Origin of the sequence: Staphylococcus massiliensis CCUG 55927 (assembly GCF_000298075.1) — a bacterium.
GTDB classification, from domain to species: Bacteria; Bacillota; Bacilli; order Staphylococcales; family Staphylococcaceae; genus Staphylococcus; species Staphylococcus massiliensis.
Genome location: NZ_JH815593.1, coordinates 1,691,605 through 1,749,275 on the forward strand (window position 1 = coordinate 1,691,605; position 57,671 = coordinate 1,749,275).

Annotated in this window: 62 protein-coding genes, 1 riboswitch and 1 other annotated feature (1 of these 64 running past the window's edge); of the genes, 26 read left to right on the top strand and 36 right to left on the bottom strand. The window is 36.5% G+C overall.

Going from position 1 to position 57,671, the window contains the following annotated elements:
- Positions 1-48 precede the first annotated feature (48 nt).
- Positions 49-1,152, bottom strand: coding sequence for a PLP-dependent transferase (locus A33S_RS0108290; RefSeq protein WP_009383294.1), 1,104 nt, complete (start codon positions 1,150-1,152; stop codon positions 49-51).
- 62 nt (positions 1,153-1,214) lie between these two features.
- Positions 1,215-1,509, bottom strand: a binding site (T-box leader).
- Between the two features lie 250 nt (positions 1,510-1,759).
- Here A33S_RS0108290 and A33S_RS0108295 point away from each other — a divergent pair.
- The 11 genes from A33S_RS0108295 to A33S_RS0108345 all read left to right on the top strand — a co-directional run bounded on the left by A33S_RS0108295 (position 1,760) and on the right by A33S_RS0108345 (position 9,166).
- A complete protein-coding gene (locus A33S_RS0108295) occupies positions 1,760-2,539 on the top strand; it encodes a ParB/RepB/Spo0J family partition protein (protein WP_235044502.1) in 780 nt (259 codons plus the stop codon).
- Positions 2,540-2,545: 6 nt separating this feature from the next.
- A complete protein-coding gene (locus A33S_RS0108300) occupies positions 2,546-3,436 on the top strand; it encodes a mechanosensitive ion channel family protein (protein ID WP_026048987.1) in 891 nt (296 codons plus the stop codon).
- Positions 3,437-3,453: 17 nt separating this feature from the next.
- Positions 3,454-3,666 (top strand): DUF951 domain-containing protein, encoded by a 213-nt coding sequence (locus A33S_RS0108305; protein WP_009383300.1) that lies wholly within the window; start codon positions 3,454-3,456, stop codon positions 3,664-3,666.
- Positions 3,666-4,763: a redox-regulated ATPase YchF gene (ychF, locus tag A33S_RS0108310; protein WP_009383302.1), complete on the top strand. Its 1,098-nt coding sequence runs from the start codon at positions 3,666-3,668 to the stop codon at positions 4,761-4,763. The genes A33S_RS0108305 and ychF overlap by 1 nt, the downstream gene beginning before the upstream one ends.
- Before the next feature lie 66 nt (positions 4,764-4,829).
- Positions 4,830-5,156, top strand: coding sequence for a hypothetical protein (locus A33S_RS0108315; RefSeq protein WP_009383304.1), 327 nt, complete (start codon positions 4,830-4,832; stop codon positions 5,154-5,156).
- Positions 5,157-5,279: 123 nt separating this feature from the next.
- Complete coding sequence (locus tag A33S_RS0108320; protein WP_009383305.1) at positions 5,280-5,606, top strand: hypothetical protein; 327 nt, start codon at positions 5,280-5,282, stop codon at positions 5,604-5,606.
- 177 nt (positions 5,607-5,783) lie between these two features.
- A complete protein-coding gene (rpsF, locus tag A33S_RS0108325; protein WP_009383306.1) occupies positions 5,784-6,083 on the top strand; it encodes a 30S ribosomal protein S6 in 300 nt (99 codons plus the stop codon).
- A 20-nt stretch (positions 6,084-6,103) separates the two neighbouring features.
- Entirely contained in the window at positions 6,104-6,613 is a 510-nt protein-coding gene (ssb, locus tag A33S_RS0108330) for a single-stranded DNA-binding protein (RefSeq protein WP_009383307.1), read from the top strand.
- A 45-nt stretch (positions 6,614-6,658) separates the two neighbouring features.
- Positions 6,659-6,901: a 30S ribosomal protein S18 gene (rpsR, locus tag A33S_RS0108335; protein WP_009383308.1), complete on the top strand. Its 243-nt coding sequence runs from the start codon at positions 6,659-6,661 to the stop codon at positions 6,899-6,901.
- A 130-nt stretch (positions 6,902-7,031) separates the two neighbouring features.
- Positions 7,032-8,150, top strand: coding sequence for a Fic family protein (locus tag A33S_RS0108340; protein WP_009383309.1), 1,119 nt, complete (start codon positions 7,032-7,034; stop codon positions 8,148-8,150).
- 416 nt (positions 8,151-8,566) lie between these two features.
- Positions 8,567-9,166, top strand: a complete 600-nt coding sequence (locus A33S_RS0108345; RefSeq protein WP_009383310.1) for a DUF5080 family protein — start codon at positions 8,567-8,569, stop codon at positions 9,164-9,166.
- A gap of 57 nt (positions 9,167-9,223) precedes the next feature.
- On the opposite strand, the gene A33S_RS0108350 is transcribed toward A33S_RS0108345, so the two are convergent.
- From A33S_RS0108350 to A33S_RS0108360, 3 genes are all read right to left on the bottom strand, one after another.
- Positions 9,224-9,610: a hypothetical protein gene (locus A33S_RS0108350; RefSeq protein WP_009383311.1), complete on the bottom strand. Its 387-nt coding sequence runs from the start codon at positions 9,608-9,610 to the stop codon at positions 9,224-9,226.
- A 240-nt stretch (positions 9,611-9,850) separates the two neighbouring features.
- Positions 9,851-10,303 (bottom strand): DUF1801 domain-containing protein, encoded by a 453-nt coding sequence (locus A33S_RS0108355; RefSeq protein ID WP_009383312.1) that lies wholly within the window; start codon positions 10,301-10,303, stop codon positions 9,851-9,853.
- 52 nt (positions 10,304-10,355) lie between these two features.
- Positions 10,356-11,558, bottom strand: a complete 1,203-nt coding sequence (locus tag A33S_RS0108360) for a GTP-binding protein (RefSeq protein WP_009383313.1) — start codon at positions 11,556-11,558, stop codon at positions 10,356-10,358.
- A gap of 169 nt (positions 11,559-11,727) precedes the next feature.
- Between A33S_RS0108360 and bioB the strand changes: the two genes are divergently transcribed.
- Positions 11,728-12,723 carry a biotin synthase BioB gene (gene bioB, locus A33S_RS0108365; RefSeq protein ID WP_017176738.1) on the top strand — a complete coding sequence of 332 codons (996 nt, stop codon included), beginning with the start codon at positions 11,728-11,730 and terminating at the stop codon, positions 12,721-12,723.
- Between the two features lie 90 nt (positions 12,724-12,813).
- Here bioB and A33S_RS0108370 read toward each other — a convergent pair whose 3' ends face one another.
- Together A33S_RS0108370 and A33S_RS0108375 are read right to left on the bottom strand one after the other, a co-directional pair.
- Positions 12,814-13,809 carry a ketoacyl-ACP synthase III gene (locus A33S_RS0108370; protein WP_009383316.1) on the bottom strand — a complete coding sequence of 332 codons (996 nt, stop codon included), beginning with the start codon at positions 13,807-13,809 and terminating at the stop codon, positions 12,814-12,816.
- 25 nt (positions 13,810-13,834) lie between these two features.
- Positions 13,835-14,200: an iron chaperone gene (locus A33S_RS0108375; RefSeq protein WP_009383318.1), complete on the bottom strand. Its 366-nt coding sequence runs from the start codon at positions 14,198-14,200 to the stop codon at positions 13,835-13,837.
- 135 nt (positions 14,201-14,335) lie between these two features.
- Between A33S_RS0108375 and A33S_RS0108380 the strand changes: the two genes are divergently transcribed.
- Entirely contained in the window at positions 14,336-14,749 is a 414-nt protein-coding gene (locus tag A33S_RS0108380) for an SRPBCC domain-containing protein (RefSeq protein ID WP_009383320.1), read from the top strand.
- Between the two features lie 276 nt (positions 14,750-15,025).
- Complete coding sequence (locus tag A33S_RS12415; RefSeq protein WP_009383322.1) at positions 15,026-15,199, top strand: hypothetical protein; 174 nt, start codon at positions 15,026-15,028, stop codon at positions 15,197-15,199.
- 125 nt (positions 15,200-15,324) lie between these two features.
- On the opposite strand, the gene A33S_RS0108390 is transcribed toward A33S_RS12415, so the two are convergent.
- The 7 genes from A33S_RS0108390 to A33S_RS12290 form a co-directional block, all read right to left on the bottom strand.
- The gene (locus tag A33S_RS0108390; protein WP_009383324.1) at positions 15,325-15,741 is read right to left on the bottom strand and encodes an organic hydroperoxide resistance protein; all 417 of its coding nucleotides are present in this window, start codon (positions 15,739-15,741) and stop codon (positions 15,325-15,327) included.
- Positions 15,742-16,019: 278 nt separating this feature from the next.
- Complete coding sequence (locus A33S_RS12285) at positions 16,020-16,193, bottom strand: hypothetical protein (protein WP_156093037.1); 174 nt, start codon at positions 16,191-16,193, stop codon at positions 16,020-16,022.
- A gap of 115 nt (positions 16,194-16,308) precedes the next feature.
- Positions 16,309-16,758 carry a GNAT family N-acetyltransferase gene (locus A33S_RS0108395; RefSeq protein ID WP_009383325.1) on the bottom strand — a complete coding sequence of 150 codons (450 nt, stop codon included), beginning with the start codon at positions 16,756-16,758 and terminating at the stop codon, positions 16,309-16,311.
- A gap of 95 nt (positions 16,759-16,853) precedes the next feature.
- Positions 16,854-18,377, bottom strand: a complete 1,524-nt coding sequence (gene ahpF / locus A33S_RS0108405; RefSeq protein ID WP_017176740.1) for an alkyl hydroperoxide reductase subunit F — start codon at positions 18,375-18,377, stop codon at positions 16,854-16,856.
- A gap of 17 nt (positions 18,378-18,394) precedes the next feature.
- Complete coding sequence (ahpC, locus tag A33S_RS0108410; RefSeq protein WP_009383327.1) at positions 18,395-18,964, bottom strand: alkyl hydroperoxide reductase subunit C; 570 nt, start codon at positions 18,962-18,964, stop codon at positions 18,395-18,397.
- Positions 18,965-19,381: 417 nt separating this feature from the next.
- A complete protein-coding gene (locus tag A33S_RS0108415; RefSeq protein ID WP_009383328.1) occupies positions 19,382-19,735 on the bottom strand; it encodes a DoxX family protein in 354 nt (117 codons plus the stop codon).
- A 139-nt stretch (positions 19,736-19,874) separates the two neighbouring features.
- Entirely contained in the window at positions 19,875-20,027 is a 153-nt protein-coding gene (locus tag A33S_RS12290) for a hypothetical protein (RefSeq protein ID WP_017176741.1), read from the bottom strand.
- 180 nt (positions 20,028-20,207) lie between these two features.
- Here A33S_RS12290 and A33S_RS0108425 point away from each other — a divergent pair, with 180 nt between their 5' ends.
- A complete protein-coding gene (locus A33S_RS0108425) occupies positions 20,208-20,963 on the top strand; it encodes an NADPH-dependent oxidoreductase (protein WP_009383329.1) in 756 nt (251 codons plus the stop codon).
- 60 nt (positions 20,964-21,023) lie between these two features.
- Here the strand turns inward: A33S_RS0108425 and A33S_RS0108430 are convergent, their stop codons facing one another.
- Entirely contained in the window at positions 21,024-21,392 is a 369-nt protein-coding gene (locus tag A33S_RS0108430) for a hypothetical protein (protein WP_009383330.1), read from the bottom strand.
- Between the two features lie 129 nt (positions 21,393-21,521).
- Here A33S_RS0108430 and A33S_RS0108435 point away from each other — a divergent pair, with 129 nt between their 5' ends.
- A complete protein-coding gene (locus A33S_RS0108435; protein ID WP_009383331.1) occupies positions 21,522-21,908 on the top strand; it encodes a VOC family protein in 387 nt (128 codons plus the stop codon).
- 115 nt (positions 21,909-22,023) lie between these two features.
- Here the strand turns inward: A33S_RS0108435 and A33S_RS0108440 are convergent, their stop codons facing one another.
- The 6 genes from A33S_RS0108440 to A33S_RS0108465 all read right to left on the bottom strand — a co-directional run bounded on the left by A33S_RS0108440 (position 22,024) and on the right by A33S_RS0108465 (position 28,348).
- Positions 22,024-22,890, bottom strand: coding sequence for a DMT family transporter (locus tag A33S_RS0108440; RefSeq protein ID WP_009383332.1), 867 nt, complete (start codon positions 22,888-22,890; stop codon positions 22,024-22,026).
- The gene (hemA, locus tag A33S_RS0108445) at positions 22,887-24,095 is read right to left on the bottom strand and encodes a 5-aminolevulinate synthase (protein ID WP_017176742.1); all 1,209 of its coding nucleotides are present in this window, start codon (positions 24,093-24,095) and stop codon (positions 22,887-22,889) included. Before hemA ends, A33S_RS0108440 begins: the two co-directional genes overlap by 4 nt.
- 375 nt (positions 24,096-24,470) lie before the next feature.
- On the bottom strand, positions 24,471-25,862 hold the full coding sequence (locus A33S_RS0108450) for an L-cystine transporter (protein WP_009383336.1): 1,392 nt from the start codon (positions 25,860-25,862) through the stop codon (positions 24,471-24,473).
- A gap of 179 nt (positions 25,863-26,041) precedes the next feature.
- Positions 26,042-27,046, bottom strand: a complete 1,005-nt coding sequence (locus A33S_RS0108455) for a hypothetical protein (RefSeq protein ID WP_009383337.1) — start codon at positions 27,044-27,046, stop codon at positions 26,042-26,044.
- A gap of 129 nt (positions 27,047-27,175) precedes the next feature.
- Positions 27,176-27,841 carry a hypothetical protein gene (locus tag A33S_RS0108460; protein WP_009383338.1) on the bottom strand — a complete coding sequence of 222 codons (666 nt, stop codon included), beginning with the start codon at positions 27,839-27,841 and terminating at the stop codon, positions 27,176-27,178.
- Positions 27,842-27,934: 93 nt separating this feature from the next.
- Entirely contained in the window at positions 27,935-28,348 is a 414-nt protein-coding gene (locus A33S_RS0108465) for a general stress protein (protein ID WP_009383339.1), read from the bottom strand.
- A 172-nt stretch (positions 28,349-28,520) separates the two neighbouring features.
- Positions 28,521-28,623, top strand: a riboswitch (purine riboswitch).
- A 324-nt stretch (positions 28,624-28,947) separates the two neighbouring features.
- Between A33S_RS0108465 and guaB the strand changes: the two genes are divergently transcribed.
- Together guaB and guaA are read left to right on the top strand one after the other, a co-directional pair.
- The gene (gene guaB / locus A33S_RS0108470; protein WP_009383340.1) at positions 28,948-30,414 is read left to right on the top strand and encodes an IMP dehydrogenase; all 1,467 of its coding nucleotides are present in this window, start codon (positions 28,948-28,950) and stop codon (positions 30,412-30,414) included.
- A gap of 22 nt (positions 30,415-30,436) precedes the next feature.
- Positions 30,437-31,978, top strand: a complete 1,542-nt coding sequence (guaA, locus tag A33S_RS0108475) for a glutamine-hydrolyzing GMP synthase (protein ID WP_017176743.1) — start codon at positions 30,437-30,439, stop codon at positions 31,976-31,978.
- Positions 31,979-32,188: 210 nt separating this feature from the next.
- Here the strand turns inward: guaA and A33S_RS12640 are convergent, their stop codons facing one another.
- Positions 32,189-32,728: an SA1002 family membrane protein gene (locus tag A33S_RS12640; RefSeq protein ID WP_009383342.1), complete on the bottom strand. Its 540-nt coding sequence runs from the start codon at positions 32,726-32,728 to the stop codon at positions 32,189-32,191.
- A 329-nt stretch (positions 32,729-33,057) separates the two neighbouring features.
- Between A33S_RS12640 and A33S_RS0108485 the strand changes: the two genes are divergently transcribed.
- Together A33S_RS0108485 and A33S_RS0108490 are read left to right on the top strand one after the other, a co-directional pair.
- Entirely contained in the window at positions 33,058-34,518 is a 1,461-nt protein-coding gene (locus A33S_RS0108485) for a potassium/proton antiporter (RefSeq protein WP_017176744.1), read from the top strand.
- A 296-nt stretch (positions 34,519-34,814) separates the two neighbouring features.
- The gene (locus A33S_RS0108490; protein WP_476663013.1) at positions 34,815-35,453 is read left to right on the top strand and encodes an Ltp family lipoprotein; all 639 of its coding nucleotides are present in this window, start codon (positions 34,815-34,817) and stop codon (positions 35,451-35,453) included.
- A gap of 82 nt (positions 35,454-35,535) precedes the next feature.
- Here A33S_RS0108490 and A33S_RS0108495 read toward each other — a convergent pair whose 3' ends face one another.
- The 3 genes from A33S_RS0108495 to A33S_RS0108505 all read right to left on the bottom strand — a co-directional run bounded on the left by A33S_RS0108495 (position 35,536) and on the right by A33S_RS0108505 (position 36,719).
- Positions 35,536-36,204, bottom strand: coding sequence for a DUF3169 family protein (locus tag A33S_RS0108495; protein ID WP_009383346.1), 669 nt, complete (start codon positions 36,202-36,204; stop codon positions 35,536-35,538).
- Between the two features lies 1 nt (position 36,205).
- Complete coding sequence (locus tag A33S_RS0108500) at positions 36,206-36,403, bottom strand: helix-turn-helix transcriptional regulator (protein ID WP_009383348.1); 198 nt, start codon at positions 36,401-36,403, stop codon at positions 36,206-36,208.
- A 91-nt stretch (positions 36,404-36,494) separates the two neighbouring features.
- Entirely contained in the window at positions 36,495-36,719 is a 225-nt protein-coding gene (locus tag A33S_RS0108505) for a hypothetical protein (RefSeq protein ID WP_009383350.1), read from the bottom strand.
- A 171-nt stretch (positions 36,720-36,890) separates the two neighbouring features.
- Here A33S_RS0108505 and A33S_RS0108510 point away from each other — a divergent pair, with 171 nt between their 5' ends.
- From A33S_RS0108510 to A33S_RS0108520, 3 genes are all read left to right on the top strand, one after another.
- On the top strand, positions 36,891-38,225 hold the full coding sequence (locus tag A33S_RS0108510) for a PepSY-associated TM helix domain-containing protein (RefSeq protein ID WP_009383352.1): 1,335 nt from the start codon (positions 36,891-36,893) through the stop codon (positions 38,223-38,225).
- A 329-nt stretch (positions 38,226-38,554) separates the two neighbouring features.
- On the top strand, positions 38,555-39,883 hold the full coding sequence (locus A33S_RS0108515) for a sodium-dependent transporter (RefSeq protein ID WP_009383354.1): 1,329 nt from the start codon (positions 38,555-38,557) through the stop codon (positions 39,881-39,883).
- Positions 39,884-40,327: 444 nt separating this feature from the next.
- Complete coding sequence (locus A33S_RS0108520) at positions 40,328-41,329, top strand: LysM peptidoglycan-binding domain-containing protein (protein ID WP_009383356.1); 1,002 nt, start codon at positions 40,328-40,330, stop codon at positions 41,327-41,329.
- Between the two features lie 347 nt (positions 41,330-41,676).
- Here the strand turns inward: A33S_RS0108520 and A33S_RS0108525 are convergent, their stop codons facing one another.
- Positions 41,677-41,952 (bottom strand): hypothetical protein, encoded by a 276-nt coding sequence (locus tag A33S_RS0108525; protein WP_009383358.1) that lies wholly within the window; start codon positions 41,950-41,952, stop codon positions 41,677-41,679.
- A gap of 111 nt (positions 41,953-42,063) precedes the next feature.
- Here A33S_RS0108525 and A33S_RS0108530 point away from each other — a divergent pair, with 111 nt between their 5' ends.
- A complete protein-coding gene (locus A33S_RS0108530; protein WP_009383359.1) occupies positions 42,064-42,444 on the top strand; it encodes an NUDIX hydrolase in 381 nt (126 codons plus the stop codon).
- Positions 42,445-42,548: 104 nt separating this feature from the next.
- Here the strand turns inward: A33S_RS0108530 and A33S_RS0108535 are convergent, their stop codons facing one another.
- The 8 genes from A33S_RS0108535 to A33S_RS0108570 all read right to left on the bottom strand — a co-directional run bounded on the left by A33S_RS0108535 (position 42,549) and on the right by A33S_RS0108570 (position 51,329).
- Entirely contained in the window at positions 42,549-44,807 is a 2,259-nt protein-coding gene (locus A33S_RS0108535; RefSeq protein WP_009383360.1) for an ATP-binding cassette domain-containing protein, read from the bottom strand.
- 517 nt (positions 44,808-45,324) lie between these two features.
- A complete protein-coding gene (locus A33S_RS0108540) occupies positions 45,325-45,807 on the bottom strand; it encodes a threonine/serine exporter family protein (RefSeq protein ID WP_009383361.1) in 483 nt (160 codons plus the stop codon).
- Positions 45,808-45,819: 12 nt separating this feature from the next.
- The gene (locus A33S_RS0108545) at positions 45,820-46,575 is read right to left on the bottom strand and encodes a threonine/serine exporter family protein (RefSeq protein ID WP_009383362.1); all 756 of its coding nucleotides are present in this window, start codon (positions 46,573-46,575) and stop codon (positions 45,820-45,822) included.
- A gap of 353 nt (positions 46,576-46,928) precedes the next feature.
- Positions 46,929-47,633 carry a 6-carboxyhexanoate--CoA ligase gene (locus tag A33S_RS0108550; protein WP_009383364.1) on the bottom strand — a complete coding sequence of 235 codons (705 nt, stop codon included), beginning with the start codon at positions 47,631-47,633 and terminating at the stop codon, positions 46,929-46,931.
- Between the two features lie 9 nt (positions 47,634-47,642).
- Positions 47,643-48,764 (bottom strand): aminotransferase class I/II-fold pyridoxal phosphate-dependent enzyme, encoded by a 1,122-nt coding sequence (locus A33S_RS0108555; RefSeq protein WP_009383365.1) that lies wholly within the window; start codon positions 48,762-48,764, stop codon positions 47,643-47,645.
- A complete protein-coding gene (gene bioA / locus A33S_RS0108560) occupies positions 48,765-50,120 on the bottom strand; it encodes an adenosylmethionine--8-amino-7-oxononanoate transaminase (protein ID WP_009383366.1) in 1,356 nt (451 codons plus the stop codon).
- Positions 50,113-50,784 (bottom strand): dethiobiotin synthase, encoded by a 672-nt coding sequence (bioD, locus tag A33S_RS0108565; RefSeq protein WP_009383367.1) that lies wholly within the window; start codon positions 50,782-50,784, stop codon positions 50,113-50,115. Before bioD ends, bioA begins: the two co-directional genes overlap by 8 nt.
- Positions 50,781-51,329: a biotin transporter BioY gene (locus A33S_RS0108570; protein ID WP_009383369.1), complete on the bottom strand. Its 549-nt coding sequence runs from the start codon at positions 51,327-51,329 to the stop codon at positions 50,781-50,783. The genes bioD and A33S_RS0108570 overlap by 4 nt, the downstream gene beginning before the upstream one ends.
- A gap of 141 nt (positions 51,330-51,470) precedes the next feature.
- On the opposite strand from A33S_RS0108570, the gene A33S_RS0108575 reads away from it, so the two are divergent.
- Positions 51,471-52,085 (top strand): LysE/ArgO family amino acid transporter, encoded by a 615-nt coding sequence (locus tag A33S_RS0108575; protein WP_009383372.1) that lies wholly within the window; start codon positions 51,471-51,473, stop codon positions 52,083-52,085.
- Positions 52,086-52,388: 303 nt separating this feature from the next.
- Here A33S_RS0108575 and A33S_RS0108580 read toward each other — a convergent pair whose 3' ends face one another.
- From A33S_RS0108580 to gltC, 3 genes are all read right to left on the bottom strand, one after another.
- Positions 52,389-53,144, bottom strand: a complete 756-nt coding sequence (locus A33S_RS0108580) for a YibE/F family protein (RefSeq protein WP_009383374.1) — start codon at positions 53,142-53,144, stop codon at positions 52,389-52,391.
- The gene (locus A33S_RS0108585; protein ID WP_193765459.1) at positions 53,141-54,208 is read right to left on the bottom strand and encodes a YibE/F family protein; all 1,068 of its coding nucleotides are present in this window, start codon (positions 54,206-54,208) and stop codon (positions 53,141-53,143) included. Before A33S_RS0108585 ends, A33S_RS0108580 begins: the two co-directional genes overlap by 4 nt.
- Positions 54,209-54,310: 102 nt before the next feature.
- The gene (gene gltC, locus A33S_RS0108590; RefSeq protein ID WP_009383376.1) at positions 54,311-55,198 is read right to left on the bottom strand and encodes a glutamate biosynthesis transcriptional regulator GltC; all 888 of its coding nucleotides are present in this window, start codon (positions 55,196-55,198) and stop codon (positions 54,311-54,313) included.
- A 134-nt stretch (positions 55,199-55,332) separates the two neighbouring features.
- Between gltC and gltB the strand changes: the two genes are divergently transcribed.
- Positions 55,333-57,671, top strand: partial view of a glutamate synthase large subunit gene (gene gltB, locus A33S_RS0108595; protein ID WP_017176747.1) — the 5' portion only. Its footprint extends 2,149 nt past the window's final position; the window shows 2,339 of its 4,488 coding nt (coding positions 1-2,339); the start codon lies at positions 55,333-55,335; its stop codon lies off the right edge, out of view.

Consider the following 57,671-nt stretch of genomic DNA (forward strand, 5'->3'; position numbering starts at 1 on the left):
AATGATTACCCACATTAGGGTCATAAATTAAATCGTGTAATTTGTGTTTCATGGCGTCACCTCCAATTTAGATTTTTCAAGAGCCTGAATTAGGTCGTCTTTAATATCATCGAAGTCTTCAATACCAATGGACAGGCGGATGAGTTGTTGATCGATACCGCGTTTATCCTTTTCATCATCTGGCATATCGACATGTGTTTGTGTGTAAGGGAATGTGATAAATGATTCCGTGCCACCTAGACTTTCAGCAAAGATACAAACCTTAATATGTTCAAGTAGGCGACCTACGTCATACTGCTTATTTAATCGAAGACTCAGCATACCCGTGTGCCCGCTATATAATACCTCTTGAATAGCTGGTGATGATTGTAGTACGTCGATTAACTGCTTGGCATTTCTTTCTGAACGTTCCATGCGTAAGTGCAATGTTTTAAGCCCGCGTAATAATAGATAACTGTCAATAGGTGATAGTGTTGCGCCTATCATATTGTGAAAGGCACTTAACGATTCTACTAATTCTGCATCTTTGACGGTTACGACTCCGGCTAACACGTCGTTATGACCACCAATATATTTCGTAGCGGAATGTAACACGATATCTGCACCGTCCTTTAAAGGTGTGCTTAAGTAAGGCGTTAGAAATGTATTATCAATAATCGTTAAGATATTGTGTGCTTGAGCCAGTCGATAGTACGCATCTAAATCAATATGAATCATCAATGGATTCGATATTGGTTCGATGAAGAAAGCTCTCGTTTGTGGTGTAACAGCTGCTTCCACATCTTCAAAGTTTTCAAAGTGAACATACTTGAATGTGATATTGTATTGCCTTTCGTAAAAGTCAAATAAGCGGAATGTGCCACCGTATAAATCGAACGATACAAGTACTTCATCACCTGGTTTAAATAGATTACAGATGAGTTGAATGCTTGCCATACCACTTGATGTCGCATAAGACTGGATGCCGCCTTCAAGTTTTGCGAAAGCCTCTTCAAACGTGCTTCTTGTTGGATTTTTTGTGCGTGTATAATCAAAACCTGTTGATTGACCAAGCTTAGGGTGACTGTATGCTGTTGATAGATAAATCGGATTACTAATCGCACCAGTTGAGTCGTCGGTGCGTGTGATTTGTGCAAGTTGTGTGCTTTTCATAAATGAACCTCCTAACAATAAAAAAAGCTCCCGTCCTTCGTATCCGAATACTAGACTCAGATAAAAAGGACGAAAGCTCTATTTCGTGGTACCACCTTAATTTGTTGTTTTATCGCTAAAACAACCTCTACCAGTACGGCATATCAATTGTGGTACGTGGTCATTATAAAAATTTCCAGTACGACATATTATATATGCTTATACTGTATCGCGATAACGGGCGAACCCGGTGATTCCTCATATCGAAACCACCACTCAAAGGCCATTTTCAAACATGCTTTCTATCTCTTCTTTCAGCAAAATGAAGAGTCTCTGTGATAGCAGGGTATGTTCTACTTTCCTTGTTAATGTGTGTAATTTGTAATGTTGTTGTTTGGTTAATCCAAACTTTACACGGTTCGTTTAGGTTTGTCAACAAATAATCTGAAAATTTTGATTAAAAAGAATTTTCGTGATGAAAATTAAGCGCTCATTTTCCTAAATAACACTTGTTAAATGGCTTTGTTTACTTATAAAATATTACTCAGAGTTTATTAACTTAAAGAAGGTGTTGACCATTTCTCATTTTGAAAATGACCGTACACATCAAGATGATGAAAATGTACGCATGATAGCACTCTCCGACATTCATCCTAATCCATATCAACCGCGTGTGACTTTTGATGAGAAGCAACTCGATGATTTAAAAGACTCCATTAAAACGCATGGTGTCTTACAACCTATCATTCTACGTCAAACTATTAGAGGTTATCATATCGTGGTTGGAGAAAGACGTTATCGTGCCTCATTGAAGTTAGGTCTTGATACGATCCCAGCTATCGTTAAGTCGCTTTCTGAGCAAGAGATGATGGAGCTTGCGATTATTGAAAATTTACAGCGTGAAGATTTGAATGCGATTGAAGAAGCGATGAGTTATCAAAAATTGATGACGGAACTTGATATGAATCAGGAAGAGGTAGCGAAGCGATTAGGTAAATCTAGACCCTATATCGCGAACATGTTGAGGTTGCTAAAATTACCTGTTAAGATTAGAGACTTAGTGCAAAAAGGTCAATTATCAGGTGCGCACGGACGTACGTTATTAGCACTAAAGAATCAAGACGATATGATTCATTTAGCACATAAAACAATTCAAGAATCGTATAGCGTCCGTTATTTAGAAGAGGTCGTGCAGTCTTACCAACCGTCTAAAAAGCCTTCATCTAAAGCTTCTACGTCATTACCAAGACTCATTCAAAAACATGAACGTAAGCTTAAGGAAGCGTATGGTACGGACGTAAACATATCGATTAAAAAACAAAAAGGTGAAATTGCGTTTACCTTTAAATCAGAATCAGAATATCATCACTTGATTCAACTACTACAAGATAGAAACGAGCGTGACTAGTACATGGTGAAACAAATAGAAAATATTTTTAAAGGGTTAATTGAACCTTTAACGAAACCAGAAACGTATGAACAACTCATAACAAAATTAATTATTATTGCGATTTATATTATCGTCGCGTTTATCTTAACGCGTATCGTAAATAAAGTTATCGCACAGTTCTTTAAGATGAATAAACGTAACAAGAATTATGCACGTGCGAAGCGTTCTGAAACGTTGATTACACTTGTTCAGAACGTCGTAGGTTATATTATTTGGTTTATTACAATTACTACAATCTTAGGTAAATTTGGTGTAAGTGTTGAAGGTATCTTAGCCGGTGCTGGGGTTGTAGGTTTAGCCATTGGTTTTGGTGCTCAAACGTTAGTTAAAGATATCATCACTGGTTTCTTTATCATCTTTGAGAATCAATTTGACGTTGGTGATTATGTTAAAATTAATACATCAGGCGCTACAGTGGCAGAAGGCTTTATTAAATCAATTGGACTTCGTTCTACAAGACTGACAACGTTTTCAGGTGAACTTGTGATCTTACCAAATGGTACGATTAACGAAGTGGTAAACTACTCTGTTAGCAATAACACGTCAGTTGTCGAAATGCCTTTTTCTGCGGAGGAAGACATTACAAAGGTAGAGACGTTATTAAGCGAATTCTTGCCGAAAATGCGCAAGGAACATGATGTCTTTACGAAAGATCCAATTGTACTTGGTGTAGAGCGTGTGACAAGTTTAGAAATCGTGATTAAAATCACTGCTGAAACAATACCTGGCGAAGGATTTGCAGGTGCTCGTATCTTACGACGTGAGATTAAAGAATTCTTCCAACGAGAAGGTATCAAACCATCTACGCCAGCTTATGTTAGTTATGATCCTAATCGTCCAACTCATAACGCGTAAATCAAGGAGGAAATAAGTTGACATCTAACTATCAGTTAAATGATATAGTAGAAATGAAGAAACAGCATGCATGTGGTACGAATCGATTTAAGATTATACGTATGGGCGCAGATATTCGTATTAAATGCGAACACTGTGATCGCAGTATCATGATGCCACGACAAACCTTCAATAAAAAACTTAAAAAAATATTAGTATCACAGGATACAAATGATAAGGAGAATGAATAATGGCTTTAACAGCAGGTATCGTAGGGTTACCAAACGTAGGTAAATCAACATTATTTAACGCAATTACAAAAGCAGGTGCACTTGCTGCAAATTATCCTTTCGCAACAATCGACCCTAACGTAGGGATTGTAGAAGTGCCTGACCATCGTTTACAAAAGTTAACTGAAATTGTTGTACCTAAGAAGACAGTTCCAACGACTTTCGAATTCACTGATATTGCAGGTATCGTAAAAGGTGCTTCTAAAGGTGAAGGTTTAGGTAACAAATTCTTATCTCATATTCGCGAAGTAGATGCAATTTGTCAGGTTGTTCGTGCGTTTGATGACGACAATGTAACGCACGTTTCAGGTAAAGTTGATCCGATTGACGACATCGAAGTTATTAACATGGAGCTTGTACTTGCTGACTTAGAATCTGTTGAAAAACGTTTACCTCGTCTTGAAAAGATGGCGCGTCAAAAAGATAAAGACGCTGTGAATGAAGTGCGTATCTTAACTGAAATTAAAGAAGTGCTTGAAAATGGTAAACCAGTTCGTAGTATGGAATTCACGCCTGAAGACCAAAAGTATGTTAAGCAAGCACAATTACTTACATCTAAAGAAATGTTATACATCGCTAACGTAGGCGAAGATGAAATTAATGATGACGATAATGAAAAGGTTAAAGCAATTAAAGAATATGCTGAGAACGAAGGTTCTGACGTTATCGTGATTAGTGCTAAGATTGAAGAAGAAATTGCGACACTTGATGATGAAGATAAAGAAATGTTCTTAGAAGACCTTGGTATTGAAGAGCCAGGCTTAGATCGTTTAATCCGTAAGACTTATGATTTATTAGGTTTAGCGACTTACTTCACTGCAGGTGTACAAGAAGTACGTGCTTGGACATTTAGACATGGTATGTCAGCACCACAATGTGCGGGTATTATTCATACAGACTTTGAACGTGGTTTCATTCGTGCCGAAGTAACAAGCTATGATGATTTAGTTGAGTACGGTGGCGAACAAGGTGCTAAAGAAGCGGGTAAAGTACGTTTAGAAGGTAAAGATTATATTATGAAAGATGGCGACGTTGTTCACTTTAGATTCAACGTTTAATGCTAATAGTCGAAACAGTGAGTGACATGCTCACTGTTTTTTTATAAGTTAGGAGCGGTTGAGGTCATGCAAGACATCTTTAAGCATTTTAAATGGGCGCTTGTGATAATGGCGCTTCACGCTTTAACATGGCTTGTGATGTTATTCCTGTTACCATCGGACATCGTCATGCAAAAGCAGTCTGACGGACGTTTAACATATACATTGCCAAAGCTATTTGCCTTTGTTGCTTGTATGGGTGTGACGGTATTTGTATTTCTGCTTACGTTAATACCACCTATGAAAAACGGAGTCGTCATCAAGCCATATCGAGATCAATTGATTGTAATAAGTATGCAGGTACTTATGCTTATCGTAAGTTTATTTATCATTATAAATGCTTTGATTCATTAAGTCTTTTTAAAAAAGAAACTTTTCTGCAGTATTAACAATCGTCTGTTATAATTAAATTAAATTCATAATTATCTTTTAATTGCATTTAACTTTTATCCAAGCAAATGAGATGGAGGAATTACGATGGAATGTAAACCGATTAGAGCAACATTATTTGAAGACCTTGATTTTGAGAATGACCACGTATTCTATAATAGAAGGCTTGAACATTTTCAAGTGATATTTGAAATGAAAGGTTCGAAAACTGTTGACTCACTTACAACGGCTTATGACGACTCCGAAAAGAACGGTGTTGCTATGGGTCAGTATTATATTCCTGAGTATTCGAAACATTATTTACTCATTTTCGCTTCAAAAGACAAAAATAAATTATTGCAGCTAGAGCGTAACGATCGTGTATTGGATCGTAACGATGTTTACGAGTTAATTGAAGTTGCAAAGAAGGCGTAACTAAAGGGCTTTTCAAAGAGGGAAAGTATTGAAATGATTTGAACATTGAACTAAGGATTTATTATTGTATAATGTAACTCGGTATGCTATAATACTTGATTGTGAGTAATGAAAATTATTCCTTGCTTATTATTAAGTTAGTAAGCCGTATAGACCACAAGGAGGTGCAAATATAATATGAGAACTTATGAGGTTATGTACATCGTTCGTCCAAATATCGACGATGAAGCTAGAAAAGCATTAGTTGAACGTTTCAACGGCATTCTAGAATCTAAAAGTGAAGAAGTATTAGAAACTAAAGAGTGGGGCAAACGTCGCCTTGCTTACGAAATCAATGATTTTAAAGAAGGTTTCTATTACATCGTACGTATCAATGCTGAAGGTAACGAAGCTACAGATGAATTCCAACGTTTAGCTAAGATTAATGACGATATCATTCGTTATATCGTAGTTCGCGAAGACGAAGACAAGAAGTAATTTAATTTGGGGGCGTTAACATGATTAACCGAGTTGTATTAGTAGGTCGTTTAACTAAGGATCCAGAATACAGAACGACTCCCTCAGGCGTAAGTGTAGCGACATTCACTTTAGCAGTAAATCGTACGTTTACGAATGCGCAAGGGGAACGTGAAGCGGACTTCATTAACTGTGTTGTTTTTAGAAAACAAGCAGAGAATGTAAATAATTATTTATCTAAAGGAAGTCTTGCTGGCGTTGATGGTCGCATACAGTCACGCAGTTACGAAAACCAAGAAGGCCGTCGTATTTTTGTTACAGAAGTTGTCTGTGATAGCGTTCAATTCCTTGAACCTAAATCAGCTCAAAGTGGTCGTCAGTCTAATAATCAAGGTAATAACTACCAAAATTATGGACAACAAAACTTTGGCGGACAACAACAAGGTCAAAATACTTCGTCTTACCAAGATTCATCAAAACCTAAGTCAGATAATCCATTCGCAAACGCTAATGGACCGATTGATATTAGTGATGATGATTTACCATTCTAAAATAATAAACGTTATATAAAAATTATCTAAAAGGAGGCAGTTATCATGGCAGGAGGACCAAGAAGAGGCGGACGTCGTCGTAAAAAGGTATGCTATTTCACAGCAAATGGTATTACACACATCGACTATAAAGACACTGATCTTTTAAAACGTTTTATCTCAGAACGCGGTAAGATTTTACCACGTCGTGTTACTGGTACGTCAGCGAAGTATCAACGTATGTTAACTTCAGCTATCAAACGTGCACGTCACATGGCATTATTACCATATGTTAAAGAAGAGCAATAATTATTGCTAAATCCCTAAGGCTTAAGGCTTTAGGGATTTTTTGTTATGTTAAAACTTTTATATAAGACACAACCCAGGTATAATAATTAAAAATTACTTAGTTTTTAAGTTAAGTGAGTGGGTGTTCTTTATGAATGAATTTCTTGTTCCAAAGCCTTTTGAGCCTCAACGATTACCTATAGACTCGAGTATCTATATTAATGACTATGAAACCTTAGTGCGTTTAACTAAAGCTAATCGATATTTAGGTGAATATAAAGGTTTTTTATCAACTTTAATTAATCCGATATTATTGATTTCTCCCTTAATTAATCAAGAAGCGGTATTATCTTCTAAATTAGAAGGTACACATGCTACTTTAGAAGATGTCTTAAACTACGATGCAGGTATCGTGGTGGATATTGAACGTGATGAAATGAGGGAAGTAGTCAACTATAGAAAAGCTCTTTTTTATGCTATGGATGTACTAGGAACGTTTTATGAAGACGATCCTCAAAAATTACCATTGACTGGTCGAATTATAAAGGATATGCATCGCATACTTTTAGAAGGCGCAAGAGGTAACTCTAAGCGTAAAGGTATCTACAAAGTCTACCAAAATTACATAGGGGGTAAATCAAGCGTTTCATTTACACCAGTATCACCTCAGTTAACTGATGACTATATGCAGAATTTGGAAGCTTATATACATAAAGAAGATTTTGATGTACTCATCCAGTCTGCGATTATACATGCTCAATTTGAAATGATACACCCATTCGAAGATGGCAATGGTAGAATAGGCAGATTGTTAATTCCACTATTTCTGTATTATAGAGAAATTTTACCTTTTCCAACGCTATATATGAGTATGTATTTTGAAAATGATAGAGCTTTGTATCTTGATAAGTTAAGCCGTGTATCTCAGAAGAACGATTGGATTGGTTGGATTAAATACTACCTTGAAGGGATTATCGCTCAAACCGAATATAGTATACAAGTTGCTAAAGAAATTTATGCTTTGTATGAATTTATGAAAAATAAAGTAATTAATCAACTTAATTCGGCAAATAGTATTAAACTTTTAAACTTTATTTTTGAGTCTCCGGTATTTAATGCAAAGCAAGCTAGTAAGGCTTCTCAACTAAGTATTAGAAGTATATATACGCTATTAAATAAAATGGAAAAGTTGGGTTACATTAAATCTACCGATAAGAAACGAAATAAAATTTATTACTGCCCTCAGTTACTTGAAATTATACAAATTTAGTAAAACGATTGGTTGTTTCTATGAAGATGAATACTGATAGTGAAGTAAAACGGGAAATACTTCATTAAGGAACGTCGATAGTGAAGTAAAACGGGAAATACTTCATTAAGGAACGTCGATAGTGAAGTAAAACGGGAAATACTTCATTAAGGAACGTCGATAGTGAAGTAAAACGCGAAATACTTCACTAAGGAATGTCGATAGTGAAGTAAAACGGGAAATACTTCATTAAGGAACGTTGATAGTGAAGTAAAACGTCAAATACTTCACTAAGAAATATAATAGCCTAGGTTACTTCTTCACATTTATTTGGTAAAATGTTGTACAAAAGACGTAGCGAGATAGAAATAAGCCTACATCGTTTTTAATACAACACTAATCATATCTGATGTGTGAGGATAACTGGAGGCAGTCTAATGTTTGTGCTCATTTTAGTATCATTAGTCATACTATTAATTGGCTGTAAATTTATAGGCATGTTTAGATCTGAAGAATTTCCCTATTGTTATCGCTTTACTGCGTTAGGCATCATTCTTTTGATTGTTTTTTACTTCATAGTTGGCTTTTACCAAAAGGAGAATGATTTAGGAAACTATACCATATTGATGTATTATGGCTCTCTTTATTGTATGTATTATGCGATTAGAAATCTTTGGAACAAGGATTTGAAAGTAGAACGTGCAAAATTGCTTGAGGAAGGCGATAAAGAAGGCGCAGAGTCAAAGACGTTATCAATTCAAATATGTAGAACGACAGGACTTTACAGCATGATGGCAGCCATCTTATTATTTATCATTGATTGGTATCATACGAATGAAAAGTACCAACTTGATACACTTGATTTTAATTATTTCCTCATTGCTTTATGTATATTTGTATTTGTATTTGTAGTAAGACTACTTATTGATGTATATAAGAAATTTAAGCATGGTGTGTTTTACTTCATTGCTGTTCGATCGTTGGTCGTGACGATTTGGTTGATTTTCACGCATATTATTTTAGACATGAAATATTAAAGATTAAACGCTCCCTTACATGTACAATTAGACGTTGTTAAAGGGAGCGTTTATATTTTAGTTGGTATGATTACGTTTTGAATGTCGGTAAATAGGATGGTTTAATGTGATGCTGATGCTTGTTATTGCGATGCATACGCAAATGAATGCGATAAATACAACGAATAAATGGCCATCCGTTACGAAGAAAGGAATTGTTAGCGATAATAAGAAAAGAATTAAGCCCTGATAAATAGCTGAAGCGACACGTACAGAAAGATTGTCATAAATCGACATCAATATCGGTGGTAATACAAACAACATCAAGATGATGAGGTTAATAAATAAGTTAGTAGGCTTATTAAAACTAACAATCGTGTCAGTTTCAGGAATAGTAGCGATTATTAACATGTGGATAATACATGCTAAAGCCAAAGATGTGGACATCGTAAGACGTTTTGACATTTTAAAAACCCTCCTTTTATGATGTTTTTATAAGGATATTCTAACATTTAATTATTAATTTGATGTTAAATTAATTACGGTTCATTATATATTTATTTAAGTGAGTCATAAATTTAAATAAAACAATAAAAATCAAATCAAGCCCAATGTATTATAAATGAATAAACAGAATAATTATTCATTTAATATGCACTAATTATGCATTTAATATACAAAAAGACCCTCCATCAAGAAGGGTCACTATTTATAACGTTGCTCATAGATTTGAATATATTGTTCTGGCGTTATTTTGCCTACTAAAATTCGAATGAGTTCAAAAGGTACTTTTTTACTATTGGTAAACCTTATACACGATTTACCCATATTCAACTTAGTTGTCATATGTTTAGGATATTCATTTTCAAACCATTTAAGTAACTCAGGATCTCCATAAATACCCATATGATACACTGCAATGTGCTTTTTCTGAGCTGCAACAGACAAGAACGGTAACGGCATATTGTCCTCACAATGATAACCAATCGGATAAATTTCAAACGGAATATACCAAGTTGGCATATTATAATAGATTCCCAGTTCAAAACCTTCTGGTAAATTTGAATGAATGACTTCAATAAGCTCACGTGTGGCTTGTTGTTTCGTTTTATCTTCTATCTCATCTATATAATGGTTAACGTTAGACGGTAGGGTCATTAAAGTAGCCTCCTTTAGTTACATTATATAGACATGACACAACATTTCAAAGTCATTCTTGAGCTGTGATTTGCCAGTGATAAGGGTCTTCTAACTGAGACCAATCTTGATCGATTTCATCGCTATTGAGTAGGCACGTGTCTAATTCTTTCATAATCGCTTCTTTATCTAAGCCGCTTCCTATAATGACAAACTGTGTCTCACGATCACCGTATTCAGGGTCCCACTTAGCTTGAACATCCTCGCGTTCGTGCAAGATTTCTCGTTGTGCTTGAGGATTCATAGATGCAACCCAGTACGAAACAGGTGAGATGCTCACAAACGTGCCGGCTTGTGACATTAAACATGCGACATGGTTGTATTGCGCTAACCATACGATACCTTTAGCTCGTATGACATTATTAGGCATATTTTCTAACCAGTTGTTAAAGCGCTCTGCGTGAAAAGGCAAACGACGATTGTACACGAAAGAACTTATACCATACTCTTCAGTTTCAGGCGTATGCGCCTCATGACCGCCAGCAGTGAGTTCTCTTATCCACCCGGCAGACTGACTTGCAACGTCATAACTGAATCTGCCAGTATTTAATACTTCCTTAAGTTCGACTTGTCCTTCCACAGAACGAATAAATTTTGCAGTTGGTTGTAGTTTGCGAAGCACACTTTCTAATTGATTTAATTCTTCTTCAGAAACAAGGTCAGTCTTATTTAAAATTAAAACATCACAGAACTCAATTTGATCAATAAGTAAGTCAGCTATTGAACGCTCATCGTCATCACTCGCACCTTGGTCGCGATCAATAAGTAGCTCTTCTGAATTTAGGTCGCGAATAAAACGGTGTGCATCAACAACCGTAACCATTGTATCAAGCTTACAAATTTGAGATAAATCGATATCCATCTCTTCATCCATATATGAAAATGTTTGCGCTACTGGAACAGGTTCTGAAATGCCTGTAGATTCAATAACGATTTGATCAATATTACCTCTTTCAACAATGCGGCTGACTTCTTGAATTAAATCCTCTCGTAAAGTACAACAAATACAGCCATTAGATAGTTCAACTAATTTCTCATCAGTACGTGACATACCACCACCATCATGAATTAAATCTTTATCAATATTAACTTCACTCATATCATTAACGATGACTGCTATACGTAAGCCATCTCGATTATTTAAAATATGATTCAATAATGTTGTCTTTCCTGCGCCTAAGTAACCACTTAATACAGTTACAGGGACTTTTGACATATAAATCGCTCCTAACTTATTTAAATCGTAATTATTCCTATTTAACCATAATACATTTCTTTAGCAAAAGCAAAGACGAATTTCTGACTGGAATGTAAACTAAAATTTTCAAATAGTTAACATTAGTGGTATACTAAAACGCATAATAGATATAGGAGTGTTACTGAGTATGAATATTGCCAAGGAAATATTAGAAGGAAATGCATTAACGTACGAGAAGGCAACACAGCTTTACCAAGATGAAAATATTGATACGATGGACCTTTTAAATGAGGCATATCAAGTACGTAAGCATTATTATGGTAAAAAAGTTAAACTGAATATGATTCTTAATGCGAAAAGTGGTATATGCCCAGAGGATTGTGGCTATTGTGGGCAGTCACGAGATATGAAGCGTAAAGATCGTTATGCGTTAGTCGAAGGCGACAAAATTATGGACGGCGCTAAAGTTGCGGCAGATAATCAAATTGGTACATATTGTATTGTAATGAGTGGTCGTGGACCTAGTAATAAAGAAGTGGATCATATTACAAATACGGTTGAGCAAATTAAAGAAAATCATCCACAACTTAAAATTTGTGCGTGCTTAGGTCTTACTGATGAAGAACAAGCGAAGAAACTTAAAGAAGCGGGCGTTGATCGTTATAATCATAATGTGAATACGAGTGAATCGTATCATGAGGAAGTTGTGACGACACATACATATGAAGACCGCGTGCGTACAATTGAAATGATGAAAGAAAATAATATTTCACCTTGTTCTGGTGTCATTTGCGGTATGGGGGAAACGCTTGAAGATCGAATGGATATGGCGTTTGCTTTAAAAGAAATTGATGCTGACAGTATTCCGATCAACTTCTTACACCCAATCAAAGGTACAAAGTTTGGAGATATGGATGAACTTACACCAATGAAATGTTTACGCATCATCGCGATGTTCCGTTTAATTAATCCGACTAAAGAAATTCGAATCGCTGGTGGTCGTGAAATTAACCTTCGTTCACTACAACCACTTGCTTTAAAAGCAGTAAATTCCATCTTTGTTGGTGATTATTTAATTACAGGTGGACAACCAAACGAAGATGATTACCGTATGATTGAAGATTTAGGATTTGAAATTGATAATAATACAGGCGTACGCGCTGAAGAAATTGCGACAGTTTAAATTTCGAAACTTGTCGTTTTATTAAAGAAGACTGACCTTAATCGCTTTTGAAAAGCCAAGAGGTCAGTCTTTTTGTAATGTGTTATCGATTTACGATTTAATGTCATCAGGATTCCATTTAATAATTGTGCCAGCTTGCGTAAGGCCACCGCCGAAACCATATAATAGTAGATTCTGATCTTGCTTAAGTTTACCGTCCTTAACGGCTAAGTCAATTGCTAGCGGAATGGTTGCTGAAGAAGTGTTACCGTAATTCGTTACGCTCTGCAATAACTTTCCTTCATCAAGGTTCAGTCGTTTACAAATCGCCTGTAGCATACGTAAGTTTGCGCTATGCGGAACAAACCAGTCTATATCAGGCGTTTCAAGGTTTGCCTTTTCTAAAAGTAATTGGAATGATTTAGGCACCCGTGAGACTGCCCACTTATATACTTCTCTGCCGTTTTGAACGATTTTATCTTGAGATTCTATAGGCTTATCGAATATCTCATTTGATAAGTTTGAACAATATAGTGCGCCACCACGCTCACCCTCAGAGTCCATGTAAGATGTGATAAAACTTGGATTCGTTTCGTCTCTTTCTACAAGAAAAGTTGCGGCTGCATCTCCGAATAATATGCATGTTGCTCGGTCGCTATAATCCGTTATTTTAGATAACGTTTCAGATGCAACGACTAAAACCTTACGATTCATACCAGACGTTATCATGGCATTCGCAACTAATAATCCATACGTAAAACCTGCGCATGCAGCATTTAAATCAAATGTCCCGCAGTTTGAAATGCCGAGTCTTGCCTGTAAATGACTTGCGACACTTGGCGTATTAAATTCTGGCGACATTGTACAAACTATAATTAAATCTACGTCAGATAAATCCTTACCGTATCGTGTTTCAAGATTTTTCACGGCTTTAAAGGCGAGGTCAGTTGCATATTCGTTATCTTCAGAAATATGTCGACGCTTAATGCCAGTACGTGATGTAATCCATTCGTCATTTGTTTCAACCATTTGTTCTAAATCATCGTTTGTCAAAATCTTCTCAGGTACGTATGCACCTTGAGCTGTAATACGTGCATATGAATGCATATTTTTCCCCCTATTTTAATGCGTTCTATTTACGCCAAAATGTAGTGCAATTTGCTTTATCTTCAATATTAAAGTCAATCATGTTTTGTAAAAGTGTATAATCAACTTCTTGATCCCATTTAATTTTAATGATGTTATCTGTAAATTCGTAATTGGCCTTTTTTAAATCAGGTGCGAATTTATGAATTGTGACCGTTTCAGGTGCCACAGAAAAATGCTTCTTCGCAAAGCTAAATGCGATAATAAATGTGCCATTATTCGCATACATAGGTTGATTCCATTTAACCTGTTTTTCAAGGTTAGGATATGTTTCGTGTACCCACTCAACGACCTTCATAAAGGTCTCGCGGTGGTCTTTATTTTCAAATTTATCGTATATTTTACTAAACATGTTTAACATCCCTTTTGAATAGATTTTATAATTTAAGGGTATTATAGCACAGTAACTTAAATTAAATACGTAGTTCAGATTAAGTTTGTATTGCACGATGAAATCGCAATTTAAAATTTAAGGAGGCATTGTAATATGGAAAACATTACTGCAATGAAAATTAACAAAGATGTTGAAACAGTATTCCAATCAATTGTTCAGCCAGAACGTATTAAGAACTTCTGGTTCTCAAACAGTTCAGATCTTTGGGAAGAAGGCAAAACAGTAGAGTTAACTTATGAAGAATACGATGCTAAAGTTGAAATTGAAGTTAAAGAAATGATTTATTACGAATACATCAATTACGTTTGGGAAGGTCGCAACGTATTTATGGAATTTAAACAAGATGGCGACGGTACATTATTAACTGTAAGAGAAACTGGTTTCGAAATTGACTCTCCAACAGCCGTTCAAGAAATGATCGGTAATAAAGAAGGTTGGGTTTACATGCTTTCTTGCTTAAAAGCATATTTAGAAGGCGACTTAAACTTAAGAGCTGCATTACGCTAATTTATATCTGTGAGCTTTAGATGGAGCACCTTAATGGGTGTTCCTTTTTTAATGCGAGAGCGAGTGAGTCTTATACATCTTTTTGTATATAGTGAATAATTATGCGTATAATGTAACTCGACTTACTATTCTTCAAAAGTATTTTAGGATTACGTGGGGCTGCCGTTCGATCAGAAATCAATGAGTTTGTTGATAGCTAGTTGGATAGATGTTATTAGTAGGGGTGTTAGGGTGTCTCAACTAAAATGAATTAAAGACAGATTATAGGAGTATTACATGTTATTTATCAAGCATAAGCTACTTTTCCTCTTAGGTATGCTCTTGTTAATCACGTTATTCATATTTAATCAAGCTATTGGTACAACATTAATTAGACCAATCTTATATTTCCTATGCGGTGTAATTATCACAAGATCTCTTGGTTATCATGATAAAAATCATAAATCATAAAAAAACAATTCCCTTTACTAGCATGCTTAGCTCTAATCTCATAAAATTGAGACCTAAGAGCGTCAGCTATTTTGGGAATTGTTTCGTTTAAAGTCTTATAATTATTTGTTTATTAAAGTCTTAAATTATTCTGCTTTTACGTTTAAATCAACGTCTACATTGCCTTTAATTGCTTTTGAGTAAGGGCAGAATTCGTGTGCCATTTTAAGATATTTTTCAGCATCTTCTTGCTCCATATTTTTAACTGTTGCTTCGATACTAACATCTAATTTAGGGCTTTCTGCTTCTTCGTCATCAACAAGTCTAACTGTGATTGAAACTTTAGGTTCAGCGTCTGTAACTTTGTTTTGTTTAAGGATTAAATCGAACGCGCCGTTAAAGCATGATGCATAACCTGCCGCGAATAATTGCTCTGGGTTTGTTTTACTATTATTGTCATCTGATGGTGGTAGAACTTCTAAATCAAGTACTTTATCGTCTGTAGAAACGTGACCTTTACGACCGCCAGTGTTTGTTGCTGTAGTTTCATATTTAACTGCCATGTTTAAAATCCCCTTTCAAAAGAATCTCTATTTCTAATTCAAGCGTAACATTTAATGAATGATGGTTTAATTTTATTGCTTATATGTTTTTAAGACATCAAAACTAATAGTGCTTAATTATATTGTTTCATATATTATTGTTAAAGTTGGTTCTAAATGGCTTTTCAAAAAGGGATTACTTTCGTCCTGAGCGTTTTGTAACGATGTAACCGAACATAAAGCAAATGATAAAAAATGCGATGATTCCCAATCTTTATAGCTCCTTTACAAAATTTAGGTTACTTATTTCTCCTAGAGTTAAGCATCATGAACACAACTGTTATCGTAATAGAAATGATGAGTGCGACTTCGTTAGGGTGAAGTCGGCCGATAGATACTGGTGAGAAATGCATTAAGAGCATCATTATTGCGTAAACTACCAAAAAGAGTAATGCGTACCCTAATAATTTCATGACAGTGCCTCAACTTTCTTATTAATTTGTTTAAGCTGAAAGTGTTGCTTATTCCTAGCTGTTGAACTTTGACTATAGTACTACTGTATCATGGGACAACGTTCATGCAAGTTAACTATAAAGGTTGCCTTAATATAATCATATCAATGAGTTGGTGACCTTCTTCAAATATCGGCTTCTTGTAATTAGTAGTAAAAAAATCTTTTATGGTGTCGTATTCCTCAAAGCCACAACTCTTATAAAAAAGAATGGTAAGCGGGCTATCGCCTGTACCAACGTACATGTAATTACCTTTATTACGATAAATCTTTAAATTTTGTTTAACCAACGTTTTACCAATACCTTGACCTTGGAAGGAAGGGTGGATAGCAATATTTTTAATTTCATAATCATTATTATCCCTCTGGTTAACGATACATACACCCAATGTAAACTTACTGTCATTGGTTAAAGCGTACATATCGCCCTTATGTATGTACTTATCAATCATGTGCTCATCTTCGTCAGCTAAAAGCAATAAATCTAAGTAGTCTTTTTTATTAGTTTGGATGAGGTGCAAGTTCATGTTAAAAACTCATTTCTTAGTATGTTTATTATCATCTTATCTAAAAAAAGACATGACGCAAAGCGCCATGTCTTGTGATGGTTGGAAGTATGTGATTAATTTCTAATTAAATAATCGAAAGCGTTTAGTGCGGCATTCGCACCGGCACCCATAGAAATTATAATCTGTTTGTTAGGTTGATCAGTACAGTCACCTGCTGCAAACACACCTGCTAAGTTTGTAGCACCGTACTTATCGACCTGAATTTCGTTCGCTTCATTAAGCTCAATATTACTATCAAGCCATTCAGTGTTAGGAAGTAGACCGATTTGTACGAAGATACCATCTAGATCTAAGTGATGTGTATCGCCTGATTTGAGGTCTTCGTAAGTTAAACCATCAACTTTACCTTCACCTGTGACTTCAGTAGTTTGAGCATTCGTAATGACTGAAACATTATCTAATTCTTCAATACGTTTTTGAAGAACATCGTCAGCTTTCAGTGCTTCATTACGCTCTAGAATCGTAACATTTTTTACAATTCCTGCCAAGTCGATAGCGGCTTCAACACCAGAATTACCGCCACCTACGACAGCAACATCTTTACCTTCAAATAGTGGGCCATCACAGTGCGGGCAGTATGCCACACCTTTATTTGAAAGTTCATCTTCGCCAGGAACTTGCATTTTACGCCAACGTGCACCAGTCGTGATAATGACAGTTTTACTTGTTAATGTACCGCCATTTTCAAGTTTTACTTTAATGCCTGAATCTTCTTTTTGAATATCAACGACACGTTGTGCGTTCATAATGTCGACATCGTATTCTTTAATGTGGGCTTCAAGATTAGCGGCGAAAGTTGGGCCGTCAGTTTGTTTAACACTAATAAAGTTTTCAATTCCAGCTGTGTCATTAACTTGACCACCCATGCGATCAGCTACGATACCTGTTCTAATACCTTTACGAGCTGCATATACTGCTGCACTTGCACTAGCGGGACCACCGCCAACTACAAGTACGTCGAAAGGTTCTTTTTCGTCGAACTCAGCCGCATCAGGTTGTTCACCTAATTGATTTAAGAAGTCTTCAACAGTCATACGTCCATTGCTGAATTCTTCTCCATTTAAAAAGACAGTAGGTACACCCATGATATTCTCTGCTTCTTCTTTAAAAGCAGCGCCATCAATCATAGTGTGTGTAATGTTTGGATTAACGAGGCTCATTAAGTTTAATGCTTGTACAACGTCCGGGCATTTGTGACAGCTTAAACTTACATACGTTTCGAAATTTAATGGACCTTCTAAAGCTTCGATTTGTTTTAATACAGATTCTTCTTCTTTAGGTTTTCTACCACTAACTTGTAATAATGCAAGAACTAAAGATGTAAACTCATGTCCAAGAGGTACACCGGCAAATGTGATGTCAGTGTCCTCATCTGGACGGTTTACACTAAAGCTTGGTGTGCGTTTAAGTTCTGTTTTTTCAATCTTAATGTGTTCTGACATTTCAGCGATTTCGCTTGTTAATGCGTCAACTTCTTTTGAAATGTCATCTGAACCTAAACTCACTTTTAAGATAACATCGCCTTCTAATAGCTCTAAGTATTGAGCTAATTGGCCTTTAATTTGTTGATTAAGCATTATCTAAAATGCCTCCTTTAAATTTTACCTACTAAATCAAGGCTTGGCTCTAATGTGTCGCCGCCTTCTTCCCATTTAGCTGGGCAAACTTCACCAGGGTTTTTACGTACATATTGAGCAGCTTTGATTTTATGAGTTAATGTGCTAGCGTCACGGCCGATACCTTCAGCATTGATTTCTGCTGCTTGAACAACACCATCTGGGTCAATGATGAATGTACCACGTTGAGCTAAGCCAGCTTCTTCATTTAATACATCGAATAAACGAGTGACTTGTTGTGAAGGGTCACCAATCATAGTGTATTGAATTTTGTTGATAGCGTCTGAATGATCGTGCCAAGCTTTGTGAACGAAGTGTGTATCAGTTGATACAGAGAATACATTAGCACCTAAGCTTTGTAATTCGTCGTATTGGTTTTGAAGATCTTCTAATTCAGTAGGGCATACGAAAGAGAAGTCTGCAGGGTAGAAGCAAACTACGCTCCAATCACCTTTAAGATCTTGTTCTGAAACCTCTTTAAATTCATCATTCTTAGCATCATATGCTTGAGCTGTGAATGCTTCAATTTCTTTACCGATTAATGACATAATCAAATTCCTCCTAAATATTTAAAAATTAACCTTCGATGAATATGTGAGATTAGAATCAACTTATGGTTAGCATTTATAATAACGATTATTTATTTATAATAATTCTAATCTTTCAATTACGATTATACATGATAATAAATATTAGTCAACATCGTTACTCTTTTTTAATTTCAATAGTGTTTAAAATCAAAATAATTGACATAAAATGCAAACGAAAGCCTTTAATAAAGCGTTTTATTGATGTTGTTACAGAGACAAAATATTACTTTAGAAAAATTTTACAATCTCAATTAGAAGTTAATTTTCTCATTTAGATATTCATACAAATACTTATATTTATCAAAAAATGATTCTTTCAAAGCTTTTCAAAATAAAAAAGAATGAAGTGCAATAAGTCTGCACTTCATCCACATCTTAAAGCTTTTTAATTAAGTACATCATAACAAATTGAAGGGGTAGGCGTCCGTATAGCGCGCTTTTAGGAAGTTCAATATCTCCAAGTGGTAACTTCTTACGTGCCATATAAATGTTTGCTGGGAAAACGCTTAGTAGGAACCAGTTCATTAGCTTTTTAAATAATTTTGATGGACGTCCGATGATTAGACGTAATCCTATGATAATTTCGATTACGCCTGTAACCCATACAGCTAACTTACGGAATGGTAAATAAGCAGGTACGACTCTCGTGAAGCCTTCTTCTTTCACAAAATGCATGACGCCAGCCAACGAAAATACACCTGCAAATAATAAACGTAATAAGATACGCATTTTAACGCTTCCTTTCATATATTGATTTACTTTTAGTTTATAAAAGAAAGCGTTAATTATCGATAAAATTGCTTTTACGACTTATTTAGAAAACTTTATCTTTTACGCGTTTTGAACTTGTATAGTAAGGCTTAACTCACTATTGTTTGTTGTCTGTTTGTTGTTCTTCTTCTAATGCTTCTTGTCTCGCTTTTTCTGCACGGCGTTTGTTACGTTTCTTTTCTTCTATAAATGAAGCAATCACAAATGCAACCACTACGAGCGGTGTTCCAATTGCAACAACCATAATCATATTATCACCTTCATTTTTAGTATTAATTGTATTTTAACATTTTTAAGCATTTAACAAAGATAGAATGCTTTGTGAGATGTGTCGTTTTTATAAACGATAGGTTTTAAATCATGATATAAGAAGTTTTTTTATTCATTTGATAGGATAAGTATATATTAAAACGTGTATAGGAGTGTTATTATGTCGAATCATGTTTATGATTTAGCGAAGCGTCATCATTCAGTGCGTAAGTTCAAGAATCATCCATTAGATGACGCAACTATTAAGAAATTAGTCGAAGCGGGCCAAAGTGCCTCTACTTCAAGCTATCTCCAAACGTATTCTATTATTGGTGTTCGTGATCCTAAGATTAAAGAATCTTTAAAAGAGGTTTCAGGACAACCTTACGTAGAGGAGAACGGTTACCTATTCGTATTTGTGCTTGATTATTATCGTCATGCTTTAATTGATGAAAAGAAAGATAGTAATATGAGTTCTGCTTATGAATCAGCAGAAGGCTTACTTGTAGGTGCGATTGATGTTGCGCTTGTATCTGAGAATATGGCTTTATGTGCTGAAGATATGGGCTATGGTATCGTGTACCTTGGTTCTTTAAGAAACGACGTAGACCGCGTACGTGACATTCTTGGATTACCTGAGTATGCCTTTCCATTATTTGGTATGGCTATAGGTGAAATTAGTGAAGATGAGAATGGCACGCCTAAACCTCGTCTACCATTTGAACATGTCTTTCATGAGGATCAATATAATGCCGATAAGGAAAAGCAACTTAGAGAAATTGAAGCTTATGATGAAGCGGTTAAAGACTACTATGAGAAACGTACAAATGGAAAACGTAGTGAGACATGGTCAGATCAAATTTCTGGTTTCATGAGTAGTAAACAACGACCTGATATGATGAAATGGCTTCATGAGACAGGGTTATTAAAACGATAAGATTGAATAACGGGTGCGCGCCGAAGTGGCCGCACCCGTTTATTGATGTGAAACGTATTTTTAAAGGGCTTTTCGATAGGTAGTGAAGGTAAGAACGATTGTAACAATGGTTGCGATTCCAGTTAACACACCGAAAATAACGCTAAGCACGTATGGTGAAGCTATGGCTAAGATAATTGTTAGGAAAAACACTGAAATCAATATTAATCCAAGGTAAATCACTGCAATAATTCTTACTGCGATGTGGTTAAAGCATGCAAGAATGATTGGTGGTAGTAAGAAAATGATTTGTGTACCAATATTTAATGCAACTTCCATAGGCTTATCGAATGAAATGCTATTGTCTGATTTAGGATAACTTGCGAGTGTGAGCGAAGTGGTGATATACAATACAAGTACTAATATACTCCATAATAATCTTGAATTCATATAATGCTCCTTTATCTTAAATGAAATCCAATTATATGATATCGCAATTTATAAAAAATGAATAGGTTTGTTGGGAGTAGAGATATAGGGTATGTAATAATTAAGCCAATTTAATGGGAGGTATTACTGATGAAAGTTATTGTTACAAGTATCTTTGTGGATGATCAAGAGAAAGCAAAGACGTTCTATAGTGAGAAGTTAGGCTTTGAAGTGAAACATGATATTGATATGGGTGGCGGACATAAGTGGTTAACCGTCGTATCTAAAGAACAAGAGAACGGAACTGAAATTGTATTAGAGCCAAATGAACATCCGGCTGCTAAAGACTATCAATCGAGACTATTTGAAGAGGGTATACCGGTAACGATGTTTGGTTCAGATGACTTAAATAAGGAATATGAGGAACTCAAGGCAAATGGTGTAACCTTTACAAAGGAACCGACTCAAGCAGGGGATGTTAAGCTTGCAATCTTTGATGATACGTGCGGAAACTTAATTCAAATTGTAGAACAATAGAAAATCAAGAAAATGTAAATGTTTTTATTACAGAAAAGTGTATAAACTAGTAAACTTGTTTAAATAATTATGATGTTTTTTTACGATTATAGAAGCAAGTTTACTAGTTCTTATTTTACTTAGAATTCTTTTTTGATAATGCAGTGTGAGCGCCCAGTATAGCAAATACTATACCTAAAATTAAATAAATATTGAGTTGAGATTCACCGATGATAATACTAGCTATTCCACCGATTGCTGGAAAACCAGCTACCATAAAACTACTTTCAGACGCCCCAATATTTTTTACTAAGTGTAAATAGAATAACCAAGCGACAAAGGATGCCATAATAGACAAATATAATAATCCGATCCAATATGATACTTTATCAGGAATGATGAAGTTTTGGTTGGTTACTATAGAAATGGTTAATAACAATATTGTAGCCGAAAACATACCAACCATATTAGCTATTACTGGGTCGATATTTTTTTCACTATTATATAAAGAAAAAACATCGCCAATAGAGGTAATTAAAGTGCCTAAAATAGCTAATGTGACACCTAAAATAAAGTCACCACTTACATTATTAAACTCCGGAACAAGTGTCACTACAACACTAAGCATTCCTAAGCTTCCACCAATATATATTTTTTTTGCTATATTTGTTTTAAAAATTATACTTATTAGTATTGGAGTTGTAATAACTTTCATTGAAAAGATGATAGTTACCAAAACTGACGATGATAATATTGTTCCATAATAAAGAAGTAGGTAACTTATGGCGAAATTACATAGACCAAAACCTATAACCGTTAACCAATTTAATTTGGTATTTAAATTCTTTCCTTTTATTATAAATAATATAAGGAATAAAAGGAATGCTATTAAGGATCTATACAACAAAGATATTTCTAAAGATGCGTCAGTCCCTTGAATTTTAACAGCTATAAAATTCAACCCCCAAATTAACATACAAGCCAAATACATTATATAATTCAACTTTTATTCATCCTCGTTATATCTAAAGAATCAAATGTGTCTACTAAAGAATTAACTAGAAAATCTATTTGTTTTATAGTGTGATAGGGCGTAACATTTATTCGAAATCTCTCGGTACCTTTACTTACTGTTGGAAAATTGATTGCTTGGACGTAGATATTATAATTTTTTAACAACATCTGCGCTGCTTCAGTACATTTTTTTGAGTCGCCAATAATTATAGGTAAAATATGTGTGGTACTTTCTTTTAGAGCTATAATACCATTTAAAGATAATTTTTCCCTTAAGTATCTTGTTTTTTCATGTAAAAGCTCTCTTTCTATGGAAGAATTTCTTAGATGTTTAATACTTTCTAGACAACCTGCAACTATAACTGGAGGCAAAGCAGTAGTGAAAATAAACCCTGAAGAAAATGAGCGAATAACATCAATTAAATATTTATCACCTGCAATATATCCTCCTATAATCCCTATGCCTTTAGCCATTGTTGATTGAATGACGTCAATTTCGTGTTGCACATTTAATAAAGATGAGTACCCAGCTCCCTCTTTTCCATACATTCCAATAGCGTGTACTTCATCTAAAAATGTTAGAGCGTTATATTTTTTAGCTAAAGCTACTATTTCTTTAATCGGTGCTACATCGCCATCCATTGAGTATATAGATTCAAATACAATCAATTTAGGGATTTCGTAATCATATTTTTTTAATAAAGCTTCTAAATGACTCAAATCATTATGTTTAAATATTTCTTTATTATTTTTTACACTTCTTAGACCATTTATAATTGATGCATGATTTTTTTCATCAGAGAATACTATCATATTTGGAAATGTTCTTAATAGTCCTTGTAAAGTAGCGTCGTTAGAAGAGTAACCCGTTGGAAATATTAAAGCGGACTCCTTATTATGCCAATCACTAATTTCTTTTTCAAGTAGAGAAAAATATTTATGGGTTCCTCCTATGTTTCTAGATCCTCCTGATCCAGCACCGTATTCTTTTAATACTCTAATCATTGTATTTAATACCTTGTTATTTTGAGACATACCAAGATAATCATTACTACAAAATACAATGATATCATCGTTATTTTCACTCTTTGCTAATGGGTATTTAGTGTTGACTCTATTAATTTGAGTGAAAATTCTATACGTTCCCTCATTTTTTAATTCTTCAATTTTACTCATGAAAATCTGTGTGTACATAGTTATCACCTAATTTCGAATATTATGAATAATAAAATAATTATATGTCTCACGATTGATAATTACAAGTACATATTTACTTTAATAATCATTAAAATGTATATAATTATTAAAGTTTATGTAAATAGACATACTTTAATTGGTAGGTATGAAATAATTTTAAATTTTATTTAAGTTAACTTTGTTTTAGATACTCCATGAAATATTGAATTGATAGTGAAAATGTTTAAAAATAAAACACTCAGTTGAATTTTCAACCAAGTGTTCTAAGTAAAAAACTATCGTATTATGCAATTGCAAACTATTAGTTTAGAATAAAAACTAAACGTTAATATAGATTTGAAGTTCTATTAGGGTGTTTAGAATAAGTTATATTTAAATATCTGTAGCTAGTTCGTCATAGTCCTTAGAGTTGTAAGTGTCTTTATCAAGCTGATTTGTAACTTTCGCTGTACCAGTACCTGCTAACATTGAATCGTTAACGTTTAGGGCTGTACGACCCATGTCGATAAGTGGTTCAACTGAGATAAGTACACCGGCTAATGCGACTGGTAAGTTTAATGCTGATAAAACTAAGATAGAAGCGAATGTGGCACCGCCACCAACACCAGCAACACCGAATGAACTAATGATTACAACACCAATTAGAGTTAAAATGAATTTTAAATCAATTTCAACGCCTGCAACAGGTGCAACCATTACAGCTAACATTGCTGGGTAAATACCCGCACAACCATTTTGTCCAACTGATAGACCAAATGTAGCTGAGAAGTTCGCAATGCCTTCAGGTACACCTAAACGATCAGTTTGCGTTTTAATGTTTAACGGTAATGCTCCGGCACTTGAACGAGATGAGAACGCGAATGTTAATGCTTCAAGTGACTTTTTAATAAAGGTGATTGGGTTTAAACCGAGTAATGTAATGATAACTAAATGAATTAAGTACATTGCGATTAATGCGACATAAGAAGCAAGTACGAACTTACCTAACGTCCAAATAGCTTGGAAATCACTTGTCGCGATTGTATTAGCCATGATAGCTAGGATACCAAATGGTGTTAAGCGTAAAACGAATGTCACGATTGACATTACTAAGCTATAAATCGCTTCGATACCACGTTGTAGTAATTGGCCGTGTTCAGGTTGTTTACGTGCAACTCTTAAGAATGCAAAACCAATAAATAATGCAAAGATAACGACTGCGATAGTTGATGTAGGTCTAGCACCAGTGAAGTCTAGGAAAGGATTCTCTGGTAATAATGCTAAGATTTGTTGAGGTAAGGAGCTTGCAGTCATGTCTTTAGCTTTACCTTCGATTTCAGAGCCGCGAGCGTTTTCAGCTTGACCTAGGTCAATTGTTGAAGCGTCAAGACCAAATAAGATCGCCGTGATGATACCGATGATTGCTGAAACAGCTACCGTACCGATTAGAAAAGTAAATATCCATGCCCCATATTTAGCGAAGCTTTCACCTAGTTTGATTTTAGTAAAAGCAGAGATGATTGAAATAAAGATTAATGGAATAACAATCATCTTAAGTAAAGCGACATAACCGTTCCCCACAACGCTTAGCCACTCTGAAGTTGTAGTAGTGATTTTTGAATCGACACCGTAGAATAGGTGAAGTAAAACACCAAAAAGAATACCCAAACCAAGTGCTATGAAGACACGAGTAGGGAATTTAACATGTTTTTTCGCCATAACTTGAAGACCAACTAGAAGGGCGATAAAAACAAGAATATTAATAATGATGAGAAATAACTGCATAACGTACCTTCTTTCTTTAATTCCGACTTATATTATAAGAATAAACAGGTATACTTAAAATATCAAGGTGAAATTCAAATTTTGTTCAAAAATATCAAAATTTAAAGAAATAGCGAACTTTATAATAAAAAAGCCTCAAAGGAGCGATAAACTCCTTTGAGGCTTAATTAATACAGATGTTACATACCAAATAAACGTTGGAAGAAACCTTTTTTCTCTTGAGGTTTTTCTTCGGCTAATGGTGAAGATTGAGATTGATGTGATTGGCTTGTTTGCTGACTTGATTGTTGGTTGTTGTTAGAAGCAACTTGTTTCTCAGTCGCATGTTCAGTTAGGTTATTGCTGTCAGATTTAACCTCAACTTTAGTTGGGTTAGATTCTGTAGAAGTTGTTGTAGCAGCTTGAACGTTAGATGATGAAGCTGTCTCTGATGTTTGGTTTGAAGGTTTCTGATTTTCTTTAACGTTATCTTCAACGCGTTTAAATGAATCGATTTGAGCTTTCTGCTTAGATTCGATGTTTTTAAATGATTCGTTTTGGTTTTGTTGTTCTTTTTCGATTTTCTTAAGTGCATCCATGTACTCTTTTTGTGAAGATTCAATGTTTTTAAGACTATCCGCATAATCTTTTTGAGAAGTCATAATTTGGTTCATAGTTTCAGAGTAATTATTTTGTGTTGATTCAAGGTTTTTAACTGCTTCCTGATGCGAAGCGCTAGATGTCTCGATCGCTTTTAGTGTCTCAGTATTTTCTTCTAACTTGCTTGTAATTTCACCTTGAACACCTTTAAGTTCATTTTGTTGTTGGTGAATTTGATGGATCATTTGTCCTAATACTTTACGTTCTTCTCTCATGTTACGAATTTCAGTTCGTAATTCTTCAATAAGGTATGTAATTTCGCTTTGCTCTGAAGGTAAGTTAGACGCATCGTCTTTCACGATAACTTGTAAAAAGTCTTTTTCTTTTTCTAACTCTTCAAAAGCTAAATCGTAACTATTTGTTTGCTTAACTTTAGTCGCGATGTCTTGGAATAATTCAATATCTTCTTCTTGGAAGTCTGTCGCTTCTCTACCGCGATATTCTGTTTTGTTTAGACGGTAACCGCGTTCTTCTAGGTGCTGTACAATCTTGCGGACTTGTTTTTCGCTAAGCTCAACTTTTTGAGCAAATTCTTTTGTTAACATATGATAAACCCTTTCATTCTAAGTGTTCTTTAGAGTGACGTTAGTCTACGGCCACTGAAACGTCAGTCTTACCTTGATACAAGTTTACCTTTTTTTAACATTGATTTCAAGCCGATGCGCGCCCTACCCTTATGCCTTACGTAAATCCATTTTGACGAGTAACGGGTAGATTTTTCTACGTGGTATTTTATTCGCGAAGACGTACTTTAGAATATAATTCGATTTCACGCTCGTACCATAAATATCTTTAGTTAGTTCAATGTTTGCTTTTATATATAAGTCCATTGGAATTGGGGGACCATTACCATGCAAGTTAGGCTGGATGTAGTCTAAATGCTTTTGCTTAATGAAGCCATGGCTACGTAAGAATTGCTTTCTAAATTGAATGTCAGGGTCTACTTGTTCTTGATTAGGGTCGCCTTCATGCGTGGACTCAAACATCATAAAGTTAACATCTTTTTGATGAACCTTTTGAGATAATTGGTTAATCGCCTCTTCAACTTCTTCTAAAGTAAGGCTTAAAATACGTTCGCAATCAGGTGATTCCTTTGAAATCAGATAAATTAAGAATGAGGAATTTGTTGTTGCTTCGTAGTGGGCTGTAGCTAAACTAACGACCTTATTATCTTCTAAACCGACTAAGAATACATAATCATCTTTCGTCATATCGTTCTCAAGGGATTGCTCAAAGATCTCAGTCTTCTCTGAGACGTCATGACTGAGCTTACCTTCATATAGTGATAGCGCTTGCGCATAGAGCGGGTCGTTCACTGAATCGATGCATTTAAATTTCATCTCGGACACCTCCATTTTCATAATAGTATACCATAACGTTTACCTACTAAAAAAAGCCGAGGACCATGTCGCTCGGCTCGTATTGCTTAAGTATTATGAGTTAAATTCAGTTTTTTCACCGATTGAAGATGCTTCTTTGATTTCTTTAGTGCTCTCATGCGCTGAATTATTATTAATTTCGTTATGAGCTTCAACGTCTCTCTTAGTGAAAAGTAAAATCTTACCGTCAATAATCGCTTTCTTATATTCGTCAATTTGTTCATCTGTTAATTTAAATTCACTTAATGCAGCGCCTTCTGTATCTTCACCGATTAAGAACTTTGCGAACTTATCACTAAATGTACCGCTAGATACTTTAACGCGGATCTCACTGTTGTTCAGTTTTTCAGATTGTAATGTTTCTTTAGTAATTACTGTGATTTCACTATCTTCAAAACCTTCTTCTTTAACCTTATCGATGGCTCTAAGTAAACTTTCTTCATTATCGTGTTGAGATGCTTTAATCATGTTTACCCCTCCGAATCGTTTTAGTTATTGTTTCTTAAATACCCATAAATCTTGTTATAGAAACGCTTTATCTTCATCTTATATCTTTCTTATACTATAGGCAATTGTTTCACTAAAATATTTAATTCATTCACGTGAATACTATTGATATCCTACTGAAAATTTGCTATCATCATACAATAATTTACTTGCTCATATAATCTAAAGAATATGGCTTTAGAAGTTTCTACCGTGTTGCCTTAAACGACATGACTATGAGTAGCTATAAAATATACCGTGCTAAATCATGAACTCAATTGTACTTAATTGAGGGAATTTCTATATATTTATAGTTTACTTGTGTCCTGAGCCTCGTTTTGGTTTAGGACTTTTTTGTTATTTACGTATCGTTTTACGATGACAGGTGAGGTAAGTTTTAAAGCGATTGAAATACTGAAATATGGTATGGTTAAGGCGTACGGTAAATTAAAATTGTTGAATCTTAGCATGCAATCTCATAGGCTTTTCAAAATGAATAAATTGTCATCATTAACCTATCAACAAATTGAGCAAAATGTGAAATAATATAGTTAATAATATTGAATGGAGGCTTTATCGTAATGTGGGAAAATAAGTTCTTAAAAGAAGCTTTAACGTTTGATGATGTATTACTTATTCCAGCTAAATCAGATGTACTACCTAAAGAGGTAGATTTAAGTGTTGAATTATCAGATCGTATTAAATTACAAATTCCAATTATTTCAGCAGGTATGGATACAGTAACAGAATCAAAAATGGCAATCGCAATGGCACGTCAAGGTGGTTTAGGTGTAATTCACAAGAATATGAATATCGAAGACCAAGCTGACGAAGTTCAAAAAGTAAAACGTTCAGAAAATGGTGTCATTACGAATCCATTCTACTTAACGCCAGAAGAAAGCGTATATAAAGCAGAAGCTTTAATGGGTAAATATCGTATTTCTGGTGTACCAATCGTTGATAATGAAGAACATCGTAAATTAGTAGGTATTATTACAAATCGCGACCTACGTTTTATTGAGGACTTTTCAATTAAGATTTCAGACGTGATGACGAAAGAAGGCCTCATCACTGCGCCAGTTGGCACAACGCTTGATGATGCTGCTGAAATTCTTCAAAAGCACAAAATCGAAAAACTTCCATTAGTAGAAGACGGTATTTTACAAGGGTTAATTACGATTAAAGATATTGAGAAAGTTAGTGAGTATCCTTATTCAGCAAAAGACGAACAAGGCCGCTTATTATGTGCAGCCGCTATTGGTATTGCGAAAGATACAGACATTCGTGCTGAGAAATTAGTTGAAGCGGGTGTTGATGCACTTGTAATCGATACTGCACATGGTCATTCTCAAGGTGTAATGGATCAAGTTCGTCATATTAAATCTAAATTCCCAGAAATTACTGTAATCGCTGGTAACGTTGCGACTGCAGAAGCGACTAAATCTTTATATGAAGCTGGTGCTGATGTTGTTAAAGTTGGTATCGGTCCAGGTTCAATTTGTACAACTCGTGTCGTTGCTGGGGTAGGCGTTCCTCAAATCACAGCGATTTATGACTGTGCGACTGAAGCACGTAAACATGGTAAAGCGATTATCGCAGACGGTGGTATCAAATTCTCAGGTGATATCGTTAAGGCTTTAGCAGCTGGTGGTCATGCAGTAATGTTAGGTAGCTTACTTGCAGGTACTGAAGAAAGCCCTGGCTTAACTGAAATGTTCCAAGGTAGACAATATAAAGTTTATCGCGGTATGGGATCACTTGGCGCTATGGAAAGTGGTTCAAACGACCGTTATTTCCAAGAAGATAAAGCACCTAAAAAATATGTTCCTGAAGGTATTGAAGGACGTATTGATTATAAAGGACCACTACAAGATACAATTTATCAATTAACTGGTGGCGTTAAGAGCGGTATGGGTTACACAGGTAGCCGTAACTTAGAGAAATTACGTGAAGAAGCTCAATTTACACGTATGAGCCCAGCCGGCTTAGCAGAAAGTCATCCACATGACGTTCAAATTACGAAAGAATCACCAAACTACTCATTCTAATTGATAAAGGAGTCAAATGATTATGGAAATGGCAAAAGAACAAGAGTTAATTCTTGTCCTCGATTTTGGTAGCCAATATAACCAATTAATTACAAGACGTATCCGTGAAATGGGCGTCTACAGTGAATTGCACGATCATGAAATTTCTATTGATGAAATTAAGAAATTAAATCCTAAAGGTATCATTCTTTCAGGTGGTCCAAATTCAGTATATGAAGAAGGCTCATTTACGATTGATCCTGAAATTTATAACTTAGGTATTCCAATTTTAGGTATCTGTTACGGTATGCAACTTACGACTAAATTATTAGGCGGAAAAGTTGAACGTGCGAAAGAGCGTGAGTATGGTAAAGCAATTATTAATGCCAAATCTGACACTATTTTCCACGGGTTACCAGATACGCAAAATGTTTGGATGAGTCATTCTGATAAAGTCATCGAAATTCCTGAAGGTTTCGAAGTGATTGCAGATAGTCCAAGTACGAACTTTGCTGCGATTGAAGATAAATCACGCCGTATTTACGGTGTTCAATTCCATCCAGAAGTGCGTCACTCTGAATATGGTAATGCGTTACTTGAGAACTTCGTCCGCCGTGTATGTGAATGTACAGGTGAATGGACTATGGAAAACTTCATTGAGCTTGAAATTGAGAAGATTAGAGCACAAGTTGGCGACCGTAAAGTCTTATGTGCAATGAGTGGTGGCGTTGATTCATCTGTAGTTGCAGTGCTACTTCATAAGGCAATTGGCGATCAATTAACTTGTATCTTCGTTGACCATGGTCTACTTCGTAAAGGTGAAGGCGACATGGTTATGGAACAATTCGGTGAAGGATTTAACATGAATATTATTCGTGTTAACGCCGAAGAACGCTTCATGAGTAAGTTACAAGGTGTGTCTGATCCTGAAAAGAAACGTAAGATTATCGGTAATGAATTCGTTTACGTCTTTGATGATGAAGCATCAAAACTTGAAGGTGTAGATTTCTTAGCTCAAGGTACTTTATATACAGACGTAATTGAGTCTGGTACAAAAACAGCACAAACAATTAAATCACACCATAACGTAGGCGGTTTACCTGAAGACATGGAATTCGAGTTAATCGAACCTATTAATACGTTATTCAAAGATGAAGTTCGTGCATTAGGTATCGAACTAGGTATTCCTGAACATTTAGTATGGCGTCAACCATTCCCTGGTCCAGGTCTTGGTATCCGCGTACTAGGTGAAATTACGGAAGACAAACTTGAAATCGTACGCGAATCAGACGCGATTTTACGTGAAGTTATTCGTGAGGAAGGTCTTGAACGTGAGATTTGGCAATACTTCACAGTATTACCTGACATCCGCTCAGTAGGTGTTATGGGTGACTACCGTACGTATGACTATACGGTTGGTATCCGTGCCGTTACGTCTATTGACGGTATGACAAGTGACTTTGCGAGAATCGATTGGGAAGTCTTACAAAAGATTTCAAGTCGTATTGTAAACGAAGTGGATCACGTAAACCGTGTAGTGTATGACGTGACATCTAAACCACCAAGTACAATTGAGTGGGAATAATATAGACTATGAAGTGCCCCTTAGGCGATTGCCTGAGGGGCTTTTTGAGTTGGAGGATTAAGGTTGGTATAAGGTTTAGTTGGGTTTGAAACTTGATGAGTAGGTCGTGATCAAGTCTCAGGGGGTTTGAAACTTGATGAGCAGGTCGTGATCAAGTCTCAGGGGGGTATAACCCCCTAATGAGTCTTAAATGACTCAAGTCATTCATATTCAATCATCACTTATTGACTTAGACTTATGGTCCTTAATATAAACTTTAACCATTGCGATGGAAATCCAGCTCACTAATAATATAGGTAGTATTATGATATTCATCAAACTTACATCTAACAAATTTGTTGAAATACTTAGATGCTTTAGTTCCTTAAGCGTGTCTTTTGAAGAAGTGAAGAATTGATAAAGTGTAAAAAATATAGTTGTCCATTGAATGTAATACTCTAACACCATGATTAATAATTCATTATAATGATTCATATTCATTATTAGTCTCACGAGATAGAAATTAATAAGACCTGAGAGTAATATGATTATTAAACCGAGGACGAAAATACTACTTACATCATTGAGTATAACGGCAAATATGTAATAAGTTATTAGAGATGAGATAGTTATAGAAATAAACGCGCTCATAACCATAAAAATAGCTGAGATAAAAGCTTTAAGAAATAGAAGTTTGTCTTTATGTTTCCCCGATAAAAATCCAGTAAGCAAAAAAAGAATCAATATGGTTAATATATTTATCCAAACCATGCAATAACCTACCTTTCCGAATGGGTGTTATAGAAGTTTATTCATATGAAAAACCTTGCTTTTAGTTTCATAGGTAAGAGTTTTACACATGAAGTATCTACTTATAACTTTAGAATGAGTATTTGTCTTAAATTTGATTTATTTTGATATCCTAGACAATACTATATTTAGTTAAATAACCATTGCAATAGTTACGCAAACCCTCAAATTATTATAATAATATCGCCACAAATATATTAATATTTCAAAATAATATTAAATAAACTATGTTTATTTCTAATTCATATCTTAGTACTGTGATATAATAGAATTAACAATAATTTACAGAGGTGGCACATATCGGTACGGAGTTAATTATTTTAATATTAGGAATCTTACTATTTACAGCGGTTGTGACAACGACGCTTTCTAATAAATTAGGACTGCCTTCTCTTATCGTGTTTCTGGCGGTCGGCATGTTTATGAACATCTTTTATAAATTTGATAATGCATACCTTGCGCAATTAATCGGTTATATCGCACTAGTCATTATTTTGTTTGATGGTGGTATTCAAACGACGAAACAAACGGTTAAACGTGCAATATCGTATGCTTCAATTTTAGCGACTATTGGTGTATTAATTACGAGTTTAATCGTGGCTTTAGGTACGATGTTCATCTTAAATATGTCATGGCAGCATAGCTTACTTGTTGGTGCAATCGTTGGTTCTACAGACGCAGCTGCAGTTTTCAGTATTTTAGGTAACAAACGTATATCTCCAAAGATTAAAAGTATTCTCGAAGTTGAGTCGGGGACGAATGACCCGATGGCGTTATTCCTTACTATCACAATGATTAGTATTATTACGATGCCAGATGCTTCAATCTTCAACTACATGCTCATGTTTATCTGGCAAATGTTAGGTGGCGCTTTATTAGGCCTTTTAGTCGGATACTTAACATTAAAACTTATCAATTTTATCACTTTAGAAGCGACCGGTTTATATCCAATTTTAGCGATTACACTCTCATTTATCACATTCGGTATAGCTTCATACATCCATGTTAGTGGACTTCTTTCAGTTTATGTATTTGCTTTATTCTTGGGTAATCATCCTTTAAGTTATCGCACAAGCATCATTCGTTTTGGCGAAAGTTTCGCATGGATTGGTCAGATGGCCATGTTCATACTACTTGGGTTACTTGTTTTCCCAACCAATCTCGTTTCTGTCATGTGGGAAGGTCTACTTATCGCATTAGTTCTCATGATTATCGCAAGACCTCTAAGTGTATGGTTAACGCTTAGTTTCACAGATCTTAAGCCTAAGGAACTTTGGTTTATTTCATGGGCAGGTTTACGAGGTGCGGTACCTATCATTTTAGCAACGTACGCCTTGCTTGATGGCGTTAAAGAAGCGAACTTGATCTTTAATGTCGTATTCTTCGTAGTTTTATTAAGTGCGTTACTGCAAGGTATGACGTTAGAACCATTAGCGAATAAGTTAGGATTGAGTAAAGGTGAAGCGGTGACGTCGCCATATCAATTTGATATGCTCGCTAGCGAAGTATCTAAAGTGGAAATCAGGGAGTATATTATTCGTTCTCACTCTAAATGGAACGGTAAAACTTTAGCCGATCTCGATTTACCTCGTCGCGTTAATATAAACGCAGTCGTGCGTGATGATGAGCTGCATATTCCTGACGGTAACTTTTCTTTAAAAGCCAATGATATTATCTATATACTTGCAGAAAAAGACATCCATCAAAAATTACACAAACTTCAACAAAAAGCAGAAACTCAGAAAGCATAATATGTATAAAGGGCACATTATAATGTGCTCTTTTTTAATTAATTATCAAAGGTATAAAACCTTAATGTAATTTTAAAAAATAATTCTTAATTAGAGTTGTAGAAATTTACGTTTTATTATATAATTATTTTCAATTATAGTAGTGGCGTTTTTAACCGCCTAATATTATAAGAAATTACTCATATATAGATAAATCCTTATGAGACTTTAGCTTTTTTTATCAAATCAGACACCATTACATGAGGAGAATGCATATGAACGATGAGAGTAATAAAAAATCTAATGATTCTAAAAAGATTTTGTTAATAGTAGGTACAATATTATTAATAGTTATACTAATAAGTATCATTTCAAATTCTAAGGATAATAATGAAAACGCTAATAAGACCAATACTGAGAACGTCTCTAATGAGTCTTCGAATTCTAAGTCCGAAGATTCTGATAGCACAGATGATGAAGAAATAGAAGATGAAAATGCTACTAGAGAGCAATTAGCCGCATTAAATTCAGCTAAAAGTTACTCTACCTTAATGCACATGTCTAAAGCAGGTATATTCGCTCAATTAACTTCAGAGTATGGAGAGAAATTCTCTGAACAAGATGCCCAATATGCTATAGATCATCTTAAAGTTGACTATAAGGAGAACGCAGTAGAGAATGCTAAGTCATATGCTAAAAATATGCATATGTCAAAAGTAGGATTGTACAAACAATTAACATCGGAATATGGAGAAAAATTCACAGCTGAAGAAGCTCAGTACGCAATTGATAATCTAGAAGTGGATTATAAGGAAAATGCTTTAAAAAGTGCGAAATCATATGCTAAAAATATGCATATGTCTACAAATGGTATATATGATCAACTCGTTTCAGAGTATGGAGAAGGGTTTACCCCTGAAGAAGCACAATATGCTATAGATCATTTAGATGATTAAAAAAACCGTGGCTTAGGCCACGGGTTTTTTTATGTTTGTTGTAAATCTTTCATCTTATCCAAAGTGCTTTTAAAAAGGAAACTTACATTTCACGATAGGATTTGGAAATATTACTACTGTAGCTTAATGTTATAAGGGCGTAAACAATAATCATGATTAAGATGCTAAAACTTTGATTATTGTGCGTTGTAATAGAATAGATTGTTAATACAGCAATGCCCATCACTAAAGCGATAATTGAGATCACGTACGTTGTCAGAAGTGATTTGAGACTCATGTAACGTTCGCCTTCGTCTATAGCTAATAACGGAGAACCTTGGTTTGGTGCATGTGGCGTACTATTGTCCTTATAAATTGTTTTAGCATTCCAAATTGAAATGAATTGATGTAAGACGAAAGGTAAGATCATGCCTACGATCGCTATAATCGACATTTGATTCATGAATGTGATGAGTGCCACGTTTAGTAGAGACACTACAAAGATCCATTTCATTATCATTCCAGTATGGCATCTTAGTTTAAGGTATTGTTTATGTTCATCGTCATCATCCGAATGTTTTAACAAGTTCATGTGTTTACGCTGCTTCATTAAAGTCAGGGCTAAAATGCTTTCAATAAGTAACGTAAGTATTGTAGAAACATAAATTAAATTAACTGAAATTAAATGCATTTCTGCAAGCACATACAAGGAAACAACGCTTAGTATGCTCACAATAGTTAATAAAATGATATTCCCTTTGTAAGTATTCAAGTTATTCCTCCTCTATGATAAATACATCTTCTACTGCTTCACCGAATATTCGAGATATCTTTACAACGGTCATGATTGACGGCATAAAATCATTACGTTCTATTAGCGAAATTGTTTGACGCGATACGCCAGCTTTTTTAGCAAGTTGCGTTTGATTGTAGCCATCTCGAGCACGGAGCTCTTTTAAACGATTTTTCATAATGTCATCCTCCACGGTCAATATACATCATATTAGTCAAAATGACAAATATATTAGTCAAATTTACGTATTTAAAAAGGATACTAATACTTTAGTATCCATCATCGATTTTAATTAATACGCGCTTTTCCTCATGATTGACGAAGACCTCGCCGTTATATGAAATGTTTGAGATCTTTAAGTAGCCGTCTACTTCTTTAAGAATGACACCTAATGTATCTTCCTCACGAATGACCGCGAACGTATTTTCATTCGTCACGATGTCGTAATCTTCCACGACGCACTGAATTTCTACTTCCCAACCTTTAAACGTCATAATTAGCCTCCTATAAATGTATAAATTAATTTCTCAATATAAAATATTAAATGTTTTGTTAGAGTATGTTTTTGTCATCAAATTGACAATTAAAATACTGAAAATATATTTTATTATAATCAAATATCTTATATATTATGATATAACACCAAAAGAAGATAGAAAAATTATATGCGAAATACATTGAATTTATTTCAGAGGTTGCACATTTATGCAGCTTTCTTTATTGCACCACTGTTAATTACCCTCACGATATCTGGAATAGGGTATCTGTATTTTCAGGATGTTGAAAAACAAATCTATCATGAAGCTTTATTCGAAGATAGTCACCAATCTTCCGAACAATCGATGAAAGACGCGGTTAAGGAAATCGAACATAAGTATCAAGGCTATCAAATCGATAAGGTCATGATTTTAGATAATCGATATAACGATCGTGTTGAGATCAGTAATCAAGATGGCGACACGAAGTATGTCTTTTTAGATAAAGACCACCAAATTGTAACCGATCAAAACGCAAGATGGACATACGCGAACATTATGCGAGACTTCCATAGTTCGTTACTAACGCGTAATACGGTTCTGAATTACCTTGTAGAATTAACGGCTTGTTGGACCATCTTTATGATCGTTTCAGGTCTTTATATGCTTTTCAAGAAGCGGATTCATAAACAGAATGCCAAAGCACTTAAATTCCAAAAAATTCATGCGCTTATTGGTATGATCGTAGCGATACCGGTATTTCTACTGGTGTTAACAGGTTTACCTTGGTCCGCCTTCTCAGGAGACAAGATTCATAAACTATCGATGTCGAGTCCAAGCTTAGGTACGACTGAGACGACGGTTAACCCGCCTAAATCAGATGTGAATGAAATTCCGTGGGCGACGCGTAGTAGTAATGAGCCTAAATCAGATGAACATGCTGGGCACCATGCGAAGGGTCACCCTATCACTGATGGCGACCATCAATTGCCGATTGATACTATCATTGAAAAGGCGAATAAGAACAACGTCACAAAGCCTTATTCAATCGTTTATCCGACAAGCTCTGATGAAGCGTATACCGTTGCGAAGAGTAGTAACACCGGTATAACAGGTCTTGATGTGTCACCATATGAAGAAACGACGCTATACATCGACCAATATAGCGGTAAGAAGCTCGCGCAAGTGAACTACAATGAGTACGGTATTATCGGTAAATGGTTCTCATGGGGTATTCCGCTCCACGAAGGTCACTTATTCGGTATTGCGAATAAAATTATCAATACAATCGTTGCGCTCATGTTCCTTGGTGGTATCTTCTTCGGATTCTATTCTTGGATAAAACGTGTTGTGAAAGGTAATCAACAGATGCCTAAACGTACTAAGAAACCAATGTCTAAAGCAGTGATTGTGCTTATGGTTGTCTTAGGTCTACTCATGCCACTGTTCGGTGCATCGTTGATCATCATTTTAATGATTGAAGGTTTACTTAAATTAAAAAATCGAAAACATTCAGTTGAATAAAGATTGAGGTTGGAACTAAAATCAGGAAATACTGCTTTAAAGCTTTATTTCAATCAATTCCTTCAAACAGCATGCTTTCCTGGGGCGTGGCCGGAGCCTGTAGTCTCCGGACTTACGCTACTCCCCTAGGAGTCAGCTGTTTTTGGAATTGCGCTTTAGTTTCAATCTCTTTTTTATATATAAACAAGCCTTATAAGTTAAAGTATTTGTAATCAAATAAATATGAATAAACTTAAATTTAATCTTGTGAATTAAGTTAACTTTTGTTATAGTTTGTACTAATTAACTGAAATACACTTTACTGCTTAAAAGCGAAAAAGGATGATAAAATGAAACAAAAATCAGAGTGGAAGACGTCCACCGGTTTCATTCTAGCTAGCGCAGGGTCAGCGATTGGACTCGGCGCCTTATGGAAGTTCCCATATATGGCTGGTATGTATGGAGGTGGCGCGTTCTTACTCATGTTCTTAATCTTCACATTATGTGTTGGTTTACCATTATTAATCATGGAATTTATCGTTGGTAAAATGGGCAAAACGTATACCACCTATATCTATGAACGTCTAGTAGGGCGCAAATGGCTAAATATCATTGGTTGGAACGGTAATATCGCCGTGTTCCTCTTATTTGGCTTTTACAGTGTGATCGGTGGTTGGATTCTCATCTACATCATCAAGGTGTTGATGCAAATTATTGGTGTTGACCCTGGGCAGCTTGGTGATATTCACTTTGAAAGCATTATAGGGAACCCGGTGATTACGATGATTGCTCAAGGCGTCTTTATCGCATTGACGATGGCGATTGTTATGTTTGGCGTGGCGGATGGTCTTGAAAAGGCCTCTAAGATTATGATGCCGCTATTGTTCATATGTTTAATCTTGATCGTCGTTAAATCATTATCTTTAGAGGGTTCGATGGAAGGGGTACGCTTCTTTCTACAACCTAAACTCGATCAAATAAACCTAAATTCTATGCTCTTTGCTTTAGGGCAAGCTTTCTTCGCGTTATCGCTTGGTACGACAGGGATGATTACGTACGCAAGTTACGCGTCTAAAGAAATGACGGTGAAATCGTCGGCAACTTCAATCGTATTAATGAACGTTCTAATCTCAATTTTAGCTGGGCTTGCGATCTTCCCGGCACTTAAGAGCTTCGGTTATGAGCCTGAAGAAGGGCCTGGTCTCTTATTTAAAGTATTGCCGCGCGTATTTATGCATATGCAGTTCGGCGATATATTCTATGTCATATTCTTAGTGCTCTTCTTATTCGCGGCATTGACGTCCTCGATTTCATTACTTGAGTTAAATGTTTCTAATGTAACTAAGAATAACAACAATAAACGTTCCGTTGCGGCACTTCTCATTAGTGCGCTCGTGTTTATCATCGGTATTCCAGCGACGTTATCATTTAGCACGCTTAAGGACGTTCACTTCGGGGCAGGTACGATTTTCGATAACATGGACTTTCTCGTTTCAAACATTTTAATGCCACTTGGTGCTTTAGGTTCTACATTAATCGTAGGTCACTTACTTAATAAAGAAGCACTCCAAACATACTTCGGCAACGATAAGTTTAAGCTATTCAAACCATGGTACATCTTGATTAAGTTCATATTGCCAGTAGTCATTTTAATTATATTTATCATGCAATTAATATAGAAGACAGACGGGTCTGGGATATAATTCGTGAAATAGAGCATTTAAGCTTTATTTCATACAATTCTCATAACAGCTGACTCCTAGGGGAATAGCATGAGCCCGGAGACTACAGGCTCCGGCCATGCCCCAGGAAAGCATGCTGTTTATGAGAATTGTAGTATTATGTCCCAGATTCGTTTTTTCTCTTTGAAAAGCCCTAGATCTTAGAGGGCTTTTCATAAATGAAAAATTTAGATAATTAAGTTAATAGAAAATATTTAAATAAAGATGTGTTGAATTAGAATAAAAATATAAGATGTAGGGTCAGATAATGTTAAAGATAAATTTACATTTTGCATCATTGTTGTAACATAAACGTTATATAAATTCTATATAATTTTGTAGCCCATACGTGTATAATAAATGGTGTTCAATTACGTAAAGAAAAAATAGGGAGGTAACACCATGCCTAAGAAACTAGTAACTGCCATTATTGGGACTTCAGCACTATCAGGAATTGTTGCGCAACAAGCAGATGCTGAAAGTTATCGTGTACAAAGTGGTGATTCGCTATGGTCTATCGCCAATAAATTTAATACGTCTATCTCAGAACTCAAGTCACTGAATAACCTTACGTCTAATATGATTTTCCCGAATCAAGTGATTCAAGTTTCAAGTTCAAGCTCTAACGAAACGACTGCTAATAGCCAAACGACTTCAAGTTCATCATCTACATATACGGTTAAATCAGGAGATACTTTAGGTGCGATTGCGTATAAGCACGGCACTTCTTATCAAAAGTTAATGTCTCTAAATGGTTTATCAAGCACAATTATTTACCCTGGCCAAACGTTAAAAGTATCTGGTTCAGCGGCGACTACGACAACGTCGAACCAAACTGAAACTACAACTTCAGCTAATGGAACTTACACAGTTCAATATGGTGATTCTGTGTCATTAATCGCTTATAAACACGGTATGTCTTACCAAGAATTAATGCGCATTAATAACTTAAATAGCTATTTCATCTACCCAGGTCAAGTTCTAAAGGTATCTGGCAATAGTTCAACACCTACACCATCAACGACTACAACGACGCAAGCGCCGACAAGCGGTTACAATACACCAATTTTCAACCACAGTAACTTATATACTTGGGGTCAATGTACATGGCATGTGTTCAACCGTCGTGCTCAAGTAGGTAAAGGTATTAGTACGTACTGGTGGAATGCGAACGCGTGGGATTCAGGCGCTATAAGCGATGGTTACCGCGTGGATGGTACGCCAACTGTAGGTTCAATCCTTCAATCAGATCTTGGTTACTATGGTCACGTTGCGTTTGTTGAGCGTGTGAATAGTGATGGTAGCTTATTAGTTTCTGAAATGAACTATAGTGCTGCACCAGGAATTGCGACATACCGCACAATTCCGTCATATCAAGTTGGAAACTTCCAATATATTCATTAATATACAAATTAATTTCTAAAACAGCATGCTTTCCTGGGGCGTGGCCAAAGCCTGTAGTCTTTGGACTCACGCTACTCCCCTAGGAGTCAGCTGTTTGGAAATCAACATTATTGAAACTAACTTAATTTGCTCTAAAACTTATTTATAAATGAAATGAAACCTTCAAAGTATTCGATGCTTTGAAGGTTTTTTGTGTGGGAAATTATTGTTTTGAGTGCGGTTTAGTGCGGAAGCTTCTTTTTGAAAAGGCATGTGAACTTGCTATCGCTCGTTTTAGTGATATCGCAAGCTTAACATTAAACGTTATGCAGTCATTTTCCTTCTCTAAAAAGCACGACGTTTGGCAATCACGATTTATGTTTTTTAATACGTTTATAAATTGAATACGCACTGCCACCGACTCTAAGTAATCTAAAGAAGCGTTTATAGTTGCGCTTTACATTAAATGCGAAGAAGAATGTCGTAAGTGCATTAATTGCACTTAGCGCAATACTGATATATGTTAGCTTTTTGCTTTTCGAGCGGTAAACGTAACGATTGTAGAAGTCTGTAATGGTTTCAAAGACGGAAACGCCTCCGTTAAGTATGTTCCATGGAACTAAGCCAGCAAGTCTCTTAAGCACAGAATCACTCCTTTATGAGAATAATCAATGTAAATGTCATATACCCGTTCTTTGAAATTCGTATTAATGTCCATGGTATACTAGATACAATCATCATTTAGGAGGGGTATTGTGATACGTTGTGTATGTCTAGTCGAAGAGACAGATGACAAGATTCTGTTAGTACAGGTTCGTCATCAAGCGAAATATTATTTCCCGGGTGGTAAAATTGACGCTGGTGAATCATTAGAAGTTGCGTTACAACGCGAACTCAAAGAAGAATTACAACTTGATGTCAAAGTTGAAGATCTTACATATATCGGTAAGGTTGTAGGGGATGCGTACCCTCAGCCTGATACAGAAACAGAGCTTAATGGATTTAAATGTGTTACACCAATCGATTGGTCTCAAGTCGAGATAGATAATGAAATCACGGATATCAAATGGGTTTCGAAAGCGGATGATACTATCATAGCGCCTGCAGTACAAACTTGGATAGAAACCTTTTCATAAAAATAAGAGGTCGAACGTCGCGGAATAGTTCCGCACGTAGCGACCTCTTTTTAGGTTAAACATTGAGTGAGCGAGCCTGAATTATTTGTAAGTCGGGCAATTGCTTATGATTCGATATAACGTTTTAAGTGTTTCGCAGTATAAGAGTTTTCAACGTCGAGTAAGCCCTCAGGTTTACCGCTATACAGACATTTACCGCCATTCATACCTGCACCTGGGCCAATATCAATCAGCCAATCTGCATGCGTCATCATCGTCAGGTTATGTTCGATGAGAATGACCGTGTTGCCTTCTTCAATTAAGCGTAAGAAACAATCCAGTAGTACAGGGATGTCCATCTCATGAAGCCCTGTAGTCGGTTCATCAAACACAAATGTATGGTTCTTCGTTTCTTCCATAATATAGCGACTTAATTTCACACGTTGGATCTCACCGCCAGATAACGTGTCTAGTGATTGACCTAACGTCATGTAATATAGCCCTGTCTCTTTTACCGCATTCAAACGCTTCAATACTTTCGTTTCATTTTCAAAGAAGTCGAGTGCCTCTTCAACGGTAAGTGCCAAGATATCCGCAATTGAGTAACCATCCACTTTAGCTTTCAGTACTTCTTGGTCATAGCGTGTACCGTTACATACTTCGCACACCTGTGAAAAGTCTGGCATGAACGCTAACTCTGTTTTTAGGATGCCTTTACCATTACAATTTGGACACGCGCCTGCAGAGTTATAGCTAAATAAACTTTTCTTGAGACCTGTCTTTTTACTGAAGAAACTTCTTACCTCATCAAACACATCTAAATACGTTAATAAATTAGAACGGTTCGATGCATGAACAGGTTTTTGATCGATGAAAATTGTATCTGCTTCGTCTTTAAGACCTGCTTTAAGTAATGAACTCTTACCTGAACCGGCTACACCTGTGAGCACGGATAACGCGTGCTTAGGAATGTCTACAGATACATCTTGTAAGTTGTTCGCGCTGATGTTCTTAAGTGAAATATATGAGTCTGCTTCAATTGGGTTTGTCTTTAGCGCATGTTTATGGTGTAGGGCTTTTCCAGTGGCGGTATCCGACGCTAATAAAGCATCATAACTACCGGTAAAGGTGATTTCACCGCCGTTCTTACCTGCGCCCGGACCGATGTCGATAACGTGGTCGGCTTCTTTAATGACGTCGGGATCGTGCTCGACAATCATCACCGTGTTCCCTTTATCGCGAATTGACGCCATGATCTTGTTAATCTTCTCAATGTCCTCTGGATGCAGGCCAACACTTGGTTCGTCGATGATGTAGACTAAATCTGCGAGCGGGCTATTAAGGTGTCGAATGAGCTTAATACGTTGAGATTCACCGCCTGATAAGGTTGTTGTTTCGCGACCAAGCGTTAGGTAATTGAGCCCAACATAGCTCAGTGATTCGAGCTGCTTGAGAAGCGGATCGATGATAAATTTCGCCGTCTTATCGTCAATGTCCTTTAGGAATGGAATCGTTTCATCAATCGTTAAATTCGTGAACTCAGCGATGTCCATGCCATTAATTTTACAACTCAAGACTTTCTGATTAAGGCGTTTACCGTGACACGTCGGGCAGTCTTTCTTCGTCACGACGCGGTCCACGTCCTTCTTGAAACGCTTCTTCTCAAAGTTATCACTGAGTAGGAACGAACGTCTGAAACGATGTACGAGACCTTCGAATTTCGCGGTACGTGGCCAATTTTCAGGCGGATTCTTAAGTTTCGTCGGCTTCGTGTAAAGAAACGTATCAAGTTCTTCCTTCGTATAATCTTTCAGTTTCTTATCATTATCGAAAAGCCCTGTATATAAGTAACGCTTACCTCGCCAGCTATCAGGTCTAAATGATGGGAATTTAATCGCATCTTCATTAAGCGAACGGTCGAAATCTAGTAATTCATTTAAATCAATATCTTCAACATAACCGAGCCCCTGACACGTTTCACACATGCCATTTGGATTATTAAATGAGAAGACATCTGAATAACCGACAAACGGTTCACCTAGTCGTGACCAAAGTAGGCGAACGGACGCATAAATGTCAGAAATTGTACCGACTGTTGAACGAGAATTACCGCCTAAACGCTTCTGATTGATGACCATTGCGACTGGTAATTGTTCGATTGAATTTACTTCAGGTTTTTCATACTGTGTGAGCTGGTGTTGCACGTAACTTGAGTACGTCTCATTTAAAAGACGTTCAGATTCAGCCGCAAGTGTATTGAAAACAAGCGATGACTTACCAGATCCTGAGCGCCCTGTAAACACAGTTAATTGATGTTTAGGAATTTCAACATCTATATTTTTAAGGTTATTTTGTTTCGCGCCTATAACACGTATGTTAGACATCTTAGTTCCCCCAATTTTATCATTATATTCTATGTATATCGCAATGCGGATTCGGTTTCAAATAGATGGTTCTATTTCCTAGGAAAAGTTGGGGGAAGGATTGGCGGTTTGGATCGGTTTTGATAGGTGTTGAGCTGGGATATGGTTTGGAAATAGGTGAGTAGGTCGGTTGATGTAATGTGAGTATGGTTGATAATAGTGGTGAGATTTGATGGTGAATCCGTGATCAAGTCTCAGGGCGGTTGAAACTTGATGAGTAATCCGTGATCAAGTCTCAGGGCGGTTGAAACTTGATGGTGAATCCGTGATCAAGTCTCAAGGCGGTTGAAACTTGATGAGTAATCTGTAATCAAGTCTCAGCACCAACTTGTAACAATTATGAGGACGACCGATGGCTTTGAAGGGCTTTTCAAGATGGGGAAACACTTTAAAAGATAGGCATAAAAGTAACGAATTTAAAGGGCCTTTCAAGAAGCATAAAAAAGAAGCAAGTATACGGATGAACTTGCTTCTAGGACTAGGTGCGATGGTTGGAATTGTAGACCATGCGTCGGTAGAGTGATTTGAAGAAAGCGTTTGATTTAATCGATTTCGCGAGTTGGTCTGATATGAGGAGACCGAGTGCGATTGCGCCCGCTATGAGTACCGCGCGGATAAAGTTGTTCAGTGACACATGGAAATCGAGTGTCACAAGCTCACGTGTTGCTTCGAATGCGAGACCGCCTGGTACAAGCGGAATGATGCCTGGAATCATGAATAACACGACGGGCGCTTTCTTAAGTTTGGCCATGAAATGACTCACTAAACCGAGCACTAAGCTACCGCACAGACTTGCATATATTGTATCTATATTTAGAAAAGTTGATAATAGATAAAATGTTGTGTAGCCACAAGCACCTGTAATACCTGCCTGGAGGAACAATTTACGCGGTGCGTTGTAGATGTGCGAGAATTCAATGGATGCGATGAAACTTAATAGAATGTGTAAGACAACTGACATACGTTCCTCCTCTTAATTAATTAGTAGAGATATAGCGATTCCAGTGCCGATTGCGAACGACGTTACAAGTGCTTCAAGGAATTTCGCGGTGAAAAGTAACATGTGACGCCCGAATAAATCTTGTATGGCAGTGGTAATCAAGACACCGGGGACGATGGGCATAACGCCTGCGATGACAATGGCGCCAATCTGTGTTTCGGGTGCTAACTTGTGGCCTAGGACGCTTAAGCTACCGACAATCATCGACCCAATGAGCTCGGGTATAAATAGCGATGTATGTTTCATCTTCATCATTTCGACAATGATAAATCCGATAATTCCTGCGATTACTGCAGTGAAGACGTTGATGAAATCGCCACCCTGTAAATATAGGAAGCAGAATGAAATGATACCTGCCGAAAGCGATTTACACCATAGCGGATAGTCGAAAAGCGTCGTGTTCATTGCCCGAAGCATGCGATCAGCTTCTTGAATAGAAATATGGCCGGCCACGAGTTTACGTGAGATTTCGTTAACTTGGTAAATCTTGAATAGATTCGTGCTATTTTGATCAATTCGTACAATCTTATGCTTCGTATCTTCATCTAAAGTAAAGTGAATCAAGAAATTAATGACGTAACCCTGGCATTCTTTATAGCCTAAGCTTCGCGCCATGCGAAACATCGTATCCTCAACACGAGACGTTTCAGCGCCAGATTGTAGAAGGATACGACCCGCTAACAATATCGTATTCGCGACATCCTTTTTCGAGAATTGAATTTCTGACAAGTTAGCACCTCCTTCATTCCAATTTTTAACAGTTTATTCATAACCGAAATTTTAATCATTCTAACCTACAATTTATATTTATTTCAAAAATAAATGTTGTGATTCGCTTTTCTTGGAATACGAAGGAGCTTGAATACTGTGATGGCGGTGTTTATCGCGTACTCATACTTTAGGTTGAGTCCTATGTTCATAAGTGCCGCATCTTTAAAAAGACGTGTCCGTAAAAGTACGAACACGTCAGGTAGATGTTGGTGGATTCATGATTTCTTTGAGTTATATAATTCAACAAGCGTTAAGGACAGGGACGAAAAGGTTCAAATCGCATTTATCTAGGTGAAACATAGAGTTCATTCTTAGCTTGAAACGACCATCTTTGGCGTATTGGAGAGAAATTCTATATACCGCTCAATATCAATATCGTGGTCTACGAAGATAATACGACCGCCAACACGTGTATTCTCTGGCTTAACTTGATGCAAGCGATTGTAATGATGGGTCTTTGAAGCAAAGTAGCCGGTCGTATAGTTCAAGTCGTCCGAAATACATAATTCGCCAGCTACCTGATCACTGAAATTAATACAACTTGTTAAGGACAACGCTTCTTTAATGCGTTTTGACATAAACGATGCGTATCGCATCGATAACTCTAATTTTAAATCATCGCTTACGCCAAATGTCGTTACTCGAATGCCTTTAGAACCCGAGTTATCAAGGCGTTCGCCGGTTTCCTTATCTAATATGATTGCGCCTCGATAAATCGTATTGTTATGCAAGTAGGCTAATCCAGTCTCAAGGGCTTTTGCTGAGATGGCATGATCTGAAGCGAGTGTTTCCAAAGCCACTTGATGATCGACGATATGTAGACACGGAATGTCGACGGGCGTCGTAGCAACTCTTTCGACCTTTATATTAAGGAAGTCCGCATCACCATTTGAATGCTGGAACCCCTTCTTGAAAAGGGCCGTGAGCTCTTGGTCAACTTGCTCCTTTGAACAAAGCGTTTCACCGCCACTAATGTGCGTAGCGTCTTTATTCGCCCGCATCTTGATGCTGTACATGTTAAACACCTATCTTTCTTCAAAATTTGAAAGTGTCGTTAGGAAGTTATCGATATCAGACTTCGTATGCATCGAAGTTAAACTTAAACGTATCATCGGCGTTTCGACCGTTGGATAACGAAAGAAACTTGTGAGAAAGCCATGCGCTTTCAAGTACGCATGCACTTTAAAGCCGTTCTCGATATCGTTAACAGGAATGGCCTTGATTGGCGCAAGTGTAAAGGGTTCCGCTTTGAAAAGCGCTGCATACTGACGATTAAAATAGGAACTTAGCGCTTTGAGGTCAGACTGCCGGTAGGTTTCAGATTGATATATATCCAATAAGTGGCGTAGTTGAATGAGATTATAATTCGGCAGGCAACCTGAGTAAATGAACGAACGCCCTTTGTTGATAATCAAGTCATGCATCATGGTATCTCTTGTCATGATTAAGCCACCAAAGGCACCGAGCGCCTTCGATAAACTGGACGTAAGTATGTCGACTGCGTCATAAGATTGAAACATGTTAAGACCTAGGCCATGCGCATCATCTAAGATAATGTAGGTATCTTGATAGTTATCCTTTAAATGTTTCAATTGATCAATATCTACCATATCGCCATTGGTTGAGAAAATAGAATCACTTACGATTATTTTAGTCGTATGAGGGTATTTAGCCAGTTCATCTTCAAGGGTGTTGTAATCAAGGTGCGGGTACACGACGGTTTCTAAACGGTTTAACTTGATGCCATCAATAATACTCGCGTGATTCTTCTCATCTGAAAAGACCATAACGTGCGGTTCGTTACGAAAGATACTAAATGCAGCAAGATTCGCGGCGTACCCAGATGTCGTAATCAGACTATGTTTAAACTGAAATATCGCGCTCATATCATGTTCAATTGCTTCATATAAATAGGTGTTCCCACTCACTAAGCGGGAACTGGCATAATGCATACCGACATCTTTAAGTGTCGCATCCATATCTGTCGCGCGTGAACACTGGCCGAGCCCTAAGTAATCGTTTGACGTAAAATTAATATACGTATCGGTCTCCGTACGAATTGTGGCCTGATCTACTTTGTTAAAGGATGTAAGTTCTCGGTATAGGCCTTGGTCTTTGATACGTTGAAGTGAGGCCTCGAAATCCATTTACGCTTCACCTAGTACATCGAAAAGTGCCTCTTTAAACGTACGCGTCATCGTTTTAATTTCATCTTCAGACATGTTTAAAATTGGCACGAACGTTACCACATTTTCAATGTTACGAATCATTAAACCACGTGCTTTACATGCTTTGATGATCGCCTCAACTTTAGGTATTTCAAGGGTAGTTTGGCTGTCTTTATCAGCTACAAGCTCAACACCATACATTAAACCGCGTCCGCGAACATTGCCTACGTTCGGATGCATTGAAAGGGCGTTTAAATCATCAGCTAAAATTTGAGATGTCTGTTGTATGTGTTCGATGAGCTTTGTTTCTTCATATAATTTAAGGTTTTCAAGCGCGACGCTACATACAACTTGATTGCCTGTATACGTATGACCGTGGAAGAAAGTTTTCTTCGCATGTTCATCACTTAGAAATGCGTCATAGATTTTATCAGACGTTAACGTTGCTGCGAGAGGCACATAACCGCCTGTAATCGCTTTGCCTAAGCACATAATGTCAGGGTTTACGTCTTCATGGTAAGCCGCAAACATTTCACCTGTACGACCAAAGCCTACCGCAACTTCGTCTGTAATTAATAACACGTCATATTTACGACAAAGTGTTTCTACGCCTTTTAAGAAACCTTTCGGGTGCACAAATAACCCAGTTGCCCCTTGAATAAGTGGTTCAATTACGAAACCTACAATTTCATCGTGATGGGCTTTTAAAATGGTCTCAATCTGATCTAAAATGTGATCCATCATCTCTTGTTCAGAATCATAATTTGATTTGTAGAAGCATGGTGTCTCGACCTTGATGTTCTCGAAGATGAGGTCCTTAAAGATTGAATGGAAGACATCAATGCCGCCAACACTCACCGAACCTAACGTGTCACCGTGATAGCCATTTTTGAGCGTTAAGAATTTACGCTTGTTCGCATACTTCTCTTTATCTAAGTTCTTCCAGTATTGGTACGCCATTTTAATCGCGATTTCAACTGAGGCACTCCCAGTATCTGAATAGAAGACCTTCTGAAGGTTAGAAGGTGTAATTTCAACAAGCTTCTTCGCTAGCTCGATTGATGGAATATTAGATGCGCCCAGTAATGTTGAATGTGCGATTAAATCGAGTTGATCGGTAATTGCCTGTTTAAGGCGAGGGTGGTTGTGCCCGTGAACATTGACCCAAAGCGATGCATAACCGTCTAAATATCGGTTGCCGTCAATGTCGTATAAATAACTGCCGTCGCCCTTTTCAATAATGATAGATGTGTCCGCGTCATATGTGCCCATTTGAGTGAAAGGGTGCCATACGTAATTCATATCGTCTTTATGTAATGTTTCTTTTTTATTCATAATTGCCTCCTAAAATTTCCTGTAATAAAGGTTTTGAAATATCTGAATCTGTACCATTAGTTTTGAAAGTGAATATATCTTGATTCACTAATTTTTGACTTGTCGATAAATTATCCTGTTCAACTTCTGAACCATCGTATCGATTCATCACAAGTATGTTTTGTGGTAAATGATGCATATTTATAAATGATTGATGCATGTAAATATCGTTAATCGCACCTAACTTTGAAGGTAGGACGCTAATAAATTTATCGGACGTTTCGTCGATTAAGTCTGCCGTCATGTAAAAGTCTTGATCCCCTTCATATATCGGCACCCCTATGCCACCAGCGCCTTCTATCAATACGATGTCGTACGCATTCTCAAGCTGTCTTAATTTCTCAAGGACTTTTGAAATATTGAAATGTTGGTCTTGCTCTTGTTTAAAAGCCAAATGCGGTGACACTGGATTCTTAAAGGTGTATAACGATGTCGTGTCATAATCCAACTGACATTCTTGTCGATACGCTTCAAGATCTGGAAACGTGCCATCTTCTAACATTTCCGTTTGAAAAGGCTTATAAATCACGGTGTGATAGCCTTCTTTAACTAAGCGTTTAAATAGTTTAACCGTAAAATAGGTTTTGCCTACATCGGTATTTGTACTTGTTATAAATATTTTCATGCAAATTGACCTCTTCTGTGTGTATTTTTAAGTTTCTGAATAATGAAGGTTGTTAAAATACATAAAATGATATCGCCAGGCATACTCAATAGCACGATGCCTGTAATTACATCTTGTAATGATACGGCCTGTTGAACGACGACGTTCATGATGACGTAGAAGTGCACACACCCAAATATGTAAATCACGATCGTTCCTAGAATATGAACGCCTAAAAGATTTAAGAATGTCGTACGTCTCAATTTTTGAATACATAGATTCATAACGATACTTGCGATTAAAAACCCTACTAAAAAGCCAAATGTAGGTTTAATGACATAAAAAATGCCGCCACCTTGGCTAAATACGGGAAGGCCGATAAGTCCCATTAATATGTATAAAGCTTGGCTAGATGCTGCAACCTTCAAACTGAATAGCGCACTTACGATAAAGACCACGACAATTTGTAATGAAAAAGGTATAGGTCCTAAATTAAAGCGAATAAAACTTGCGATAATCGTAAGCGCCGTAAATAAACTAATCATCACTAAAGTTTTAGTCTGCATGATGTCTCCTCCTTAGGTGTAAAAACTTAAATTGTAAACCAAATATAATTATAGGTTTACAATTAGAATATGACAAGTATTTCCTCGTTCATGTATAGTATGGGTATAAGAAAGAGAAATGTTTAAAAAGGGATGATCGGGATGTTTCAAGCAATTTTGCACGGCGTATTATTAGCGTTTGGACTCATATTACCGCTAGGCGCGCAGAATGTATTCGTCTTCAATCAAGGGGCAAATCATAAGAAGTTTGTGAAAGTACTTCCAGTGGTTATAACAGCAGGATTTTGTGACACGTTACTCATTGTTTTAGCAATACTTGGCGTTTCACTCATTTTATTATCCATGCCCGTATTACAAATTGTGATTTATATCATAGGTTTAGCCTTTTTATTATATATGGCTTGGTCGTTATGGCGGGAAAAGCCCTCTAAGTTGGACAACATTGAACCTATGAAACCTTCTAAGCAAGTAGGATTTGCGCTTTCAGTTTCATTACTTAATCCTCATGCCATTATGGATACAATTGGTGTTATTGGTACAAGCGCATCTGTATATACTGGCCCAGAAAAGATTGCATTTACAATTGCTACAATTTTAGTGTCGTGGTTATGGTTTATAGCATTAGCGCTACTCGGTAAAATGCTAGGTACAGTAGATAAAACAGGGAAGTATATTATTATATTAAATAAAATTTCAAGCATCATTATTTTAATCGTAAGTTTGATTATCTTAAAAAATCTCATTCAATTATTCTAAGTGAGTTAAAAAGTAAAGATAGAATACTATCTCTACTACTCACTAGATATGAATAATTAAACCTTAAATGTATAGTGTTCTTTAAAAGCAATTTATCCTTACACAAAGAATCCCCAAATAGCTGACTCCTAAGTGTGGGGTCCCTAGCTTCCATTAAGATGAACAAAGAAGCCAAAGCTTCTTTGTAAGTCCAACTACCAAACTGAAGTTTGAGTTGGACTTTACAGGAAAGCATGCTATTTGGGGATTTTAAAATATTCTTTAATAAAATTATTGTTACGCCTATCTTCTAAATGTAATCGATTATTTCAAGGTCTTTTTAATGAGATAAGCGGTAATGTAAGCAGTGATTGGAATGCTGATGCCAATCGCGATACCGCCAAGTAGAATTGATATCAGTTCTTGTACAAAAATCTTCGCATTCATTAAATGTTCGAAACTATAGTTTAGTTTAAAGAACCAAAAGCATAACGTTAACTCACTACCAACAAACGCAAGGTAAATCGTATTCGCTGAAGTTGCTAGAATTTCTTTACCGACACGGATACCGGAACGATAGAGTTCCTTTAAGTTAAGTGAACGATTGGTTTGATAGAGCTCATACATCGGCGAACTTATCGTAATCGTGAGGTCAATGACCGCTGTAATGACAAGTAAAGCAGTCGTAAAGACCATAAACGCTTCGAAATCAATGCCAATGTTCATCGAATAAATAGACGTTTCCTCCTGTTGTTCAGTCGTAAAGCCTTGTAAGTGACCGAGTCGCGTTGTTAAGAATATCGACCCCATCAGTACTACCATCGTTATCATTGTCGCGATAAACGCGGCCTGTGTCTTTAAGTTGTAACTATTTAAAAGGAATAAGTTTATGGCCGCAATGACGATACAAAAAATGATCATAACGATGTAAATCGGTATATGTACGGCTATAGCTACGACAGCTATTAAGAGTACGACAAAGTTTAAAAATAAAGCGAAGAACGATTTAGCACCTTTTTTACCTCCAAAAATAAGCATGAGTACAAATAAAATGAGTAATAAAATTAAAATTGCGTTCATGCTTTGTCACCTCGCTTTTGGCGCCAAAGTCGCATGAGTAATAACGTTATCGGAATCGTGATAACAATGCCTATACCACCCGTTATCGCACGCGCCACCTCAAGTGACCAATTCATCGAAATTGTATACGTGATTGTATTACCATTACGTAAATAAATTAAGAACATAGGTAAGCTTCCTGCTAAATAAGAGAATAAGAGTATATTCGTCATTGTTCCCATAATATCTTGACCAATGTTCTGACCAGCTTTCATAAAGGCTTTGGTGCTAATGTGTGGTGAACGTTGATGAATTTCATACATGCCACTAGCGATGGTAATTGCTACATCCATGACAGCACCTAGTGAACCGATAAGAACCGACGATAAAAAGATCGTCTTAGGTGGCATTGTGAGAAAGCTTAGTGTTTCGTATTTAATACCGCTTCCTTTAGTAAGTTGAATGACGAGCGCTAAGATACCTATCGAGATAAAGGTGCCAAGTAACGTGCTTAGAATTGTAACGAGCGTGCGTTTCTTAAATCCTGTAACCAGTAATAATGTAATAATCGTCGAAATCACTGTCATGACTGACATAATTACGAATAAATTGAGCGCCAACATATGTTGATGTAACCATATCGCTAGGAAGATGAGCGCAGTATTGATGACAAGCGACAGTATGGATGTTAAACCAATTTTACGCCCTACAAAGAGGAGTGTTAATAAGAAAAAGCCAAGTACTGCGATTACGAGCGTATCGCGTTTCTTTTCAAGAATGTAAGGCTGACTGTCTCCTTTAGATAGGTGTAATAGCACTTTATCCCCTTTACGATACGTTCCAAATTCACTCTTAGATTGGTTGTATGAGTGTGAGACTGAATAGGTTTTATCTTTATTGTCTGTGTTCAATAATTGAATTTTAAGACGGTCGGTATACTTCGTATCATGATTTTTGTGTTCGTCGGTAACAGATTCCTTTTTCACGTGTGTAATATCTGTCACTTTACCAACTGGTGTCTGATACATAAAGGCATTCATCATGGTAAACACGATAAGCAATAGATACACTAGAACCGCGATCATAAAAGCATGTTTAAACGTCAATTTATGTTTCAAAGTAAGACTCCTTCAAATCAGAATTTAAGGTAGATTATATCGAATTCGGTACGTATTTTAAAATAAAACTCAGTAATAGGTTGTTTCCTTACTTAATAATGTGTGAATAAGCGCAATTAGTTCACTGAGATAAGGTTTCTGATTATCCCGTCTAAACGTAACACCTACCGACCGTCTTAATTCTGTATGATCAAGATTTAAAAAACGGCCCACTTCTAATGGTTGTTTTAACGATAAATGCGTTGGAAAAATAACGATGCCTTTATTTTCAAGAATAATATGTCGAATGAATCCTTCTGTAGTCAATGTGATGACTTCATTTGAGACGTCGCGATAAAGTATTTGGTGAATATCTGAAGGTAATTCATCATATTGAAAAAGTGTATAAGGCTTTAATTGAGCGAGTGTCGGTCGTTCGGTTAGTGCTAAAGGATGCGATTTATGAACGAGTAGGTGGTAAAACTCTTCATATAAAATGTGATGTTCGTAAATATCTTGTTTTAAGAGTTTAGGTAACGACCCTGAAATTGCGATGTCGATATCTCGTGTTTGTAACTGATGTTCAATGTCAGCGTTACTTAAAGCACTTGGAATAACCGTCATGGTTAAATCCTTTTCAAAGGATTGGATGAGTCCAGGTAAGACTTGTTCGATGGCACCTCTTTGATATCCAATTCGTATGACGTCGTGGGTTGATGATGTGTTGATTTGAAATCGTGATGTTGTGTGTTCGATTCTTTCGATAATCGCGCGTGCTTCCTCTAGAAGTAAATGGCCGTCGTCGGTCAATTTGATATTACGTCCGATACGCTTAAATAATGTAACGTGTAGTTCCTTTTCAAGTTGTGCGATTTGTCTACTCACAGCGGATTGTGCCACGTTTAAATATAAAGCTGCTTCAGAAATATGTTCACGTTCTGCGACTGCAATAAAATACCTCAGCTGTTTAATCTCCATTTTGATGCCTCTTTTCATCTATCTAATAAATAGATAGGTTTCATCTAATTTATATATTGTAACGATAAATGAGTTTCTTTATAGTTATTATACGTTTATATTATCAGAATATTCAGATGAAAGTGGGGATAACCATGCATATTAAACGCTTAGGTTTATATGATTCGCGTGAAGAACATGATGCATGTGGTATTGGATTTTATGCAAATATGAATAATCAACGTTCACATGACATTGTTCTCAAATCGCTAGAAATGTTAAGGCGTTTAGATCACCGTGGGGGTATAGGTGCTGACGGCATAACAGGTGATGGCGCGGGCATTATGACAGAAATTCCGTATGCCTTTTTTAAGCATCATACTTCTTTAAACTTACCTGAAGAAGGTAGTTACGCGGTAGGGCTTTTCTTTTCAAAGGGTGCGATTAAAGATAGCTTGCATGAAGCGGTATTTCGCGAGACGTTTGAAAGCGAAGGGCTACGTGTCATTGGTTATCGCGATGTGCCTTTAAATACGCGTGTATTGGCGCCTCATGTTGTTGAAACGATGCCTTATATCGGGCAAATTTTTATAGATTGTTCAGATGTCATAACGCCTGAACGTAAATTGTATCTCGCGAGAAAGCAACTCGAACGTTATGGCGAGGAACAAGGTCTAAAGTTATATTTCACGAGTTTATCGAGACGTACGATTGTGTACAAAGGTTGGTTGCGCTCAGACCAAATTAAAGGCTTATTTGAGGATTTAAACCATCACGATTTTACATCTAAATTTGGTTCTGTGCATTCGCGTTTTAGTACCAATACGTTTCCAAGTTGGGAACGCGCGCATCCTAACCGCTTGTTAATGCATAATGGTGAAATTAACACGATTAAAGGTAATGTGAATTGGATGCGTGCGCGACAGCGAACGTTACTTAAGACGGTGTTTCAAGAAGATTATCATAAAGTAGATCACATCTTAGATGAAAACGGTAGCGACTCGAGTATTTTAGATAATGCTTTAGAGTTTTTGTCTCTAGAAATGCCCCCTGAAAAGGCCTGTATGTTACTAATCCCTGAACCTTGGTTATATAATCCATCGAATGACCCTAGTGTGAAGGCGTTTTATGAATATTATAGCTATTTTATGGAGCCGTGGGATGGACCGACGATGATTTCATTTTGTAACGGGGATAAAATTGGCGCGCTCACCGATCGTAATGGTTTACGACCGGGTCGCTATACGATAACGAAACAAAATGAAATTGTCTTTTCGTCGGAGGTAGGTGTCATCGATGTTGATGAAGCGGATGTCGCTTATAAAGGACAGCTTAATCCTGGCAAGCTGCTTTTAGTCGATTTTAATCAACACAAGGTCATTGAAAATAACGAATTGAAGTGTCAAATTGCGCAAGAAAAACCTTATGAAACGTGGTTGAACGCGCGTAATCAAGACTTTGATTTAGAAACGATTGCTTATGAAAGTACTTTATCGAACGAGACGGCGACAATGCTACAACGAAAGTTCAAGTACACGAAAGAAGAAATTACAAAATACTTAAAACCTTTAGTAGAAGGTAAGAAAGACCCGATTGGCGCAATGGGGTACGATGCACCGCTTGCCGTATTTAATTCTCGACCGGAAACGCTTTTCAACTATTTTAAACAACATTTTGCGGAAGTAACGAACCCGCCTATTGATGCCTATCGTGAAAAGATTGTCACGAGTGAGCTGACGTATTTAGGTCGCGAAGGTAATGTTTTTGAGCCGGATGAACGCGTGCTAGAACGTATTCAGCTTAAGCATCCGATACTGACTTTGTCTCAATTAGAGGCGATACAAATCGTGAAACCGTCGCTTCAATATGTCTCGATTTGTTATGAAAAGGACCTTGAACATGCGTTAGAACAGTTGTCTCAACGTGTTATTCAAAAGGTTAAACATGGCTGTGACATTATTGTATTAGATGATCGAGACGTTAAATCGGAAGGTTTATATGCGATGCCGGTATTACTAGCAGCGAGTTTCATACATCAAGAATTGATTCGTCATGATTTAAGAATGCATACGAGTATTGTCGTCGTATCAGGTGACGTACGTGAAGTGCATCATATCGCGACCTTAATCGGCTATGGTGTTAACGCGATTGTACCGTATCTTGCACAACATACGGTTTATGAACAAACGCTTCAAGGGCATATAAGCGGCAATGCGATTGAGAATGTAGCGCTATTCAATAAAACGCTTGTTGATGGCGTCATTAAGGTCATGGCTAAAATGGGTATCTCGACGATTCAAAGTTATCACGGGGCACAAATTTTTGAGGCGATTGGTCTTCATGAAGATGTTATCGAGCGCTACTTTACAGGTACCATGTCTAAGATTTCTGGCCTTAAAATACAAGATATTGATGCCGAGAATAAGAGACGTCAAACGCCTGATAGTGCATATTTAGAATCAGGTAGTACATTCCAATGGCGTCAACAAGGTCA

What these genes read in the sequence shown, in the direction of transcription:
- A33S_RS0108460 (WP_009383338.1), bottom strand. Translation starts at nt 27,841, where the DNA reads ATGAAATTTAAATGCATCGATTCAGTGAACGACCCGCTCTATGCGCAA.
- bioD (WP_009383367.1), bottom strand. Translation starts at nt 50,784, where the DNA reads ATGAAAATATTTATAACAAGTACAAATACCGATGTAGGCAAAACCTAT.
- A33S_RS0108380 (WP_009383320.1), top strand. Translation starts at nt 14,336, where the DNA reads ATGGAAAACATTACTGCAATGAAAATTAACAAAGATGTTGAAACAGTA.
- A33S_RS0108370 (WP_009383316.1), bottom strand. Translation starts at nt 13,809, where the DNA reads ATGCATTCATATGCACGTATTACAGCTCAAGGTGCATACGTACCTGAG.
- A33S_RS0108585 (WP_193765459.1), bottom strand. Translation starts at nt 54,208, where the DNA reads ATGATCGCGGTTCTAGTGTATCTATTGCTTATCGTGTTTACCATGATG.
- A33S_RS0108315 (WP_009383304.1), top strand. Translation starts at nt 4,830, where the DNA reads ATGCAAGACATCTTTAAGCATTTTAAATGGGCGCTTGTGATAATGGCG.
- ahpF (WP_017176740.1), bottom strand. Translation starts at nt 18,377, where the DNA reads ATGCTTAATCAACAAATTAAAGGCCAATTAGCTCAATACTTAGAGCTA.
- ychF (WP_009383302.1), top strand. Translation starts at nt 3,666, where the DNA reads ATGGCTTTAACAGCAGGTATCGTAGGGTTACCAAACGTAGGTAAATCA.
- ahpC (WP_009383327.1), bottom strand. Translation starts at nt 18,964, where the DNA reads ATGTCATTAATCGGTAAAGAAATTGAAGCATTCACAGCTCAAGCATAT.
- A33S_RS12640 (WP_009383342.1), bottom strand. Translation starts at nt 32,728, where the DNA reads ATGGTTTGGATAAATATATTAACCATATTGATTCTTTTTTTGCTTACT.
- A33S_RS0108430 (WP_009383330.1), bottom strand. Translation starts at nt 21,392, where the DNA reads ATGAATTCAAGATTATTATGGAGTATATTAGTACTTGTATTGTATATC.
- guaB (WP_009383340.1), top strand. Translation starts at nt 28,948, where the DNA reads ATGTGGGAAAATAAGTTCTTAAAAGAAGCTTTAACGTTTGATGATGTA.
- guaA (WP_017176743.1), top strand. Translation starts at nt 30,437, where the DNA reads ATGGAAATGGCAAAAGAACAAGAGTTAATTCTTGTCCTCGATTTTGGT.
- A33S_RS12285 (WP_156093037.1), bottom strand. Translation starts at nt 16,193, where the DNA reads ATGAAATTATTAGGGTACGCATTACTCTTTTTGGTAGTTTACGCAATA.
- A33S_RS12290 (WP_017176741.1), bottom strand. Translation starts at nt 20,027, where the DNA reads ATGATTATGGTTGTTGCAATTGGAACACCGCTCGTAGTGGTTGCATTT.
- ssb (WP_009383307.1), top strand. Translation starts at nt 6,104, where the DNA reads ATGATTAACCGAGTTGTATTAGTAGGTCGTTTAACTAAGGATCCAGAA.
- A33S_RS0108295 (WP_235044502.1), top strand. Translation starts at nt 1,760, where the DNA reads ATGATAGCACTCTCCGACATTCATCCTAATCCATATCAACCGCGTGTG.
- A33S_RS0108375 (WP_009383318.1), bottom strand. Translation starts at nt 14,200, where the DNA reads ATGTTTAGTAAAATATACGATAAATTTGAAAATAAAGACCACCGCGAG.
- A33S_RS0108340 (WP_009383309.1), top strand. Translation starts at nt 7,032, where the DNA reads ATGAATGAATTTCTTGTTCCAAAGCCTTTTGAGCCTCAACGATTACCT.
- A33S_RS0108520 (WP_009383356.1), top strand. Translation starts at nt 40,328, where the DNA reads ATGCCTAAGAAACTAGTAACTGCCATTATTGGGACTTCAGCACTATCA.
- rpsF (WP_009383306.1), top strand. Translation starts at nt 5,784, where the DNA reads ATGAGAACTTATGAGGTTATGTACATCGTTCGTCCAAATATCGACGAT.
- A33S_RS0108450 (WP_009383336.1), bottom strand. Translation starts at nt 25,862, where the DNA reads ATGCAGTTATTTCTCATCATTATTAATATTCTTGTTTTTATCGCCCTT.
- A33S_RS0108455 (WP_009383337.1), bottom strand. Translation starts at nt 27,046, where the DNA reads ATGTTAACAAAAGAATTTGCTCAAAAAGTTGAGCTTAGCGAAAAACAA.
- A33S_RS0108510 (WP_009383352.1), top strand. Translation starts at nt 36,891, where the DNA reads ATGCGAAATACATTGAATTTATTTCAGAGGTTGCACATTTATGCAGCT.
- A33S_RS0108505 (WP_009383350.1), bottom strand. Translation starts at nt 36,719, where the DNA reads ATGACGTTTAAAGGTTGGGAAGTAGAAATTCAGTGCGTCGTGGAAGAT.
- A33S_RS0108355 (WP_009383312.1), bottom strand. Translation starts at nt 10,303, where the DNA reads ATGACCCTACCGTCTAACGTTAACCATTATATAGATGAGATAGAAGAT.
- A33S_RS0108575 (WP_009383372.1), top strand. Translation starts at nt 51,471, where the DNA reads ATGTTTCAAGCAATTTTGCACGGCGTATTATTAGCGTTTGGACTCATA.
- A33S_RS0108395 (WP_009383325.1), bottom strand. Translation starts at nt 16,758, where the DNA reads ATGAACTTGCACCTCATCCAAACTAATAAAAAAGACTACTTAGATTTA.
- A33S_RS0108425 (WP_009383329.1), top strand. Translation starts at nt 20,208, where the DNA reads ATGTCGAATCATGTTTATGATTTAGCGAAGCGTCATCATTCAGTGCGT.
- A33S_RS0108540 (WP_009383361.1), bottom strand. Translation starts at nt 45,807, where the DNA reads ATGTCAGTTGTCTTACACATTCTATTAAGTTTCATCGCATCCATTGAA.
- A33S_RS0108580 (WP_009383374.1), bottom strand. Translation starts at nt 53,144, where the DNA reads ATGAACGCAATTTTAATTTTATTACTCATTTTATTTGTACTCATGCTT.
- A33S_RS0108320 (WP_009383305.1), top strand. Translation starts at nt 5,280, where the DNA reads ATGGAATGTAAACCGATTAGAGCAACATTATTTGAAGACCTTGATTTT.
- bioB (WP_017176738.1), top strand. Translation starts at nt 11,728, where the DNA reads ATGAATATTGCCAAGGAAATATTAGAAGGAAATGCATTAACGTACGAG.
- A33S_RS0108465 (WP_009383339.1), bottom strand. Translation starts at nt 28,348, where the DNA reads ATGATTAAAGCATCTCAACACGATAATGAAGAAAGTTTACTTAGAGCC.
- hemA (WP_017176742.1), bottom strand. Translation starts at nt 24,095, where the DNA reads ATGTACACACAGATTTTCATGAGTAAAATTGAAGAATTAAAAAATGAG.
- A33S_RS0108360 (WP_009383313.1), bottom strand. Translation starts at nt 11,558, where the DNA reads ATGTCAAAAGTCCCTGTAACTGTATTAAGTGGTTACTTAGGCGCAGGA.
- bioA (WP_009383366.1), bottom strand. Translation starts at nt 50,120, where the DNA reads ATGAATAAAAAAGAAACATTACATAAAGACGATATGAATTACGTATGG.
- A33S_RS0108535 (WP_009383360.1), bottom strand. Translation starts at nt 44,807, where the DNA reads ATGTCTAACATACGTGTTATAGGCGCGAAACAAAATAACCTTAAAAAT.
- gltC (WP_009383376.1), bottom strand. Translation starts at nt 55,198, where the DNA reads ATGGAGATTAAACAGCTGAGGTATTTTATTGCAGTCGCAGAACGTGAA.
- A33S_RS0108515 (WP_009383354.1), top strand. Translation starts at nt 38,555, where the DNA reads ATGAAACAAAAATCAGAGTGGAAGACGTCCACCGGTTTCATTCTAGCT.
- A33S_RS0108415 (WP_009383328.1), bottom strand. Translation starts at nt 19,735, where the DNA reads ATGCGTATCTTATTACGTTTATTATTTGCAGGTGTATTTTCGTTGGCT.
- A33S_RS0108555 (WP_009383365.1), bottom strand. Translation starts at nt 48,764, where the DNA reads ATGGATTTCGAGGCCTCACTTCAACGTATCAAAGACCAAGGCCTATAC.
- A33S_RS0108570 (WP_009383369.1), bottom strand. Translation starts at nt 51,329, where the DNA reads ATGCAGACTAAAACTTTAGTGATGATTAGTTTATTTACGGCGCTTACG.
- A33S_RS0108345 (WP_009383310.1), top strand. Translation starts at nt 8,567, where the DNA reads ATGTTTGTGCTCATTTTAGTATCATTAGTCATACTATTAATTGGCTGT.
- A33S_RS12415 (WP_009383322.1), top strand. Translation starts at nt 15,026, where the DNA reads ATGTTATTTATCAAGCATAAGCTACTTTTCCTCTTAGGTATGCTCTTG.
- A33S_RS0108435 (WP_009383331.1), top strand. Translation starts at nt 21,522, where the DNA reads ATGAAAGTTATTGTTACAAGTATCTTTGTGGATGATCAAGAGAAAGCA.
- A33S_RS0108290 (WP_009383294.1), bottom strand. Translation starts at nt 1,152, where the DNA reads ATGAAAAGCACACAACTTGCACAAATCACACGCACCGACGACTCAACT.
- A33S_RS0108390 (WP_009383324.1), bottom strand. Translation starts at nt 15,741, where the DNA reads ATGGCAGTTAAATATGAAACTACAGCAACAAACACTGGCGGTCGTAAA.
- A33S_RS0108350 (WP_009383311.1), bottom strand. Translation starts at nt 9,610, where the DNA reads ATGTCAAAACGTCTTACGATGTCCACATCTTTGGCTTTAGCATGTATT.
- A33S_RS0108500 (WP_009383348.1), bottom strand. Translation starts at nt 36,403, where the DNA reads ATGAAAAATCGTTTAAAAGAGCTCCGTGCTCGAGATGGCTACAATCAA.
- A33S_RS0108550 (WP_009383364.1), bottom strand. Translation starts at nt 47,633, where the DNA reads ATGTACAGCATCAAGATGCGGGCGAATAAAGACGCTACGCACATTAGT.
- rpsR (WP_009383308.1), top strand. Translation starts at nt 6,659, where the DNA reads ATGGCAGGAGGACCAAGAAGAGGCGGACGTCGTCGTAAAAAGGTATGC.